General features: G+C 60.4%; 43 protein-coding genes and 3 tRNA genes (1 of these 46 only partly in view). 16 read left to right on the top strand and 30 right to left on the bottom strand.

Annotated elements, in window-relative coordinates:
• From lolB to PNI01S_RS18285, 9 genes are all read left to right on the top strand, one after another.
• Positions 1-534, top strand: partial view of a lipoprotein insertase outer membrane protein LolB gene (gene lolB, locus PNI01S_RS18245; RefSeq protein WP_024762571.1) — the 3' portion only. It extends 96 nt beyond the left edge of the window; only the last 534 of its 630 coding nucleotides appear in the window; the start codon falls outside the window, past its left edge; the stop codon is at positions 532-534.
• Between the two features lies 1 nt (position 535).
• Positions 536-1384 (top strand): 4-(cytidine 5'-diphospho)-2-C-methyl-D-erythritol kinase, encoded by an 849-nt coding sequence (ispE, locus tag PNI01S_RS18250; RefSeq protein WP_084358750.1) that lies wholly within the window; start codon positions 536-538, stop codon positions 1382-1384.
• A 30-nt stretch (positions 1385-1414) separates the two neighbouring features.
• Positions 1415-1489: transfer RNA gene (locus PNI01S_RS18255), tRNA-Gln, on the top strand.
• A gap of 62 nt (positions 1490-1551) precedes the next feature.
• Positions 1552-1626 (top strand) — tRNA-Gln (locus PNI01S_RS18260).
• Between the two features lie 52 nt (positions 1627-1678).
• Positions 1679-2620: a ribose-phosphate pyrophosphokinase gene (locus tag PNI01S_RS18265; protein WP_015478849.1), complete on the top strand. Its 942-nt coding sequence runs from the start codon at positions 1679-1681 to the stop codon at positions 2618-2620.
• Between the two features lie 112 nt (positions 2621-2732).
• Positions 2733-3347 carry a 50S ribosomal protein L25/general stress protein Ctc gene (locus PNI01S_RS18270; protein WP_024767098.1) on the top strand — a complete coding sequence of 205 codons (615 nt, stop codon included), beginning with the start codon at positions 2733-2735 and terminating at the stop codon, positions 3345-3347.
• A gap of 38 nt (positions 3348-3385) precedes the next feature.
• Complete coding sequence (gene pth / locus PNI01S_RS18275; protein WP_084358751.1) at positions 3386-3970, top strand: aminoacyl-tRNA hydrolase; 585 nt, start codon at positions 3386-3388, stop codon at positions 3968-3970.
• Positions 3971-4010: 40 nt separating this feature from the next.
• Positions 4011-5111 carry a redox-regulated ATPase YchF gene (ychF, locus tag PNI01S_RS18280; protein WP_084358752.1) on the top strand — a complete coding sequence of 367 codons (1101 nt, stop codon included), beginning with the start codon at positions 4011-4013 and terminating at the stop codon, positions 5109-5111.
• 177 nt (positions 5112-5288) lie between these two features.
• Positions 5289-5365 (top strand) — tRNA-Met (locus tag PNI01S_RS18285).
• A 53-nt stretch (positions 5366-5418) separates the two neighbouring features.
• Here PNI01S_RS18285 and PNI01S_RS18290 read toward each other — a convergent pair.
• From PNI01S_RS18290 to PNI01S_RS18355, 14 genes are all read right to left on the bottom strand, one after another.
• Positions 5419-6468: a hypothetical protein gene (locus PNI01S_RS18290; RefSeq protein ID WP_084358753.1), complete on the bottom strand. Its 1050-nt coding sequence runs from the start codon at positions 6466-6468 to the stop codon at positions 5419-5421.
• Positions 6469-6622: 154 nt separating this feature from the next.
• Positions 6623-7447, bottom strand: a complete 825-nt coding sequence (locus PNI01S_RS18295; protein WP_084358754.1) for a hypothetical protein — start codon at positions 7445-7447, stop codon at positions 6623-6625.
• A gap of 75 nt (positions 7448-7522) precedes the next feature.
• Positions 7523-8509: a phage integrase gene (locus PNI01S_RS18300; protein WP_084358755.1), complete on the bottom strand. Its 987-nt coding sequence runs from the start codon at positions 8507-8509 to the stop codon at positions 7523-7525.
• Positions 8506-9798 carry a phage replication initiation factor gene (locus PNI01S_RS18305; protein ID WP_084358756.1) on the bottom strand — a complete coding sequence of 431 codons (1293 nt, stop codon included), beginning with the start codon at positions 9796-9798 and terminating at the stop codon, positions 8506-8508. Before PNI01S_RS18305 ends, PNI01S_RS18300 begins: the two co-directional genes overlap by 4 nt.
• Positions 9799-10037: 239 nt before the next feature.
• Positions 10038-11324: a zonular occludens toxin domain-containing protein gene (locus tag PNI01S_RS18310; RefSeq protein WP_084358757.1), complete on the bottom strand. Its 1287-nt coding sequence runs from the start codon at positions 11322-11324 to the stop codon at positions 10038-10040.
• 3 nt (positions 11325-11327) lie between these two features.
• Entirely contained in the window at positions 11328-11684 is a 357-nt protein-coding gene (locus PNI01S_RS18315) for a DUF2523 family protein (protein WP_084358758.1), read from the bottom strand.
• Between the two features lie 3 nt (positions 11685-11687).
• A complete protein-coding gene (locus PNI01S_RS28650; RefSeq protein ID WP_256576697.1) occupies positions 11688-12284 on the bottom strand; it encodes a permease in 597 nt (198 codons plus the stop codon).
• 812 nt (positions 12285-13096) lie between these two features.
• A complete protein-coding gene (locus PNI01S_RS18325; protein WP_084358760.1) occupies positions 13097-13348 on the bottom strand; it encodes a major capsid protein in 252 nt (83 codons plus the stop codon).
• Between the two features lie 12 nt (positions 13349-13360).
• Positions 13361-13612: a hypothetical protein gene (locus PNI01S_RS18330; RefSeq protein WP_084358761.1), complete on the bottom strand. Its 252-nt coding sequence runs from the start codon at positions 13610-13612 to the stop codon at positions 13361-13363.
• A 1-nt stretch (position 13613) separates the two neighbouring features.
• The gene (locus PNI01S_RS18335; RefSeq protein ID WP_084358762.1) at positions 13614-13835 is read right to left on the bottom strand and encodes a hypothetical protein; all 222 of its coding nucleotides are present in this window, start codon (positions 13833-13835) and stop codon (positions 13614-13616) included.
• 16 nt (positions 13836-13851) lie between these two features.
• A complete protein-coding gene (locus tag PNI01S_RS18340) occupies positions 13852-14268 on the bottom strand; it encodes a DNA-binding protein (protein ID WP_084358763.1) in 417 nt (138 codons plus the stop codon).
• Between the two features lie 224 nt (positions 14269-14492).
• A complete protein-coding gene (locus PNI01S_RS18345; RefSeq protein ID WP_084358764.1) occupies positions 14493-14720 on the bottom strand; it encodes a hypothetical protein in 228 nt (75 codons plus the stop codon).
• Positions 14721-14723: 3 nt separating this feature from the next.
• Positions 14724-15059, bottom strand: a complete 336-nt coding sequence (gene pflM, locus PNI01S_RS18350) for a lysogeny maintenance protein PflM (protein ID WP_338109287.1) — start codon at positions 15057-15059, stop codon at positions 14724-14726.
• A gap of 17 nt (positions 15060-15076) precedes the next feature.
• Positions 15077-15349, bottom strand: a complete 273-nt coding sequence (locus PNI01S_RS18355) for a hypothetical protein (protein WP_084358765.1) — start codon at positions 15347-15349, stop codon at positions 15077-15079.
• A 466-nt stretch (positions 15350-15815) separates the two neighbouring features.
• Here PNI01S_RS18355 and PNI01S_RS18365 point away from each other — a divergent pair, with 466 nt between their 5' ends.
• The 4 genes from PNI01S_RS18365 to PNI01S_RS28365 are packed head-to-tail and all read left to right on the top strand — an operon-like array spanning position 15816 to position 18891.
• The gene (locus PNI01S_RS18365; RefSeq protein WP_084358767.1) at positions 15816-16133 is read left to right on the top strand and encodes a DUF4031 domain-containing protein; all 318 of its coding nucleotides are present in this window, start codon (positions 15816-15818) and stop codon (positions 16131-16133) included.
• A 19-nt stretch (positions 16134-16152) separates the two neighbouring features.
• Positions 16153-17133: a thymidylate synthase gene (locus PNI01S_RS18370; RefSeq protein WP_084358768.1), complete on the top strand. Its 981-nt coding sequence runs from the start codon at positions 16153-16155 to the stop codon at positions 17131-17133.
• Positions 17120-17959 (top strand): hypothetical protein, encoded by an 840-nt coding sequence (locus PNI01S_RS18375; RefSeq protein ID WP_218191855.1) that lies wholly within the window; start codon positions 17120-17122, stop codon positions 17957-17959. Before PNI01S_RS18370 ends, PNI01S_RS18375 begins: the two co-directional genes overlap by 14 nt.
• Complete coding sequence (locus PNI01S_RS28365; protein ID WP_143514257.1) at positions 17956-18891, top strand: alpha-glutamyl/putrescinyl thymine pyrophosphorylase clade 3 protein; 936 nt, start codon at positions 17956-17958, stop codon at positions 18889-18891. The genes PNI01S_RS18375 and PNI01S_RS28365 overlap by 4 nt, the downstream gene beginning before the upstream one ends.
• On the opposite strand, the gene PNI01S_RS18380 is transcribed toward PNI01S_RS28365, so the two are convergent.
• The 13 genes from PNI01S_RS18380 to PNI01S_RS18435 all read right to left on the bottom strand — a co-directional run bounded on the left by PNI01S_RS18380 (position 18888) and on the right by PNI01S_RS18435 (position 32608).
• Positions 18888-19973: an ImmA/IrrE family metallo-endopeptidase gene (locus tag PNI01S_RS18380; RefSeq protein WP_084358770.1), complete on the bottom strand. Its 1086-nt coding sequence runs from the start codon at positions 19971-19973 to the stop codon at positions 18888-18890. The two genes, PNI01S_RS28365 and PNI01S_RS18380, sit on opposite strands and share 4 nt — an antisense overlap.
• Positions 19966-20313 carry a type II toxin-antitoxin system RelE/ParE family toxin gene (locus PNI01S_RS28370; protein ID WP_143514258.1) on the bottom strand — a complete coding sequence of 116 codons (348 nt, stop codon included), beginning with the start codon at positions 20311-20313 and terminating at the stop codon, positions 19966-19968. Before PNI01S_RS28370 ends, PNI01S_RS18380 begins: the two co-directional genes overlap by 8 nt.
• A 1389-nt stretch (positions 20314-21702) precedes the next feature.
• On the bottom strand, positions 21703-22395 hold the full coding sequence (locus tag PNI01S_RS18385) for an SOS response-associated peptidase (RefSeq protein WP_024766620.1): 693 nt from the start codon (positions 22393-22395) through the stop codon (positions 21703-21705).
• Positions 22396-22480: 85 nt separating this feature from the next.
• Positions 22481-23482, bottom strand: coding sequence for an isocitrate/isopropylmalate dehydrogenase family protein (locus tag PNI01S_RS18390; RefSeq protein ID WP_084358771.1), 1002 nt, complete (start codon positions 23480-23482; stop codon positions 22481-22483).
• Complete coding sequence (can, locus tag PNI01S_RS18395; protein WP_084358772.1) at positions 23479-24123, bottom strand: carbonate dehydratase; 645 nt, start codon at positions 24121-24123, stop codon at positions 23479-23481. Before can ends, PNI01S_RS18390 begins: the two co-directional genes overlap by 4 nt.
• Before the next feature lie 63 nt (positions 24124-24186).
• A complete protein-coding gene (locus PNI01S_RS18400; RefSeq protein WP_084358773.1) occupies positions 24187-25431 on the bottom strand; it encodes a C69 family dipeptidase in 1245 nt (414 codons plus the stop codon).
• Positions 25406-26794, bottom strand: coding sequence for a flavin monoamine oxidase family protein (locus PNI01S_RS18405; protein ID WP_024766616.1), 1389 nt, complete (start codon positions 26792-26794; stop codon positions 25406-25408). The genes PNI01S_RS18400 and PNI01S_RS18405 overlap by 26 nt, the downstream gene beginning before the upstream one ends.
• A 377-nt stretch (positions 26795-27171) precedes the next feature.
• Entirely contained in the window at positions 27172-27624 is a 453-nt protein-coding gene (rimI, locus tag PNI01S_RS18410) for a ribosomal protein S18-alanine N-acetyltransferase (RefSeq protein WP_024766615.1), read from the bottom strand.
• Entirely contained in the window at positions 27621-28457 is an 837-nt protein-coding gene (locus tag PNI01S_RS18415; protein WP_024766614.1) for a hypothetical protein, read from the bottom strand. Before PNI01S_RS18415 ends, rimI begins: the two co-directional genes overlap by 4 nt.
• Positions 28458-28572: 115 nt before the next feature.
• A complete protein-coding gene (locus PNI01S_RS18420; RefSeq protein ID WP_024766613.1) occupies positions 28573-29079 on the bottom strand; it encodes a DUF6160 family protein in 507 nt (168 codons plus the stop codon).
• A gap of 18 nt (positions 29080-29097) precedes the next feature.
• The gene (locus PNI01S_RS18425) at positions 29098-30666 is read right to left on the bottom strand and encodes a hypothetical protein (RefSeq protein ID WP_024766612.1); all 1569 of its coding nucleotides are present in this window, start codon (positions 30664-30666) and stop codon (positions 29098-29100) included.
• A gap of 16 nt (positions 30667-30682) precedes the next feature.
• Positions 30683-31765 carry a hypothetical protein gene (locus tag PNI01S_RS18430; protein WP_065327298.1) on the bottom strand — a complete coding sequence of 361 codons (1083 nt, stop codon included), beginning with the start codon at positions 31763-31765 and terminating at the stop codon, positions 30683-30685.
• 237 nt (positions 31766-32002) lie between these two features.
• Positions 32003-32608, bottom strand: coding sequence for a hypothetical protein (locus tag PNI01S_RS18435; RefSeq protein WP_037011960.1), 606 nt, complete (start codon positions 32606-32608; stop codon positions 32003-32005).
• A gap of 217 nt (positions 32609-32825) precedes the next feature.
• Here PNI01S_RS18435 and mksB point away from each other — a divergent pair, with 217 nt between their 5' ends.
• From mksB to mksF, 3 genes are read left to right on the top strand one after another with little or no spacing between them, the layout of a single operon-like run.
• On the top strand, positions 32826-34103 hold the full coding sequence (mksB, locus tag PNI01S_RS18440) for an Mks condensin complex protein MksB (RefSeq protein ID WP_084358774.1): 1278 nt from the start codon (positions 32826-32828) through the stop codon (positions 34101-34103).
• Entirely contained in the window at positions 34093-34842 is a 750-nt protein-coding gene (gene mksE, locus PNI01S_RS18445) for an Mks condensin complex protein MksE (RefSeq protein WP_084358775.1), read from the top strand. The genes mksB and mksE overlap by 11 nt, the downstream gene beginning before the upstream one ends.
• Entirely contained in the window at positions 34839-37673 is a 2835-nt protein-coding gene (gene mksF / locus PNI01S_RS18450; protein WP_024766608.1) for an Mks condensin complex protein MksF, read from the top strand. Before mksE ends, mksF begins: the two co-directional genes overlap by 4 nt.
• Positions 37674-37931: 258 nt before the next feature.
• Here mksF and PNI01S_RS18455 read toward each other — a convergent pair whose 3' ends face one another.
• From PNI01S_RS18455 to PNI01S_RS18465, 3 genes are read right to left on the bottom strand one after another with little or no spacing between them, the layout of a single operon-like run.
• Positions 37932-40232: a PqiB family protein gene (locus PNI01S_RS18455; RefSeq protein WP_024766607.1), complete on the bottom strand. Its 2301-nt coding sequence runs from the start codon at positions 40230-40232 to the stop codon at positions 37932-37934.
• A complete protein-coding gene (locus PNI01S_RS18460; RefSeq protein WP_024766606.1) occupies positions 40225-40845 on the bottom strand; it encodes a paraquat-inducible protein A in 621 nt (206 codons plus the stop codon). The genes PNI01S_RS18455 and PNI01S_RS18460 overlap by 8 nt, the downstream gene beginning before the upstream one ends.
• Positions 40832-41488 (bottom strand): paraquat-inducible protein A, encoded by a 657-nt coding sequence (locus tag PNI01S_RS18465; protein WP_024766605.1) that lies wholly within the window; start codon positions 41486-41488, stop codon positions 40832-40834. Before PNI01S_RS18465 ends, PNI01S_RS18460 begins: the two co-directional genes overlap by 14 nt.
• Positions 41489-41659 lie beyond the last annotated feature (171 nt).

The following is a 41659-nucleotide window of genomic DNA, read 5'->3' on the forward strand; positions in this document are numbered from 1 at the left end:
GCCACCGCCTGGAATGCCCACAAGGCCCGTATCGCCACCCTCGACGGCTGGCAGATCGACGGCAAGGTCGGCATCCGCGCGCCCAAGGATTCGGGCAGCGGCACCCTGTTCTGGCTGCAGCGCCAGGACTACTACGACATCCGCCTGTCCGGCCCGCTCGGCCGCGGCGCCGCGCGGCTGACCGGCCGCGAAGGCGCCGTGACCCTCGAAGTCGCCGGCCAGGGCCGCTATGAAGCCGCCTCCCCCGAAGAGTTGCTGGAACAGCAGATGGGCTGGCGCCTGCCGGTTTCCCACCTGCTCTGGTGGATTCGCGGCCTGCCCGCCCCGGACAGCAAGAGTCGCCTGACCCTCGACAGCGACAGCCGCCTGGCCAGGCTGCAACAGGACGGCTGGGACGTGGAATACACCCGCTACAGCGAACAGAACGGCTACTGGCTGCCCGAGCGCCTGAAGCTGCACGGCCAGGACCTGGACGTCACCCTGGTGGTGAAAACCTGGCAACCGCGCCAGCTGGGCCAGGCGAGCCAGCAGTGACATGCAAGACCGCCTGACCCTGCCGGCACCGGCCAAGCTCAACCTGTTCCTGCACATCATCGGTCGCCGCGCCGACGGCTACCACGAGTTGCAGACCCTGTTCCAATTTCTCGATCATGGCGACGAACTCCAGTTCGCTGTGCGCGAGGACGGCGAAATCCGCCTGAACACCGACATCGCAGGCGTGCCCCACGACAGCAACCTGATCGTGAAAGCCGCACGCCGGCTGCAGGAACAATCCGGCACGAAGCTGGGCGCCGATGTCTGGCTGGACAAGCGCCTGCCCATGGGCGGTGGCATTGGCGGCGGCAGTTCCGATGCCGCCACTGCCCTGCTGGCGCTGAATCATTTGTGGTCACTGGACTGGGACGAAGACCGCCTTGCCGCACTGGGCCTGAGCCTGGGCGCAGACGTCCCGGTATTCGTACGCGGCCGAGCGGCATTTGCCGAAGGCGTCGGCGAGCAGCTCACGCCAGTGGAACTCGACGAGCCCTGGTTCCTCGTCGTTGTGCCGCAAGTCTTTGTCTCCACAGCAGAAGTTTTCTCCGATCCCGAGTTGACACGGGATACTCCGCCCATTAAAGTTCGCAGCCTTCTCGGGGTGGACGGTCATAACGACTGCCAGCCGGTCGTCGAGAAGCGTTACCCGGATGTACGTAACGCACTGATCCAGCTAGGTAAATTTACCGAAGCGAGATTGACCGGCACCGGAGCTTGTGTGTTTGGGAGCTTCCCAAACAAGGGCGATGCTGATAAAGTTCGCCGCCAACTTCCGGCCACTCTGCCGAGTTTTGTTGCCCAGGGCCGTAACATCTCGATGTTGCACCGAAAGCTGCAAGGCCAGGCCTGAGAAGCAGTAATGTAATCGGTTGTACGATACAGGGGCGTCGCCAAGCGGTAAGGCAGCAGGTTTTGATCCTGCCATGCGTTGGTTCGAATCCAGCCGCCCCTGCCATTAACCCAAGGGGTTATACGTACAGCGTCAACGAACACATTGCTCCGCAAGTTGTAAGCTACAGGGGCGTCGCCAAGCGGTAAGGCAGCAGGTTTTGATCCTGCCATGCGTTGGTTCGAATCCAGCCGCCCCTGCCATTTTCTTCTGGCTCAACCGGGCCTACCCTCAAGCCGACACAGGTACCGCAGCGTGTCCAAAATGATGGTTTTCACGGGGAACGCCAACCCCGATCTGGCACGCCGTGTCGTACGGCAGCTGCACATCCCCCTCGGTGACGTTTCTGTCGGCAAGTTCTCCGACGGCGAGATCAGCGTTGAAATCAACGAAAACGTTCGTGGTAAGGACGTCTTCCTGATTCAACCGACCTGCGCACCGACCAACGACAACCTGATGGAACTGGTGGTGATGGCCGATGCCTTCCGCCGCTCCTCGGCGACTCGTATCACGGCAGTCATCCCCTACTTCGGTTACGCCCGCCAGGATCGCCGCCCGCGTTCCGCTCGCGTGGCCATCAGCGCCAAAGTCGTTGCCGACATGCTGACCGTCGTAGGCGTCAACCGCGTACTCACCGTTGACCTGCACGCCGACCAGATCCAGGGCTTCTTCGATATCCCCGTCGACAACATCTACGGCTCGCCCGTACTGGTCGACGACATCGAAGACCAGCGCTTCGAGAACCTGATGATCGTCTCCCCGGACATCGGTGGAGTGGTGCGTGCGCGCGCCGTCGCCAAGTCCCTGGGCGTCGACCTGGCCATCATCGACAAACGTCGTCCGAAGGCCAACCAGTCCGAAGTCATGCACATCATCGGTGATGTCGAAGGCCGTACCTGCGTACTGGTCGACGACATGGTCGATACCGCCGGCACCCTCGGCCACGCCGCCAAGGCTCTGAAAGAGCACGGCGCCGCCAAGGTCATCGCCTACTGCACCCACCCGGTGCTGTCCGGCCGCGCCATCGAGAACATCGAGAACTCCGTACTGGACGAGTTGGTGGTGACCAACACCATCCCGCTGTCCGCTGCTGCACAAGCCTGTGGCCGCATCCGCCAGCTGGACATCGCTCCGGTTGTCGCTGAAGCCATGCGCCGCATCAGCAATGAAGAATCGATCAGTGCCATGTTCCGCTAAGGCGGAACAGGCCTGACGTAAAGCGCTTCGCCATGTCGGCGGAGCATCAGCAAAATCGCCCGAACGCTGGTCGCAAGCGTCCGGGCGATCTTGTCATTTTGGAGATAGTCAAATGGTTGATTTTGTACTGAATGCCCAAGAGCGTTCCGACCTGGGGAAAGGTGCGAGCCGCCGCCTGCGTCGTAATGCTGGCCTGATCCCGGCTGTGATCTACGGTGGCGAAAAAGCCCCGCAATCCGTCACCCTGGAACTGCGCGAGATTTCCAAACTGCTGGAAAACGAGGCTGCCTTCAGCCACGTGATCAGCCTGAACGTCGGTTCCGCCAAGGAAACCGTACTGATCAAGGCCCTGCAGCGCCATCCGTCCAAAGGCTTCGTCATGCACGCTGACTTCCAGCGCGTCGTTGCCGGCCAGAAGCTGACCGCTCACGTTCCGCTGCACTTCCTGAACGAAGCCACTGCTGCTGGCGTCAAGACTGGCGGCGGCGAGATCTCCCACGTGATCTCCGAAGTCGAAGTTTCCTGCCTGCCGAAAGACCTGCCGGAATTCATCGAAGTCGACCTGGCCAAGGTAGAACTGGGTCAGATCGTTCACCTGTCCGACCTGAAACTGCCCAAAGGCGTAGAGCTGGTGCAACTGGCCCACGGTAACGACCTGGCCGTCGCCAACATCCACGCTTCCCGCGTAGTGAAAGAAGAAGGTGAAGGCGAAGCTGCTGCCGAGTAATCGCGCGCACCATTGCCTTTAAGGAAGGGGCCCCCGTCGTGACTGCCGTACAACTGATCGTTGGCCTGGGAAATCCAGGCCCTGAATACGACCAGACCCGGCATAACGCGGGGGCCCTTTTCGTTGAGCGACTGGCGGACGCGCAACGCGCGAACCTGTCTCTCGACAAGAAGTACTTCGGCCTGGTCGGCAAGTTCAGCCACAAGGGCCGCGACGTTCGTCTACTGATTCCCACCACCTACATGAACCGCAGCGGCCAGGCCGTGGCGGCGCTCGCCGGATTCTTCCGCATTCCGGTCGAAGCCATCCTGGTGGCCCACGACGAACTCGACATGCCTCCCGGCGTCGCCAAGCTCAAGAAGGGCGGCGGACACGGCGGGCACAACGGACTGCGCGACATCATCGCCCAGCTCGGCAACCAGAACGGTTTCCATCGCCTGCGGCTTGGCATCGGCCATCCGGGGCACAGCAGCCTGGTTTCCGGTTTCGTTCTCGGTCGCGCCCCGCGCGCCGAACAGGAACTGCTCGATACCAGCATCGACTTCGCCCTCGGCGTGCTGCCGGAAATGCTCGACGGGGATTGGCCCCGCGCGATGCAGAAGCTGCACAGCCAGAAGGCCTGATTACACCTCTATTTCCGCCACGTGGCGCGAGGGACCTAGCATGGGATTCAACTGCGGCATCGTCGGCCTGCCCAACGTCGGCAAGTCCACCCTGTTCAACGCCCTGACCAAATCCGGCATCGCGGCGGAAAACTTCCCCTTCTGCACCATCGAGCCGAACAGCGGCATCGTGCCGATGCCCGACGCCCGCCTCGATGCGCTGGCCGAGATCGTCAAGCCCGAGCGCGTGATCCCGACCACCATGGAGTTTGTCGACATCGCCGGCCTGGTAGCCGGCGCGTCCAAGGGTGAAGGCCTGGGCAACAAATTCCTCGCCAACATCCGCGAGACCGACGCTATAGCCCACGTCGTACGCTGCTTCGAAGACGAGAATGTCATCCACGTCTCCAACAGCGTCGACCCCAAGCGCGACATCGAAATCATCGACCTCGAACTGATCTTCGCCGACCTCGACAGCTGCGAAAAGCAACTGCAGAAGGTCGCGCGCAACGCCAAGGGCGGCGACAAGGACGCCTTGGTCCAGAAAGCCCTGCTGGAAAAGCTCATCCCCCACTTCAGCGAAGGCAAACCCGCCCGCTCGCTGATGAAGAACATGGGCGATGACGAGAAGCGCCTCGTGCGCAGCTTCCACCTGCTGACCAGCAAGCCCGTCATGTACATCGCCAACGTCGCCGAAGATGGCTTCGAGAACAACCCGCACCTGGACGTCGTGCGCGCCATCGCCGAAGAAGAAGGCGCCATGGTCGTGCCGGTGTGCAACAAGATCGAAGCCGAAATCGCCGAGCTTGATGATGGCGAAGAGAAGGACATGTTCCTCGAGTCCCTCGGCCTCGAAGAGCCGGGCCTGAACCGCGTGATCCGCGCCGGCTACGAGTTGCTGCACCTGCAGACCTACTTCACCGCCGGTGTGAAGGAAGTCCGCGCCTGGACCGTGCGCGTCGGCGCCACCGCCCCGCAGGCCGCCGCGGTGATCCACACCGACTTCGAAAAAGGCTTCATCCGCGCCGAAGTCGTCGCCTACGGCGATTTCATCCAGTTCAAGGGCGAACAGGGCGCGAAAGAAGCCGGCAAATGGCGCTTGGAAGGCAAGGATTACATCGTCAAGGACGGTGACGTGATGCACTTCCGCTTCAACGTCTAAGCGCCAGCCAAACACGAAAAAGCCCCGGCCATCAGCCGGGGCTTTTTCTTATGGCTGCCCGCCCTGCCGCTCATCGCGAAAATCCCGCACGACCGGCTAAACGATTGATAGAACAGAACAATATTCAAGAAAAGGGGTTGACACCCCCCCTCGATCTGCGGAAAATGCGCGCCACTCGGCTACATAGCTCAGTCGGTTAGAGCGCAGCATTCATAATGCTGATGTCCCAGGTTCAAGTCCCGGTGTAGCCACCATACAAAACAAAGGGTTAGCGAAAGCTAGCCCTTTGTGCTTTCTGGGGTAGTGACTACGAAGTGACTACACCCTGCCTACGCTTTCTTCTGTCCCTGCGCTCCGAAGGCATTTGGACTTGCCGGTACTCCAACGGCAACCCAAGGGTATTCCTCAGGTACTCCAGGTACCGACCATCTTCAGCGCTTAGGCTTGTACGCCCCACTGCAATCAGCCTCAGATCCAGATCGCTCTGTTCGCCTGAGTAGTAGGCGTACTCCAATAGTTGCCCGATCGCTTGGCGCAGAACCTTACGGGTTGAGAAGTCTGATTTGATCTCGAACAGCAATTTCTCCTGCTTAGTAAGCACGGTCACATCCACGAAGTTCTCTTCGAAAATGATTCGTCCCGCTGGATACTCAGCCTTCAGTTCCTCAAACAGCGCCTGCTGAATCATCGCGTGTTCTGGAGAGCATTCGCGAGATGCAGATCCGTTTCTAACGTAGGGCGTGTGCGACGGAGGTGTGTCCATCCCTTTTCGGCCTCGCGGCCTCTTACTGGGCGCCAGCTCTGGCAGTGCTGCTGATTCGCCTATGTCGATCAGCTGATACCGATTGTAGAACTGCACCGGATCATTCTCGGCGGCAAAGGTATCTATGGGATACCACTCAACCTCTTCAGGGCGAAATCGGACATTCAAAATGTATGGTGCCCAGTCTGTATTCCCCAGCCCTTCTCTCCTGCCTCCAATGGCATCGATCTCGTTGAGCATAAGGTCGTACCAGCCAACCTTCTTGTAATGGTTAAGGACAGCCGTACCTTGTGCTTCATCCAGGAACTCAAGATCCCGAATCCGTGCAACATAGCGGCGGCGGCGTAGCTCATCGATAGTAAATATGACTACATCAGCGATGCGCTCCCCTCTTTCGAGCCGTGCCTCCCATCCCTTGTTGACCCCTTGAATAAAGCCATACTGCCAACCCCCGATCTGCCACTCAAAACGAAACAGCCACTCTTCGTGCCCATAGCCGTTGATCGCACGAAATGTATTCGCAGCCTCTTCTGCATCACCCGTTGGACGTTGCCAATTCGAAGAGTTGTAGCAAACGCGAGTTATGTAGGTCATTGCGCATTCCTTGCATTCCGAAGGGAAAGACAAATGGCTCATCGCCACCAAGCCAGGATGCCTAAAGTACGTCCAGACACAAACACCTGCTAGGGGGAAGAGATGTCGCAGCAGCTGCTGGTGAGCAGCCGCGAGCTCAGGCACACATGTGCACTCAAGGGTTGTCCAGCCTGTCTTTGCACTCGCCTAAGACGAAGGTGATCTCCTCACTATTCCTAGTAGCAAAAAGCACACGGTCGCCATCTAAAAACGTTACCCGCTGCCCTTGTTCCATCGCACACGGTGCTTTGTCGTACATTTCAAATGTGTAAAGGAACCACCTGGCCCTGTCCTTCACAAGCGACTCATAGACTGAGTGGCTCCCTGTCCACCACTGGTAGCCGAGGTTAGCTAACACGACCGCACTCGTGACCTGCACCAGAGCTGTAATTGCTCTGTAACGTACTCCCTCGCGAGGCCTGTACCACGGGAACATCATTACGCGAGAGTTCTCGTCCGGTAGGAAGTTGAACATGACATACAAAGCGAGCCCAGCAGCCCCCACAATTAGGACAACAATAGAAAGAAAAAGAAGCAGGGGAGGCGCAACAAAGAGCGTCACGAACGCGATGGTATGAACGAATTTACCGGGATCCACCCCGACTAGCCCATTCACAATTTGGCTGGCAATCGCAACGGCCAAATTTGTCCCAAGGCCAAACGTGATTAGCAAAAATAGCTTTCCAAGATGCGTCTCGAAGATTGCCTTATAGAGCCCTATGAGGTCAGCGATCATTGCTAGCCCCCAGAATATAACTCCAAGCGCCATGAACCCCTTGCTCAGCTCCCAGCCGAAGCAGTCGAAGAGTAGATATAACCCTCCCATAACTGCCGCATTGAAGTAGCTGCGCTGGTTGGGCTGGAGTGCCCAATACCACTGCCACGCCTTCGCTCTCAGCTGTCGCACAATATTTCTCACCAGCACATCCGATGTAGCCATAGCCCTTCAACCACTTCCATTGCGATTGCAAAGTGCCATTGATAAGGCATGGGATAGCTCTGATACAAGACCACATCACACTGTTACTCCCTTTTGCGCCAGTGGTGACAGACGTAACGCAGACTCCAAATGCTCCGGCGACAGGTGCGCATACCGCATCGTCATCGTGATCGACGAGTGCCCCAGGATCCGCTGCAGTGTGAGGATGTCCCCTCCTCCCATCATGTAATGGCTGGCGAAGGTGTGGCGGAGGATATGGGTCAGCTGCCCCGGCGTCTGGAATCCACAGCGCTCATAGGCACAACGGAAGGCGGCACGGCACGACATGAACAAGCGGCCGGTTCCAGGCATGCCCACCTTGAACATCAATTGCTCCAGCTCGGCCGGGATCGGCACTGAGCGGCTCTGACGGTTCTTGGTCCGGTGGTAGTGGACCTTTCCCCCATGCACGGCCCCACGGGCGATGCTCTCGGCTTCCTCCCAGCGGGCACCAGTGGCGAGACACAGGAGAGCGACCGGGTACGTATGGTTGTTCGTGCTGGCCTTGCACTCTTCAAGGAGCTGGGCGACCTGATCCAGGGTGAGGAAGGTCAGTTCGACCTGATCGGTCTTGATCTGCCGGACGTTGGCCAGCGGGTTTGCCTTGTGCCATGAGCCGAGGCGGATCAACTCAGAGAAGATGGCCGACAGGTAGCGTTGTTCGTGGTTCACCGTCTCCGGCTTCACCTCAGTCAGACGACGCTGCCGGTAGCGTGCCCACGCGAGCGAATCGAACTCGAAGGCCTGCGGATCGCCGAGGCGTTCGGCCAATGCTTGGCAGCGAGCTAGGCGCTGTTTGCCGTCCTTCAGGGTGCAGCCATGGAGGTCATACCAGACCTTCACCAGATCTGAGAGGCGATCATCCAGCGGCCGGCCTGTCTCGCCCAGGACAGTGAAGAAGTCCTGCTCGTAGCGAATGGCTGCGGACTTGGTGGCGAAGCCCTTCTTGCGGATCCTGCGACCGGAGCGACCGTTCTCGTAGAAGTCAGCCGTCCACGTCTTCCCATCCTTGCGCGCGGTCATATCGCGTAGCCCCGCCTGATGTAGCGATCGTTGATCAATCCGATGACGTGCCTTTCGAGGTCGCGAGTGCTGTAGCCCTTGGCGGTGTAGTGGTCTTCGATCACATGCCAGAAGGGGAGCGTTCTCCCGACCTCAAGCGCTTTTTTTGGCGGGATGCGCTCCCGTGCGATCAGGCTGGCGAACTGGCCCAGGAACATCTCGCAGTTCTTGCCGGAGAAGCCCTGAGCGGTCTTGTAATAGCGGCGGTACTCGGTGCGTTCGATGAGCGGATCGGCTTCCACCTGGACCTTGGTGTCGAGGCTGATCAGCGACCAGAAGGCGTCGAAGATCCCCTCTCGGGAAATGAGCTTGTAGTTGTCGCAGGCGTACTGCCAGAGGCCTTGCAGGTGCGGGCAAAGGCCCTCGTAGGTGCGGCAGCCGATCACCTCGCCAGAGGTCATCGTGGATCCTTCGGAGAACTGCTGGACGATGGAGTGGTGATAGCGGAATTCGATGCGCCACACGGTCTCCAGGGGGTTGAAGCCGGGTTCGCCATCGCCGAAGGGATCACCGTTCAGGGAGGCCCACACGGATTCCCAATAGTCGAGTTTGTCGGTCGCTCTCGCCTGCAGCGTTTTGTTGTACAGGCACATCTGCAGGCCGTTGGCCGAACCGAACATGAAGGTCTCACCACGCCCATAGACCGAGGCGTTGCCGTCGTACTCGATGCGGTCGATGCCGCTGATCTGGCGCACACGCCGGGACCGGCAGTGCATGCGATCCACGAAGTCTGCCGGTGGGTTCCAGCCCTGGACGTCGAGGGCGATATGGACGGCGCACTGGTTCACTTCGCAGGCCGAGAGCACGCCTGCGGCCAGGTCATCCATGACGCCCTGCAGGATCTTCGGGTCAGCACCATCCAGGGCGTGTGGCGATACTTCAATCTTGAGGTGCGGGCCGATGTTCTCCAGCTTCACGTTGTGGTTCTTGATCAGCAGGATCAGGCCCATGTCGGCGTTCTGCAGGCGGTACTGGTATCCCGAGTCGCGACCGATCCGACCCTTGGCCCACTTGTAGCCGGCGAAGTTGACGAGATCCTCGGGCTCATCGAACAGCGCCATCACTTCCGGGCGAATCATGCCGTTGTACAGCTGCCGCACGGTATCGACGCCACACCGCAGCAGGCGCACACCCGACAGGTCGGCGAATCTGCCGTTGCTCGGGTCCATGAAAATCCGTCCTTCGGACGACTCATAAAAATCCCCGGTCTCCTTGAGGATCAGGCGGAGGGGGTGAACTGCCTTTTTCATTCTTTCGTACCTTCAATGAGGTTTATTGAGGTGCTTACTCGTTAGCTATCCGACGTGTTACAGGGTCGTCGGCCGCGCCTTCGGCCTACCGCTCGTGCCTGGCGCTCCCGGCCGGCGGCGCGGCTCGCCGACTCAAAACGGAAACGCCGACACCGGCTGCATCACTTGCAGGGCGGTGAGAAAGCCGAGCGCATAAGCGAGTGCGAGCAGCCCAAGGGCGTTGATCAGTCCGTGCAGGGTCATTGCTTCCTCCAGGGGCGTGAGGCGTATTCGGAGTCGGGCACCACCGTGAGTGAGGTGGCAGTGCTAGGCGGTGGGCTGGTGGCGGCAGCGATGGGCGCAGAAGGGCTCATGCCGGCCATGGCTTGGCCCTGGGAGCCGCCACAGGTGATGGTCTGCTTCCATGTGTCGTAGGCGAGTTCCGCCACGCATTCGCCCTTGGCGGTGACGTGGTAGCCGGAGCCGACTAGCTGCCAGCTGGTCAGCTCCAGATGTCGGCCTTCCGCGTCATCCAGGGCGAACATGTAGATGTCGCCCTTCGAGCGCCGGTAGGCGTGGGCGAGGATGCTGATGCGGCGGTCGGCGAAGGGATGCGCGCTCAGGTCAACAGGCGTACCAGTTGCCCCAGCAGATAGAAGACCAGCAGGAACAAAGCTACTCGCAGCAGGACGCGCCGCAGCAGCCACAGCAGGGCTTGGCGCAGCGGTCGCAGGAGCAGTTTCAGCAGTCGCCACGTGAGGCGCGGGAGCGGTTTCAGCAGGCTTACCGCCGATGACCTTGAGAGGTCCCATATAGCTGACAAAGCCAATAGTGCCGGCCAGCAGTGCCAGTAGAAGAACCAACTTAGGCGACCGGAACAGACTTTTACCGGCCTTGGTGTCCTGGGTCTTGCCGGTGGCGGTGGATTGGTAGAGGGCGAAGGTCTGTTTCTTGATTCGCTTGTACTCGACGATGGTGCCGTCAGCGGGCGGTCGGTTGAGCTGGGCGTCATGCTGGGCCTCCTTGTACCGGCCAGGAATGCCGATCACCGCGAGGTTGGAATGCTTGTAGGCCATCTCGCAGGTCATGCGGATGTCGTCGCGGATGTAGCTGATATTCGGGGTGGTCAGGACGATGTCCCAGTTGAAGTGCCGGTGCCGGGTCCAGGCGTCTAGCCAGCCCATCGGGCGGTCGGCTTCGTGGGCTGCCTCGGGGCCGCCGGGAAAGTCGAATTTTTCCAAGTCCTTCTCGCGCCAGGACTTGGGGAACAGCAGCTGGGTTTCGTCGAAGATCAGGAACGCGCCCCGCGGTGCCCACTGAAACCAAGTGCGCATCTTGTCGAGGTCGGCCAGCGATTCGAGATCGAGGTTGATGATCTGCGCGGAGTTGGGCAGCTGCGGGAAGACGCTATAGGCACGTTCCAGGGTGAAGCCACGGACGTTGGTGATGATGACGCGGCCGTCCTTGAGGGCTGGGACGGCATCGTCTTGAATCGCGCCGGAGGTTTTGTAGGAGCCGTTGGGGCCATGGTGAATCTTGATCGACATGACTCACCTCCCAATGATCGGCACGAAGCGCATGCAGAACCGGGTGGCGGCAGCGGTCATGATGATGTTGAGCGCCTGGGGTACGCCGAAGAAGGCCAGACCGGCCGCGATGGGGGCCGGTAGCGCCGCGTACATACCTCGGACCATGGCGGGGATACCGAGGCCATCGATCAGCTCGCGGGCGACGGTGAAGCTGACATCGAGCAGCAGGATGAAGGTCTGCAGAGTGCTGTAGATGATCGCCTTGGTTACGACGACCAGGCCGTCTTTGACGAAGTCGTAGATGCCTTGGGCGAAGAAGTCCCAGATCCACTGAAAGAAACCGATGATCTGGTCGAGAAAGCCGGAGAGCCATTCCATAAGTCACTCCTTCAGGATGACGAAGGCGGAGATCAGCGCGGCCATGAGCAGCAGCGCCAGACGCATGTAGGAGAGTTGGGTGGAGTAGTCGGCAACACACAGGCGGTAGGACTTGCCCCAGACGGTGAAGGAGTCGCAGGGCAGTTGCCCGCCACCGGTAGACAGCTGAAGGTCGAAGGCGCCTTTGAGGTGATCGATGTTGGCCTTCACCGCGTCTTTCAGTTCTTTCTTGGCCTCGGTGACGCGCTCATCCCATTCGGCGTTGGCTTCGTCCCAGCTACCGGTTTCGGGGGCGCCGAGGCTGCCCGATGGGCCGGGAATGCCAGCGCACAGCGGGTTCTTGGTCGGGTCGCATTCGCCCTCGCCGTCTCCCTCACCATCGCCGTTTCCATTGCCGTTACCGTTGCCGTTTCCACCCCCCGTGCCGGTGCCATCGCCGCCGCCCGTGCCGGGGTCAGTGCCACCGCCATTGCCACCGCCTGTACCGGGATCGGTGCCGCCACCGTCTCCTCCGGCGTTGCCGCCGCCCGTGCCAGGATCGGTGCCTGGGTCCGTGCCGCCGCCTTCACCGCCCCCCTCTGGGTCAGTCGGAGACTTCACGCAGGTGGTGCCGGACCACGAATAGCCCTTGGGGCAGCCGGGATCATTGGGATCAGTCGGCGGAGCGGCAGGATCGGTTTCGCCATCCGGTGACGGAGGATTCGGTGGATCACCGACAGCAGGCGGAAGGGCGTTGTCAGCGGAGCAGCTCTGGCCGTCGCTGGACATCGTGTAATTGCAGAAGCCGTTGGTGGTGGAGCCCTTCACCAGATAGCAGGTGGTGGCGCGGCCCGAGCTGGGTTGGTACTGACAACCACCACTGCATGCATTACTCGGTGGCGAGGAAATGATGTAGACCCGGCCACCCGAGGTGATCGCGGGACCGTCCGGACTACGGACTAGCAGCGGTAGGCCGGACTCGCATTCCTGCGGTGGCTCCTCACAGGCACCTGTCGCGGAGTTATAAACCTTCGGCGCAGCACACTCCGTTCCATACCTGTACGTCGAGCTGTACAAGTAATCCCGATCATCATTATCGCCGTAGCGATAGACACACTGAGCACTCCTGCCATTAGCCCCCATATCAACCCGCTTAAATCTTGGGTAGATGGCAGTGCAAGCCGCAACAGCAGAAGGCCATTGCTCAGAGCGTCCGGAGACAGTCCAGTAATAATCAGCGGACGCAGAGAAAGACAAAAAGAGCAGCACAATAAGAAATATATGCCGCATATACCTGTCTCCATGAAAAAAGAACCCCGCCGAAGCGGGGTCCAGGTTCGGCACTTGCAGTGCAGTCAGAAGAATTCGCCGCAGCGGTACCCGGTGATGAAGGCGCCGGCGAAGAACGCCCCCAACCACACCGACCAGAGCACTTACGCCTTGCGCAACATGCTGTAGATCAGGCCTGCAACGGCCAGGATGACCAGGGCGCCGACGATGTAGCCGCCGATGTTGGACATGTCGCTCTTGCCGTCGGTGATGGCGGTTTCCACCGCCGACGTGTCGATGACGCTGCCCGCGAAGGCCGGCACCGAGGTCACGGCAGTGACGGTGCCGGCAATGCACAGGTTGCGGAACGAGCGGATCGGGTTGAACTTGGCGATCTGTTGTTTCATGGCGTTCATGGTGTTTCCTCTCTACTTGGCTTTACGAAGAAGTGACGCGACCCAGCCAGTTAAAAGCCCCGTCACGAATGTCCCGAGAACGCCCGCAGCACCGATGCTGAAGGCCTCCAGGGAGAACCCGCCGTTGACCAGGATTTCAATTGCTCCAGCGGCCTCGGGCGGAATCAGATAGGCCTGTTGCCATTCGATGTGCTGGCACTGCATGAGGCCGTCCGCCGTGGACGCCCAACTGGTGCAGACCTGAACAGCAACCACGCCTTGCATCTCAGCGGGCCTCCTTGCGCGGGTGGTCGCACCAGCCCCAGAAGGAGCGCAGGACGAACCACCACAGGGCGAAGAAGGCGAACGCAGCCGCGACCACAGCGATCACGGAGTCCAGCGGGTAGGGTTCGAGGAACTCGCGCACCGCACGCACGGCCGGCGACACGGCACAAAGAATTGCCACGTACAGGACCCAGCCGAAGGCGAAACGGAGCGGCGCTTTCATCTACCTACCCTCGCCGTCAGGACTTGCTGCTGTCGGTGGGTTTCTCAGCGGCAGGCTGAGTCGGGCGCTGGGCTTGTGCCTGGGGTTGAGGCTGGCGGCTCGGTGCCGGGGTGTGCACGTCTTTGCCGGTGGCAAGCAGCTCGGTCAGGACCTGGGTGTTCTTGGTGTTACCGAAGCGGTCCTTGGTCGGGCGCACCACGCTGGCGAACTTGCACAGCACCGGGGAGCCTTCGAAGACGATGCCGTCGAGCAGGGTCGGCTCGATGTCGTACTGGGTGATTTCGAAGCCACGGGCATTGCCGCGAGCGCCGTCCGGGATCGGGGAAATCGCCTGGACGCTGGCGTAGATTTCGCCTGAGGTTTTGGAGGTGAAGGTGTCGGTCTGGATGACCCACAGTTCAACGACTCCGCCAGTGGTTGCAAACATGTTCATCTGAAGCTCCTTTGCCTTTTTCGGGCATGAGTTGGCCCGCTGCTGCAAATTGGGCGCGTTGTTGGCCGTCTTTCAGCGGGTGTGGTGGTGCCTGGGTTTTGCGGTGGTTTGGTCGGTGAGTGGGGTCAACACAAAGGGCTCTGCCCTTGTCATCCCGCTCTCGCCGCCGAGGGCTCAGGAGCGCGGGGCGGTGGTGCTGCCCCTCACTCCCGAGCGGAGGCTTTTCAGGGTGGGGGACGGTCAAGGGTGCGCTTCGCCCGGCGCTCCGTTTGTCCGAACGGGAAAGCGCGCTCGGACAAGCCGGTGCGGCGGCCCTGGACCTGATTGGCCAGGGAGCGGTTGTTGCGATTGGCCAGCTTTGAAATTTCGTGAGCCACGCACATCAGGGGAATGCCAACGCAGGTCAGGAGGGCGAACAGCAAACTTACGCAGAAGGTGGCGTCAGTGGGCATGGCTCAGCCCTCCAGCTCGAATGGCTCGCGGATCGGCACGAAGGGAGTCGGCTTGCCGCTGTCGTACACAACGTGCCAATACTTCGGGGGACGGAGCGCGGGCATGTGTTTCGCGCAGGTAAAACCCGGTTCCACCCGGTACGTCGAGTGGATCGAGCGCCACACTCCAGCGACCTTGGCCATCGTAGTAACTACCGTGAAGACTCGCGTAGGGCGACACTCGGTGCATCGTGTGGACTGGGAGGCTGCGGGCTTCGCCAGTTCGCGACGGGACCAGCAGACAGAGCAGTCGCAGTCCGAGGCGTGCGACTGATGCAGATATCGGTTGAGCGGAATCACGGCGCAGCCCTCCCCGGTTAGTCATCGTCGTAATCCCCTTGGCAGAAGATCGACTTACCCCGGTCGAGGTCGCGGCGGATTTTGTGCAGGTTGATGACACGACGGCGGCCAATCTTGGCGGTTGGCACGGTCTTGGTTTCGACCCAGCCGCGCACCACGTCTTCCGTGATGTCCTCTAGGCCCAGCATCTGAGCGAATACCGCCTGAGAGCAGAACGGAGCAGTACGAAAGTCCGTGACCTTCTCCATCGCACCTGTGACGGTGAACCCCACTATTCCAGACTCTTCCATGGGTTTACCCTATAATCGATTCAAACAGTCAAATCACATAGCTTGAGTCAAGCTATTTGAATTGATAGTAGGGACATCTTGCGCGCATTTCAAATAATTTGAGCAAATATCATATACCGAATGAGCACTATAAACGAGAGAGTTAGAACAATCGCGTCTATGGCCGGAATGGATCGGCTAGTACGAGAGACCCGAATCGGCTCGAATCGATGGAGGACTGTGCTCTACAACAAAGATGTACGAATTAGTACTGACGAAATTGACGTGCTAGGAACGCTATACCCTCAGTACCGCTGGTGGATGGTCAGCGGTGAAGTAGCTCCTGAGATCGGGCAAACAAGCCCATCCTACGATGAAGCCACACGAACCTTGTCAGATCAAAGCGCGGGATAGCGATTACGAAAGAAGTAACCAGGCGCTGGTATGCCGCAAAAAAATGACAAGATGAGTATCAAAGGGAAATTGGATGGCCGTATATGTGGACAATGTAAAAATTAGATGGGCTAACAAGTCATGGTGCCATTTAGTTGCAGATAGCCTAGACGAGCTCCATGATTTTGCATTCTCCTTAGGTCTAAAGAGAAAGTGGTTTCAAGGCTCTGCATCCTATCCACATTACGACATTACAACTCAGACAAGGTTAGTAGCTCTATCTCTAGGAGCTAAGCAGGGCTCCCGCACTCAAATTATCACTTGCGCTAAAAAGCTTAAGAACGAACAGAGTTTCATTCGAAAGAAGGTAACAAACCCAAGCATTCCGATACAGCTTTCGCTTTTCAACTAATCTAAATGAGAGGGAACTCATGTATTTTAGCGAGGAAACATTAGATAACATCCTCATGAGGATTTACCCTTTACTTCTAAAGATTGACTCGGAAGTAGCCGTTTCAAAAGGTGATACTCACGAATTACCAGGCGTCCTACTAAAGCTAAGGAACCCAAGAGCACGTCTTAGTAGAACAGAAGGAAAAGGAACAATATTCAGCTGCCTGGGGGAACTACTCTGGTATTTATCCAGCAGCAACAAGCTCGACTTCATACAACACTACATAAAAATATACGACCGATTTTCCGATGACGGAAAAACCGTATACGGCGCATATGGCCCTCGCCTATTTGGCACAGGAAAGAATGCCCAAGTAGCCAATGTCATCAATCGACTCAAGAACAAGAGCACCTCAAGAAAGGCCGTATTACAGCTCTTCTCATCAGAAGATATACTTCATAGCCATGAAGATGTCCCCTGCACCTGCACTATTCAGCTCCTAATACGAGAAAACAAACTCAGTCTATATACATCTATGCGATCTAATGATGCATACAAAGGCCTACCTCATGACATATTTGCCTTTACAATGCTTCAGGAAATCATTGCACGGGAGCTTAAAGTAGAGATTGGAGAGTACAATCACTATGTTGGCAGCCTACACATATACAAGGACGACATAAAAGAAATAGAGTCCTTTATAAAGGAAGCATGGCAAGACCATATATATATGCCCGAGATGCCTCACGGGAGCCAACGTCGCGAAATCCTCAATATCCTTAGATATGAGCGTATAGTCCGCGGTGGGAGCGAGCCCCCTCCAGAGGAACACTTAACAAGTGACTACTGGCGGGATATTGGACGCCTGCTAGCATTGTATGGCTGCTCAAAGGACCCTTCAAAACATATGAAAATGCAGGCTATTGCAGATAGCATTTCCAGCAAGCCTTACAACTCTTATGCACAGAAAAAAATAAACTCAATACTACATAAGGGTCGTAACTTTGTCTCTCTATAGCATTAAAAGAAAAACTCTCTCACCAATAGAGGCCTCCATTCTTGAAATGCTTAGCCCTCTAGCAACCGCAATCACAAATGATCTCGACATAATAAAATGGGCAAGTCCGGTTCCTTATTTTGGTAACCCAGCGACTTCAAACATCGCAACCGTCGGTCTAAATCCGAGCAACCGTGAGTTTGTAGATATAAACGGGCATGAGTTATCCAGCACTTACAGACGGTTTCACACCTTGTCATCGCTGCAAATTGAGAGCTGGAGCGAAGCAACCCCTAACCATATAAACCTAATCAAAGATTCATGCACTGAATATTTCTTCAGAAATCCGTATGACGGCTGGTTTAAGCCCTTAGACAAAATAATATCTGGAACTAACAGCTCATTTTATAGCTCTCTATTTCATGCCAGCCACTTAGATTTAATCCCCTTCGCAACTTCAAAGAAGTGGGCGAAGTTAACAAATGTTCAGCGCCAGAAACTCCTATACATCTCAAATGAGCTCCTAGGGAAAACAATTAAACACTCAGCAGTAAAGCTCCTAATTCTTAATGGGAGCACAGTTGTTGAGGCTTTTTCCACAATGACCAACGTAAAATTCGACAAACGACCACTGGAAGCATGGAATCTCCCAAGAAAAAATGGACGCCCCATTCTTGGAATAAGCTACCGAGGAGTAATATCAAAAATATCTGGAATAGATCTTGGTCGTAGTATAACTGTGATTGGCTACAACCATAACATCCAAAGTAGCTTTGGCGTTACGAGCCTGGTTCGTCAAGAAATTCAAACTTGGATTACTGAAATAGCTAGGGAAATCAACGTATGAAAGCAAAGGACAACATCGTAAGAAATCACCTGCATAATGCATTCAACAGGCTACTAAACTCCGGCATCAATATGCCAGGCATTAACACTATAGATAATAAAAACGCCCTCATTGAGCAGATGATAGAAAGTGTTCGTAGAGTTGAGTTTATCCAAGCCATAAGGCAGCGGGACATTAGTCAAAACCGCTGCAACCCAAGCAGCCCTTATTTCGATCCAATTAGAGCCGCTATATATCACCAGCAAAATGGTGACATTGAGGAAGCTTCTTGGCTTGTTTTTTTAGCCACCCATTTTGGAAAGGCATTGCGCAGCGGCTGGTTACTAACTTCCAGTGTATATGGCGCACTGGGCCCAAATCCTAGATGGACATGGGCAAAAAGTAGCTTCAACCCCATTGCACTCAGTGATTGGCTATCTCAAACTCACGCAGTGCTTACAAGCGGTGGACGACGATTTGGTAATCATCGAAAGTATGAGTCGCTAGACCCAAAAGCGAGAAACTGGACTGGGGAAATCATAGAAAGCTATGTAAATTGGGTACTTCAATACGGGTCACACCAAGCACTATTTGACAACGCATTAAACTCAAACAATAACGATCCTAAAGCTGCCTTTAGAAGTTTATACCACTCGATGGATGATGTTAAAAGATTCGGCAGAACTGCAAAATTTGACTACCTAACCATGATCGGGAAGGTCCATATTGCCAATATAAAGGCAGATTCCGCTTATCTAAATGAGGCTACTGGGCCGCTGAAAGGAGCTCGCCTGCTCTTCGGAGGAACCACATCATCCGCCATAGCACCGACGACCCTAGAGACTCTATTAAGCGAAATTGACCAAGAGCTTGACGTTGGCATGCAAGTCCTCGAAGACTCGCTGTGCAATTGGCAAAAAAGCCCGAGCATATTTATACAATTCAGAGGTTAAGACTCAATATCGTCCCAAGTGTATCTAACCTTCAGTTTATTAAAGTGATTATTCTCAGCCCGATTAAAGTACTGCAACTGGCCTAAAACCACGCCCGGAGATATACCAATCTTCTTTGAGAATCTTAGGATGCTTTTATAACTCAAATCCAGCTCGAACAGCTCGTTTCTGTACTCTTCAGGAACGAGCAGATTTGATGCATATTCGTTCGCTTCGATCTCTTGCCTTCCATGATCAAACTGCTCTCCCTCTATGAAAACCGAAGTCTCACCATGGAGTATTAAATGAGCCGACTCATGAAAGAATGTAAACCAGAAGTGGTCATCAGATAAATATCTAAAGCTAAGCAGCAGCATAGCCTTATCAGATGACAAGAATCTTGTTGCACCACTTGCTCGACACCCATCAGGAGCTCTGGCTACAACAACGGCAACCCCACACTCCGAACAAATTTCTTTTAACTTCGGAATAAAGACTGACGGTCGCCCTTCCTTTGTTAAATCTCTAACCGAGCTTAAAGACGAAATAAACTTATTTCTATCCCAAGGAGCACAGCTAACGCTTTCTGCGCTTACCTCCCCCTGTCTCAGCCAAGCAGACGCAGCCCCCACACTTTGGGCGAAAGTAGCAGAAGTTCTAAATCGTGCCTCTCCAAAAACGGATGCACTTTGCCTCTCCCACCCAGAAATATCCGGAACTCCAAAAAAATCTAGGCAACTTAAAAGATTTTTTGAACAGCTTTTGGACTTGGGAATCCATCCATATTTCTGCATGCTAGAAATTGGAATTACTTTGAGCCAATCAGTCTCGTCTTCAGTTAGATCTCTATAAATTCTTGTTAGATCCTCTCGATATTGTCTCTCGCGATTTATCCAAAAATCCGCATTCGGCCCTAAAATCTCAGAAAGCTGACATGCCAAACTTTCAGTTATCTCGAAATCGCCAGCCAGAAGGGACTCTGCACAGTCAATATCTAGACCAACTTGATCAGCGAAAATTTGCTTAGGAATCTCTCGATCGCAGAGAATATCAAGAATGGTTTCTCCAGGAGAAGAAACCCAACTTACTTGAAAATTACTCATTGCTCGCTCCAATCTTCAGCAATTTAACCCTAGAGACATAGTCCCAATCTACACCACCAGATGTTAGAACAGGAATTTCTCGATGAACGGCGCTGAATAACAAGTGATATCCATCACAAAGATTAACTAATACAATTCCTGGCGGATTGCTCTCTATTTCACGAGGTTTTCCGACAGGAAGATGCAGAATATGGGAAGCTGCGCGGATATCAGCAAGACGCCGAAAGAGCACATTCGCCACATTGCGGGGCAGCTCTCTATAGGCAACAACGTCACTACGACAGAGTTCGCTTAATTGCTCAGTTTCGAAAGCTAGCTCCATGAGATTCGCTTCGTCCATGTGAATTCGGCGCTACTACCAACCCCGCGCCATGCGATCCCTTCAATTCTACACCAGCAGTACGGTTTTTTCTTGCCGCTTCCGACCAAGGTAAGGGGTTTTTCCCCATTCGTACGGACAAATCGGCAGTAGCAGAATCGCGCTAGCACTTTTTCTATAGCCATCTTCCCACCGGCCTCCACACTAGAGTTTGGGCCCTCTCCAACGCGAACCAACGCAGCCACACGCAGCCACACGCAGCCACACGCAGCGTGCAGCGGTTCTGACGCTTCTGAAGGCGTCGAATACGATTCATATCGAGCGCTATCCCATCGGGCTAAACGAGCTTTCCGCTGTGCAGTAGCGCTCCTTCATCTGATAGCTCCAATCCGAGCGATCTCGGCCAGCACGAGCGGTCCAGGCGCGGCATTGCTCACGAAAATGTAACTTTGCCCCTTTCCGGCACTCCCGATACTCAACCGAGCCCCACCCTTGGTTCCGGCAGACAGATCCACCGTCAATTACGTTGTTAACAACCACCCACTCAGCCTGATAGCTGCTGCCGCCGTCCCAGCTCTTTATCCACTGTGAATCACGCTCCTGGGTGTGATTTTGAGTAGTGCCTTGCCGAGCTATTCGCTGGTCCCGATCAGCCTGAAACTGCGCTAGGTATTCCTGAGAGACCATTCCTTGGGGCTCAGACGCTACCTGCGGAGTACGGACGCGCGGTAGCTCGCCGCCGCTCTGGCAACGAATCACGTTTTCATCAATGGCATTGCCGCCGTTTAGGCAATCGCGCAGCGAGCGGCGACTTGAGGCTTCTGGCGCGGTTAGGCGATGGGCGATTTCAGGAGGAGGTGCAGGAAGATCCTGAGGGCCTTCAGCAATCGGAACACTGCCTTCGACAGGCGCGGAGGCAGACAGATGATCTACGAGAGAACGGAGCGAGGGCCAAGTCAGCGCTAGCACCGTGAGCAGTATCATGCCGCCAAACAAGTGCAGAGCGTTCCAACGGAAGGCCTTGCGCCGTTTCCGGGTTATCCCCTCTCGCTGACGCTCACTACTCTCGCGACGCATCCATTCGCGATCATCCAGTCCCATGGTCCTTCCCTGCGTGCATCCGTACATGGCATGTGGCCATGTCGAAGCTAGCGCGAGACGCTATTACCCGTAAAGACTCTAGGGTGACTACATAAGGCCAATTGTCAGAAACAGCCTGTTGAAGTGAGGTTTTGTCGCCTTTGAAAGGCCCGGTTTACAGGGCTTCGGGGTAGCGCAGGGTAGCTCTCATGCGATTCATAATGCTGATGTCCCAGGTTCAAGTCCCGGTGTAGCCACCATATAAAAGAAGGGGTTTAGCGAAAGCTAAACCCCTTTTTATTTGTCTGCGAAAAGTCATTCTTTCCCCGACTACTCAGCCTCGGCCAGCAAGCCATCCCCATCATTCCGCGTGTCATTTACCCGCAAGGAAACCCGGTGTCCCGCAAAGTCCTCCCGCGCGTGACGAATCAGGTCGTCGACCGCCTCGTTACAGGTGGCAGTAGACAGCCATTCCTCGGAGCTCTCCAGCGCCAGCACCACAGGCATGCGATGGTGGATGTTCTCGATGCTCGGCGCAGCGGATTTGGTGAGTAGGGCGCAAGAGAGGACCGGCTCTCCATTGGGGCTCATCCACAGGGACCAGAGGCCCGCGATGGCGATGATGGGGTCGGTGTCGCTGTGGATGAAGTAAGGCTGGTGGACTTGCCGGCCCGCCGGGTTGCGCAGATTTTCCTTCTCGTTCCACTCATACCAGCCCAGCGCGGGCATCAGGCAGCGAGTGCTGCGCAGGGCGTGCCGCCAGAGGGGTTTGCCTGCAGCTTCTTCGCTGCGGGCGTTGAAGGAGAAGCGTGGCGGAGTGGAGTCCTTCCACCAGTTGGGGATCAGTCCCCAGCGGGCGGGCAGCAGTTCGAGCTGGCCGCTTTCGTTGTGGCGCAGGATGGGGACGGTCATGGTCGGGGCGACGTTGTAGCAGGCCTCCAACCAGCGCGGCGGTGTGCGCGCACCGATGTGCCAGTAGCGCTCGATGGCGGCCTCTTCAGGACTGACGTAGCGTCCGCACATGCTGCGCACCTCAGGAGAGTGGTGCTTTCAGCGTAGTTCGGGCCGATAGTCAGCGAGGGTCACCGCGACCGGCAAGATCGCTCAATCAGCCCAACCGCTCCAACACACCCTGCCCAATCACCCGCGTCGTTTCGATCCCGAAGTCCACACTCCCCTCCTCCCGCAGGAATGCATCCACCGCGTCATCGATGCGATCAGCCAGTTCCGGTAACTGCCAGTAATGTCGCAGCAACATGCCGGCACTGAGGATGGCCGCGAGCGGGTTGGCGCGGCCAGTGCCGGTGATGTCCGGGGCGCTGCCGTGGACGGGTTCGGCCAGGGCGATGCCGGCGCCAAGGTTGAGCGAAGGTGCAAGGCCCAGGCCGCCGCCCCAGTGGCTGGCGAGGTCGGAGAGGATGTCGCCGAAGAGGTTGGTGGTGACGATGAGGTCGAAAGACTCCGGGCGTTCGACCAGTTGCAGGGCGGCTACATCGACCAGGCGTTCGTCGAGTAGGTCGCTCCAGCCATCTTCGGCCAACCGGTCGCGGCAGGTATCGCGGAACAGGCCGCAGGTGAGCGGCAGGACGTTGGCCTTGTGCACGAGGGTGATGCGCCGTGCGTGGCGCAGGCGAGCAAGCTCCGCGGCGCCAGCGGCGAGGCGTTCGCAGGCGGTGCGGCTGATGACTCGTTCGGCGATGGCGACGCCTTCCGCCTCCCAGTGCTCACGGCCGCTGTAGAGGCCTTCGCTGTTCTCCCGCAGGACCAGCAAGTCGATGCCTGCGCGCGGCGAGACGACTGGGCGCGAGCGTACGGGGCGCAGGTTGAGGTTCAGCGCCAGCGTCTGGCGCAGGCTGAGGATGGCGCTGCGGTAGCCTTCGACCTTGTGGCTGGGCGAGGAAACGGCGCCGAACAATCCGGCACCGCAGGCGCGCAGGCGGTCATAGGTAGTGTCGGGCACCGAAGTGCCGTGGCGCTGGAAGCAGTCCCAGCCGGCTTCGGCCTCTTCTATCTGCAGATCGGGCAGCAGGCGGTGCAGGGCTTCCACGGCGACGGGCACGACCTCGCGGCCGATGCCGTCACCGGGAATGACGCAAAGACGTCGGCTCAAGTCTGACCGAGCGGGCGCAGGCGGTATTGCGGCGGCAGTTGGTCGAGGCCGCTGACGGTGACGTTGAGGTCCTTCCAGATACCGTCCTTGATCCCGTAGATGCAGCCGTGCACGGAGAGCTTCTGGCCACGGTGCCAGGCGTTCTGGACGATGCTGGTGTGGCTGACGTTGGCGACCTGCTGGATGACGTTGAGCTCGCAGAGACGGTCGACGCGCTCTTCTTCCTTCTCGAACTGGCCGAGGTGGTCGCGGTATTCGTAGGCGAGGTCGCGGATGGTGCGCAGCCAGCCGTCGATCAGGCCGAGCTGGGTGTGCTGCAGCGCGGCGCGCACGCCGCCGCAACCATAGTGACCGGTGACCAGGATGTGCTTGACCTTGAGCACGTCGACGGCGAACTGGATGACCGACAGGCAGTTGAGGTCGGTGTGCAGCACGACGTTGGCGACGTTGCGATGGACGAACAGGTCGCCCGGCAGCAGGCCGACGATCTGGTTCGACGGCACGCGTGCATCGGAGCAGCCGATCCACAGGTATTCGGGAGTCTGCTGGCGGGCCAGTTTGGCGAAGAACTCGGGGTCCTCCTCCTTGATGGCTTCGGCCCAGCGGGCGTTGTTGTCGAACAGTTCCTGCAGATCGCTCATGTCCGGCTCCTCATCATTGGCTGGCGGCACCTTACGCAGCGCGGGCGTGACTGACAAGCGGCATCAGTGCACGGCGTTGAGCCGCCACCAGCGCGGTGGACGCGGCGCCTGCTGCAGCGCCAGCTGGTACCAGGCGTCATGCCAGGCCTGACCTTCGGCGGCGAGGCGCGGCCAGTCCAGCGTGCGCCGATCCAGGGCACTGAGCAACTCGGTTTCCAGCCAGCCGTGGCCGGCGCGCAAGGCATCGGCGAAACCGAGATCGGCCAGGGCGCGCTGGTGCACAGTCTCGAAGCGCCACCACAGCGAGTCCTCCACGGCGTCGGTTTCGAGACTGAGCAGACCTTCCCCGGCGCGCTCTTCGAAACCCAGCGGCTGGAACATGGACAGGCAGGGTGCAGATGTGCCGGTGGCGGCCAGGCGCGGAGATTCACCGTCGAGCCGGGCGATGAGGCTGGCGGTGGTCTGCGAGGGGCGCCAGAAGCTGCCGGCGTGCAGACAGATCTGCCGGTTGTCGTGCAGGTCGAAGCGATGCCCGCGGTGACCGTGGCTGCGCAGAGCGACAACCAGCGCCAGCCAGTCGACCTTCGCCGGGCAGTGGGCGAGAAAGTCTTCGTTGAGCTGGCGGCGCTGGTGGGCACCGGCAACCCAGGGCAGCACGCGTCCATCAAAGGCGCGGGCGAAGTGGAAATCGCCGCGGCCATTCCAGCAGCCGAAGCGGCGCGCCTGGGTTTCCAGGTCAGGGCTGGCGAGATCATACTCGTGGCCGAGGCTCAGGGCATTGGAGATCGCCCAGCGCTCGACCTTCTTCGCCGCCCACAGGCGCCCGGCGGTTTCCAGCACCCAGGCTTCGTCGCGGTCGGCGATCAGGTAGCTGTTGTCGTAGCGCATGCGCTTGTTGCGATAGCCGGCAGGTCCTCCCTGCCCATGGCGCTCCAGCAGTCCGGTGATCACCGACAACGCCTCGCGGGCGCTGCTGCCGCGCTCCAGCCCCAGGCGCAGCAGGTCCATGCCGAGCAGGGCTTCGCCGTCGCGCTGGGTCAGTCTGGTGAACACGGCTTCGTTGCCGATGGCCACGCCCTTGTCGTTGACGCCCATCTCGGCGCCCCACAGCCAGGCCGGCTGGCTGAGGATGACGCCATGGCGATGGGAGGTCTGGGGGATCTCCAGATAGGTGGTGCGCACCTTGGCCGCGCTGTCGCCGCTCACAGCAGGCAGGCGGATCAGGCGTTGCGTTTCGGCAGGCTCGCGGTCGCTGTTCTTGGCGAACCAGGTGGCCCCGCCGCTACGCAATACCAAGGTGTCGCACATAGTCTTCCTCCCCGTGATCTTCCCGCGCGCCCAGCACTTCCCGCGCCGCACGCTCCCCGGCCTCTACGGCTCCGTCGAAATATCCCATCCAGCGCGTCGCCGTTTCTGTGCCGGCGAAGTGCAAACGCCCGTAGGGTTCGCGCAGGCGCGCCGCGCCGCTGCTCCACAGTCCCGGCGGGAACAGGGCGGCATAACAGCCCCGGGCGAAGGGTTCCTCGGCCCAGGATTTGTCCACGTAATCCTTCGGCTGGAGCGCCTGCTCGCCGAAGTAGCGGGCGAAGCACTCCAGCACCTGGCCGCGGCGCTCGTCAGCAAGCCGGGCGTTCCACTGGCGCGCTTCGTCGCCTTCGATAAAGCCCAGCAGCACGCCGCGTCCGGAGTCGGGGACGCTATTGTCGAAGGTCAGGCGGACCGGGCCGATCTCGCTAGTGGCCTGGCCGGAGAGGCCCTTGTCGCGCCAGAACGGGGTGTCATAGAGCGCCATGCACTTGATCACCGAGCCCTGCGGCAGGCGTTGCAGCAACTGGTCGCGCCAGCTGGGCAGCAGCGGCTCCTGGGTGATCCGCAGCAGTTGGGTGGGCGGCACGGCGAAGATGACACGGGCGGCCTGGTGCGTACCGCGGTCGGTGATCAGCTCGACGCTGCTGCCGTTCTGCCGCACGGTGCGCACCGGCTCGCCGGTGATGACGTCTGCGATACGCTCGGCGAGTGTTTCGCTGATCCGCTGGGAGCCTCCGTGGATGCGGTCCTGCTGGGCGCCGCCCTCGACGCCCAGCAGGGTATCCAGGTTGGTGCCGCTGTGGATGTAGAACAGCACATGGAGGAACGAGAGGTCATGGGGGCTGGCGGCGAGCACGGCGCCGCTCATCAGCTCGAAGACCTTGCGCCCGGTGGCCGTGCGCACGTTGCGCCGCAGCCATTCGGCGAAGGTGAGGCTGTCCCAGAGCTCGGCCTTGGGGTGCAGGCTGGGGTCGCTCAGGGGGATTTCCCGTGCCATGCGGTCCAGGCGTACATGAGCCTGAAGGACATCGAGCAGAACATAGGGAGGAAGCTTCGGAATAGCGCCGCGATAGGGCCGCAGGCGATTCCCGAAGAGAGTGAGGTTGTCGCCCTGGTTCCATTGCGGATAGGTCGACAGGCCGAGTTCGGCCAGCAGGGAAAGGATGCGTTCCTGGGTAGGGCCGACCCACTGGCCGCCCACCTCGACCACCTCGCCGCTGGCGAAGCGATGGTTGAGGGTGCGCCCACCGACGCGCTTGTTCGCTTCGATCACTTTGACCCGTTGCCCGGCTTGCGCCAGACGCCAGGCTGCGGTCAGCCCCGAAATACCGGCGCCCACCACGATCACATCGCTGCGATTCATGTCTGCGACCCTATGTTCTTGTTGTTATTGGGCTTAAGCGTAAGCCAGGAATCGCCCTCGGAGAAACCCGAATCGTGGGAAATTTCCAGGCTTTGCGGGGGATGAAATGTCGAGGGCTCTAGCTTGGGCTATCCCGGAATGGAAGTGATCTGGACGGGTCGGAACGAACAGTGCGGCGGGGAGATGATCGCGGACAGAGTCCGCTCCCAGGCACTCCTGGATTCCGGCGTGCGGGGTCGCGGGGAGTCGGGGAAGTTCTCGTAGGATGGGTGGCGCAGAGCGATACCCATGCCACAGGCGCACCGATTGATAAGTGTCGCTTCGCGCCCCCCCATCCTGCGTCCTGGTCAGTGCAAAGAAGCCCGCGTGGTGGGCGCTCAGTCGACCAGCGTGCAGGCCATCACCAGCGCGTCTTCACGGCCGCCGACTGCCGGGTAGTAATCGCGGCGACGACCGATTTCATTGAAGCCGTAGCGCTCGTAAAGGCGATAGGCAGGGCCATTGGAGGCGCGGACTTCGAGAAAGCATTCCACTCCGCCCCGCTCGTGGGCGCGCTTCATCAGGTGTTCCAGCAGCGCCAGCCCCAGGCCGCGGCCCTGGCTCTCCGGCTTGACGGTGATGTTGAGCAGGTGCGCTTCATCGAGGATCAGCTGGATCACGCCGTGGCCGACCTGCTGGGAACCTTCGAACATCACCCAGCATTCATAGCTTTTCAGCCCATCGGCGAAGGTGCCGCGCGTCCAGGGGTGGCTGAAGGCGGCGTATTCGATCTTGAGTACGGCATCGAGGTCCGCCTCGGTCATCGGGCGGAAAGAAACAGCGTCGCTCATGCAGGTGCCTGACTCATCCAGCGTTGCCGCACTCGGCGCATGGCGCGCCAGAGGTCGGCTTTCAAAGTGGGTTCTTCGGCCAGGCGCTCCAGGCCCGGCAGTGCCCAGGCCACACCCAGGCCTTCGACCTGCAGCTCGCGCAGCAGGGACTCTTCATCGCCCTCGCCGGCGAAGCGCACGGCGGGCATGCCGACCAGCCACAGGCAGGAACACGGGGCGCCCTCCTCCAGCCGCGCGGCGACGAAACCCTGGACGAACTCGCGGGCGGCTTGCGGGCCCTGGTCCATGTTGCCGCGGGAGAACAGCGGCCAGCGTACCGGCTCGCCCATCAGTTGCGGGCTGTCCGGCAGGCCGGCGGCGCGCAGCAGGTCCTTGAGCAGCAGGTAGGCCGGGTCGCGGCTGGCCAGCGGCTCGCCGGTGGGCAGTTCGACCAGCACGGTGCATTCGCCGGCACGCAGCAGTTGCAGGGCGAAGCGTGGCGGCGGCGCGATCGGCGCGCGGACAGCCGGTTCGGCTTCCGCCTCGGCCGGATCTTCGGCCTTGACCGCGCCAGCCGGCTTGGCCGCAGCGCCGACCTTGGGCAGCAGGCGCGCAGCGATCGAGCCGGGTTCTGCAGGCATTGCCGGTGCAGCAGGCGCGGGGGCGGCAACCGGGGCGACGGCCTCGCGAGCCACCGCAACGGACGCAGGAGCAATCGGCTCGGCTACGACGGGCGCAGGCGTTTCCAGCAACTCCGGGCGCGACGGAGCGGCGAACGGCAGTACCACGCGCGGCAGCCAACTGGCGACCTGCATGGCGCCAAGGTAGGCACGGCGACGGGCTTCTTCGATCAAGGGGCGTTTACCTGTGGGTGGTGCCTGCGCGAGCAGGCCGACACGACGAGGCGGGATTGTCGCGTGAAACGCGCTGGGGGGAAAGGCCGGCGGGCGGAGAGCCCGTGCGTTTCGCTTACGGAGTGCCGAAGACGTAGACGTTGCCGGTGAGCTTGACCGCGCCGGTAGCCTGGTAGGTGAGCAGGTTGGTCTGCTGCAGGCCACTGCCGGAAACCTTGCCCTGGTTGGCGCCGCCCAGGGTGAACTGCAGGTTGGTGGCGCTGGCGTTGGTCAGGCCGATCTTCATGGCCTGGCGGTTGAACAGCGCGCCGTCACCGTTGAAGCCATTGTTGATGGTCACCATGTCGATGGACATGCCGTCGAAACTGAAGGTGCCCTTGATGTTGTCCAGCACGATATAGCCGGTGCTGTTGAGCGGCTGGATCGCCAGGCGCGCACCGCAGCCACCGGTGCAGCGGGTATCGGCGGTGTTGGCGGCAAGATTGAAGTTGACACTCAGGCTGACGCCGTCCTGGCCGCTGACATCGGCCATTTCGCTGTCGTCCAGGCCGCGCATCTCGCTGTGGGCTGTGGTGGCGGCCAGCAGCAGCGTTGCCAGAAGCGGAAGTCGTGCGCTGTTCACGGCGAGTCTCCTCTTGCGCTAGCGCGGCAGGTTCACGGTGCGGACATTCAAGTAGTCGATACGCAGGCCGCGAATGGCCTGGGAACCGACATCGGTGCCGCTGATGTTCAGGTTTCCGATGCTGATATTGCTCTTCTGAACGTTCTGGTAGAAGGCCTCGTGGTTGGCCCAGGTAACGCCCGGCGCACTGAGCACCAGGTCACCGTTGCTGGCCACGGAGAGCGTTGCCGGCTGGTAATTGGCGTCGCCCAGGTTGAGGTCGAAGTAGACATTCTTGGCCACCACCTTGTTGCTGTCGGCGCAGTTCTCGCAGCCGGCGATGATCAGTTTGTCGGCATACATCTGCAGGCTCATGGAGGCCTTGAGCCCGGCGGCGTCGCCCCACAGGTTGAGGTAGGAGCCGTTGAGAGTGAAGTTCTCCAGGGCGATGGAGAAGAAGTCCGTACGCGAGGTGGTTGCGCCAGCCGATCCGTTGCTGTTGTAGGCCGTACTGGGCAGGGTGAACTTGGTGGCGATGCCGATATCCAGTCCCTGGATGCGGGTGCCGGAGGAGCTCTGCATGGCGCCGGCCACCAGTTGCACCGTGGAGACGTTCTTCTCGGTGCGCGTAATGGTGCCGCTGACGCAGGTGGTGGCGCTGCCGCCTTGGGCGCCGCAGAGCTGGACGAACTTGTCGTAGTCGCTGGCGCGCTGGCTCAGGGTGACGCCGTTGCGGCTGACGTTCCAGGCGGCGCTGAGGTTCTGCTGGGCAGCCGTGAGGTCGCTGGTGCTGGTGTTGTAGGTGTCCACCGAGGCGTTGTAGTTCTTCACCGCGGTGTTGTTGTTGCAGGCGGCGAGGATGCCGCAGTCGTACTTCGTCCCCAGCGCCGGGCGGTCCACGCACCAGAGCCCGCAGACCTGGGCAGGCGCCGAGGTGTAACGAGTGTTCATGGTGTTGTAGTTGGTCTTCTGCACCGCCTGGGCCGCATCGACCTGGGTCTCCCGCTGGTTGACCACCACCATGTCGGCGTCGATGCCGCTCTTGAGCGTTACCATGTTGTTCGAATACGTGGTGAGCAGCGTGTCGCGCTGGGTCTTCAGCGCGCTCAGCTCGGCATTGACTTTGTTGGTCGCCTGGGCCGGGTTGGTGCAACCGGCGTCGCCATACAGGCAGCCCTGGTAGTACGACCACAGGCCGAACTTGTGGGTGTCGTTGATCGGGTCGGTCCAGGTCGGCGTCATCAGTTGCAGCGCTTCCTGGTTGGCCGGGATGTTCAGCCCGGCCTTGTACTTGATCGGCCCGAGGGTGAAGGGGTGCATGGGCGTGCCCAGGTAGGCCTTGGTGTCCAGCGTGCCGCGCTGGCTGCCGGCGCCCTTGATGTAGGCGCCGGTGATATCGACCTGGACGTCCTGGTTGGCGCTGTTCTTGACGCCGGTTATCTTCGAGGTGGCGGTCGCCTGGTCGTAGCTGAAGCCGTCGATGAAGAAGCCCAGGCCGGCGCCACTGACTTCTTCCAGTTGCTCATCATCCAGGGCCTTCATGCCCAACGCCGGGAGGCTGACCAGGCAGCCGGCGAGGCAGGCGAACAACGCGGCGCGCCAGCTCATCTCAGCACTCCTCATCTCAGCAACCTGACGCTTGCGCGCCCATGCAGGTGGACTGCCGGGGCAGGCCGCGCAACGCATCGTAGAGGTTGATCAGGATCGGATAGACCGAATCCGCGCCGGAGCCCACTTTGGGGAAGTTGGCGAAGGCGCCGGACTGGGTATTGACGAAGTTGCCGGCATTGGCCAGGTCCTGCCAAGGCACGTTCTGGTTCTGCAGGGAGAAGAAGATGCCCTGGGCGCCAGTATTGATGTCGGTGGAGCCCGGCTTGCCGATATAGATCGTCTTGTAGTTGGTCAGGTCGAAGCAGGTAGTCAGGCCCAGCGCCTGGCAATTGTTGGTGGTCGACAGGGTCGGGATCAGCGCGGCAATCAGGCCGCCAGCATCCGAATGCAGCGAGTCGCCCTTGGCGATCCCGATCTGCGTGGCGCGGTTGATCGGTTGGCCGTTGATGGTGGCCTCGCCCGTGCCGGCCTTGAGCAGCACCACGTCGGCGTACACCGGCGTATCCCCGGCCACGGCCAGCGCCAGGCAGTTGATCAGATTCGGGCAGCCGTTGCGGGTGTAATAGTCGTAGGCGATGGACGCCGGCCCGTAGATCTGCCCCTGCAGGTTGCCGGTAAGGGACAGGATGTCGCCGGACAGATCGCCTTGCGCCTTGCCGAAACCGACGCGCGCGCCCACCAGTTGGCGCACACCGTTGTTGGTCTGGAAGGCGAACTCGACGTACGGATCCTGGATCTGGAACGGCACCACCTTGGCGTCGGGAGAGTTGGCGTTGTCGACCCTGCCCAGGGCGAAGTTGTTGATCAGGATATCCGCCGGCTGGCCGGAGACGGTGGTCGAGCCGGTGCGGCTGTAGTTGCCCAGGCTCAACTGATCGATGTTGGTCAGCAGGCTGATGTCGGCGCCGAAGTTGAGCCGGGTGTACTGGTAGTTCTGGTAGGTGGAAGCGTCGACGGTGAGCATCGCGCCCTGGCCGGAGATGGCGGACAGCTCATCATCGTCCATCGACTGCATGCGCGCCTGAGCGGAAAAGGCCAGCAGGCCGCCGCAGAGCAAGGCAAGGGCACGCATGAGCGGACCGGAGGACTGATGCATGGCACTCTCCTTTCCTGGCGCACGTCGAGTGAGCGCCTAGTTGTTATTCATCGGGCGAGGCGAGCCGGAAAACAGGTCGAGACTCGGCGCCGTGATGCCACTATAGGAATTCACCCGCCACGGCGGGCCGACCCATAGTCGAGTAAATCACCTCGAACGATAGACGAGGAAAGGAAAGTCCGGGCCAGGTTGTTACCCATCGTCACACCCGGGTGACAGCTTCGGGCGCCCGAAAGCTCAGTGATGGCGGAACAGACCTATCAGATGCTCGGCGATGGCGCCCTTGATGGCATCCAGGTTCAGCCGCGACTGGGCCTGCAGCTTGGCGGTGTTCAAGCGGTGCAGATGCAGCGAGGGCATGCGCGCCTCATACTCGCGCAGGTCGCCCTTCACCAGTACCGGCAGGAAGATGTCCCCGCGCATGCGGTAACGGTTGATCAGCAGCTTCAGGCCATCCTGGAACGGCAACTCCCGCGATGCCACCAGCCGGTGCTCGCCCGGAATCTTCAGGTACAGGCCGCTGTAACCCATCGTCTCGCCGGGCAGGATATGGATGCCGGTGGGCTCCACCGCCTCGGCCGGAATATCGTGGAAGGTATCGAACCAGGCCTGCTCGTCCGGGAGGATGGTGATGCCACCCTCCTGGCTCTCCGGGATCACGAAGCTGTAGTTGCTGTAGAGCTTCTCGACGTACGACGAATAGATGCACAAGCGATTTTCGAAGCGCTGCAGGAATGCGATGGCTTCGTTGCGATCGGTGATCGCATCCAGGTCCCAGTCCAGGTCGTTCTGGCGTTCCAGTTCGGCCCAGCGGGCTTTGGCAAGTGCGGCGTCGTAGGTCATGGCAGCGATCAGCCTTTCGATATCCCGGCTCTGATAACAGGCTATGGCAAAAAACTTGCCAGAAAATTCAGTGAGTTAGCCCTGATTTTCCGTGAACCAGCGCACACCTTGGGCGCTGTCGCGGTCGCAAACTGACGCGTTTCGTCACCCTGTCGGCCAGGGGGGGACCTTTGCAGTACAATCGCTCCCTTTGTTCATTCCGGGCCCAACCAAGCCGATGATCGACCCACGACGCGTACTCCGCGCCCTCGCCGAACACTGGGTGCTGCTCGAACCGCTGTGCGAGCGCTTCGACGCCGGCACCCTGAGCCTGGTGGAGCTGCGTATCCAGCTCACCAGCCAGTTGCCCGACAGTACCCCGGTGGACATCACCGCCCTGCTCGACCAGTGGGTCCGCCTGGACATCCTCGTCCCGGTGGCCAAGAGCCCCAACCGCTTCGAGCTGAACGCGCAGATCCACGACTTCCTCGCCTACCTGCGCCAGGAGCACCGCCTGGGCCTGTGCCTGGAGATCGAAGCCTACCTGCGCCACCTCGAGCGCCTCGCCGGCTACATTCGCGAGGCTTTCGAGGCACGCGACGGCAACGACCTTGCCCGGCAACTGCGCCTGCTCGACATGCGCGTGCGCGACGTGCTGAAGAAGCTCGCCAACGACGAGCAGGCGCTGGTCGCCGTGGCCGATCGGGCCAAGACCCAGGACCGGCAGATTCCGCTGCGCCAGCGCTATGCCGAAGTCCTGGCAACCTGGGACGAATACGTCGAACCGATGATCCAGCTGGTCTCCGCCGATGGCGCCTTCGAACAGGGCGTGCACCGCGTGGAACAGGTGCTGCTACGCCTGCTCAGCGAACAGGCACGCCTGGGCCAACTGGTGGACGACGACCAGTTGCTGCGCACCCACGCGCGTATCCTGGAGATGCAGACCACTGCCCAGCTCACCCTGCGCCGCGCCCGCGAACTGCTGCTGCCGCTGCGCGAGGAAGCGCGCCGGCATAACGCGATCACCCGCGGCGCAGCCCTGGCGCTGTCAGTCATCCGGCGCAAGGGCATCGACGCAGTGCCGCAGGCGGCGATGCCGATGTTCACCCGGCCACAGAGCAACTTCCTGGGCACCGCCTCGCAGGTCGAGAGCTACGTCTTCGCCCTCGCCAACTTCCAGCCCAAGCCGGCGCACTTCCCCAAGGCCAGCGGCAATCGCAAGAACGACGGCCCGCAGCGTTCGCCGCGCACCGCGCGGGAAATGCTCGACCGCTGCCAGGCCGCGCTGCCCCTGCCGGACCTGATGCAATGGCTGCTGGAGCAGGAACCCGAAGGCGCCACCGACGAACTGCTCTACTGGTTCTCGCGCCTGTCGCGCGATGCCCGCTTCCAGCGCGACCGCCTTGAGCGGGCCCAATACGACACTCTCCAGCACAGCGTCAGCCTGTGCTCCTTCGCCCTGATCGCCGGCCCGACCGCTGGCAAGGACAGCAAGAGCGAATCGCATGCAGATTAATCTCACCGAAATGACCCAGCTCGCGCCGATCTTCCGCGAGCTGTTCAAGGGCTTCCACATCAGCCGCCGTGATCCGGAGCTGTACAGCCAGCTGTCCAACCAGCAGGACGCCTACCGCGCGCTGTTCCGCAGCCTGGGCTACGAGCTGGTCTGCGATACCCGCGGCTTCTACTACTTCGTTCCCGAGCAGACCGGCGCCCAGGTGAACAAGACCGCCCAGCGCCTGGCACTGTTCACCTTCATCCTGGTCGAACACCTCGCCGACCAGGGCCGCGACCCGCTGGCCGTCCTCGACGGCGGCAGCATCGGCCGCGACGAACTGCCGCCGCTGCTGGAGAAGTACCGCGACCTGTTCCTGCAGGCCGAGGTGACCACCCAGGAAGAACTGGAAGAGAAGGTCATGCGTCGCCTCACCCAGCTTGGCTTCGCCGCCGAGGACAACGGCGTGTACCGCTTCCTGCCGCCCATCCACCGCTTCCTCGACGTCTGCCTGTCGGTCCAGCAGGACCGCGACCTGGCCAGCAACCTGTACGCCAGCGAAATGCAGTTCACCGCGCCCGCGCTGATGGAAGAAGACGACGAGCCGGTGGTGATCCTCGAGTCCTACGCCGACGAACCGCTGGAAGACAGCGAAGACGCCATCGTGGTGATCGACGAACCCGCTGCCGTCGCGGAAGAAGAGAGCGAAGAAGACGCCCTCGCCCGCGCCATCGCCGAAGAACAGGAGGCCCAGGCATGACCCAGGAACGCTACGGCATCCGCCGCTTCGCCCTGCTCAACACCGCCGGCTACAGCCTCGGCATCTTCCCGCTGGAACAGCCACTGTCGGTGTACGGCGCGAACAACCTCGGCAAGTCGGCGTCGATCAACGCGCTGCAGTTCCCGATCCTCGCGCGCATGTCCGACATGAGCTTCGGCAAGTACAGCCTGGAAGCCTCGCGCAAGTTCTACTTCGCCACCGACACCAGCTACATCCTCATCGAGCTGGACCTGCCCAACGGCCGCCATGTGATCGGCGTCGGCGGCCGCGGTCCAGGCGGCGGCTTCGGCCACCAGTTCTTCGCCTACCAGGGCGAGCTGGACCTGGAGCACTACCAGAAGAACGGCACCTGCCTGCGCCTGCGCGAGCTGTATGCCAACCTTGAGCGCGAGGGCATCAAGTCCTATGAACTGAAGCCCGACGAGCTGCGTCGCCTGCTGGTCGGCGGCCACACCTCGATCCCGCTGGACCTGACCCTGATCCCGCTGCGCTCCACCAGCGAACAGAGCCTGAAGACCTTCCGCTCGCTGTTCATCAACCTGCTGCACATGCGCGAGATCACCGCGGCCAAGCTCAAGCAGCTGTTCCTCGATGCCTTCGAGCACAGCCTGCGTTCGGGCAGCGTCGACTACATCGCCGCCTGCGAGGAAGCCTTCCGCGACGTACGCCGCATGGAAGGTGACTACCAGGCCCTGGTCGCCGCCGGCCCGCTGGTCGAGGCCCTGGCCAACGGCGTGCAGCAGCGCGAACTGCTGCGCGGCAAGATGCACCGCCTCTCGCCGCTGCTGGATAACCTGCTGGGCACCTGGGAAGACTATTCCGGCGCGCGCAAGGAAGAGCTGGTCATCCAGGCCGAGCACTACAAGCGCGAGCAGGACGGCCTGCAGAACGAGCAGCGCGGCAGCACCGCCGAGCTGATGCGCCTGGAGCGCGAGATCAGCGAGATCCAGCGCTGGATGGGCGAACTCGCCGTGCTGAAGAACCGCTTCGCGCTGGTCGATGACGTCAAGGTCCTGGAGCAGCAACTGCTCGCCGCCAAGGACGCTCACGACGAACTGGCCGGCGCCCTGGCGCACTCCCGGCAGTTCTCCAGCGAAGACCTGGAAGAACGCATGCGCGATCTGGAAAAACGCCTGAAGGGCGTTCGCCAGCAACTCGAGCACGCCGACAACAACAGCTATGCCCGCCTGCGCGAGGAATTCTCCCAGCAGGACGTGGAGCGTCTGATGCGTCTGTTCAACGGCGCGCTGTTCAGCCTGCCGCTGGGCGAAAAAGGCGTAGACCTCGACGAAGCCGGCCAGTGGGTCGGCAGCGTCGAGAAGATCCTCGATGCCTTCAAGGGCGAGCGCTTCGAAGTGCCCGGCCTCTCCATCGACATTTCAACCATCGAGCCGCCGGCCCTGCAGGCCCTGGCCGACCGCGCCGCGCTGCGCGACCAGAAGGAGCGCCTGGAGAAGGAGCTCAAGCAGCTCAAGACCCAGCAGGCCGTGGCCGCCGACCGCAACGCCAGCAAAGCGCAAGCGGACAAGTTCTATCAGGACGTGCTCGATGCGCAGAAGGCGCTGGAAGACTTCCGTCGCAGCCAGACGCTCAACGCCGAAGAGCCGGCCAAGCTGGAGCAGCTCGCCCAGCTGGAAGCCACCCAGGACGAGCTCAAGCGCTCCGCCGACGCCTTCACCGAACGCGTCCAGCAGCTCTCCGCCAAGCTGCAGTTGATCGGCCGCCAACTGGCCGACATGGAAGCCAAGCAACGCACCCTCGACGACGCCCTGCGCCGTCGCCAGCTGCTGCCGGCCAACCTGCCCTTCGGCATCCCGTTCATGGACCCGGTCGACGACTCCATGGACAACCTACTGCCGCTGCTCAACGACTATCAGGACACCTGGCAATCGCTGCAGCGCGTGGACGGTCAGATCGAGGCGCTGTACGCCCAGGTGCGCCTCAAGGGCGTGGCCAAGTTCGATAGCGAGGATGATCCGGAGCGTCGCCTGCAACTGCTGATCAACGCTTACGCACACCGCACCGACGAAGCCATGACCCTGGCCAAGGCGCGCCGTGCAGCCGTCACTGACATCGCCCGTACCCTGCGCAATATCCGCAGCGACTACGACAACCTGGAACACCAACTGGCGCTGTTCAACCGCGAGATCAACAAGCGCCAGGTATCCAACCTGCAAAGCTTCCGCATCGTGCTGGCGCCCAACAAGGACGCGCTCAAGCACATCGACCAGATCATCCACAGCGCCGGCCAGTACGAAGAGGGCGAGAACCTCTCCGTCTTCGACCTGACCCAGAGCGCCGAGCAGGATGCGAAGAACGAGGAAGCCAAGGACTACCTGTCGCGCCTGGTGGCGGCGAACAACAACCAACTGGGCCTGAAGGACCTGTTCGAGCTGGCGTTCGAGATCACCAAGCTGGGCGGCCAGCCGATCATGCACACCGATATCGACGGCGCCGCGTCCAACGGCACCACCATGACCATCAAGGCGCTGACCAACATGTACCTGTTGCTGCACCTGATGGACCGCGAGCAGGCCGGCCGCGTGCGCCTGCCCTACTACCTCGACGAGGCGGCGGACATCGACGAACGCAACCAGTCGGCGCTGCTGGAGACCAGCCTGCAACTGGGCTTCGTGCCGATCCTGGCGAGCGTGAAGCCCCAGGTGTCGGCGCAGGTGGCCATCGACCTGGAGGGCGGCAGCGGTCCCAACGGTATCTACATCGACGAGGCGGACTGGAAGTACATCCGCCGGCGCGACACAGAAAAGGCTGCGCACAACGACGTGGAAGCCAGCGCCGAACCGGCGTGATGCTCTCGCAGCGTTAACGAAAAAGCCCCGCCATGCGGGGCTTTTTCCTTTCCGACTCTGCGTGGCCCTGCACTTGTGGGAGCGAGCTTGCTCGCGAACCGCATAACGCCGAAGCCTATCCGATACCCATGCCTCCAGCGACGATGCTGATGGGTACCGGTGCGCACCAAGCCACCCTGCAAATGCTGCTCGTGCATCCACCGCACGCGTAGAATGAAAAGGGCCGCTGATGCGGCCCTTTTCCTGTACGTCTGAAACTCAGTTCGCCTTCCCCAGCGGAATCTTCGGCGCCCAGTCCAGCCACTTCTCGTCGTACTCGTCGAACAACGCAAAGGTCTGCCCGGGTTTGGCCGGCGAACCCATTTCGTCGTTGTTCGGTGTCGCGAAGGCCACGCCGCCGGAGAGGATGGTTTCCATCGACTCCGTGCGCAGCTTCACTCCCTTGAACAAACCTGCGTCGACACCGACGCCACTGGTATTCCAGAAGCGGCTGCCCGTCCGCACCAGCGCCGCATAACGTGGCTCGATGAGAATGTGGACCAGCACGCGGTCCGCCGTCTCGCCCAGCTCGAACGAAGTAACCTTCCCGACCTGCACCTCGCGGTAAGTCACCGGAACCCCGGCCTTGAGCGAACCCCGTCGAGACGCACTCAGGGTCAGGCGCAGGCCGTCAGCATCCAGGAGGCGGTTGGGTTCGCCGCCCAGCAGGCTGAAGCTGGTCTGCGCCTGGCCGGCCTTGGGCGCCGGCAACACTTCGATGTACTGGCCACTGACGATGGTGCTCAGGTTGGATACGCCGGAAAGACCGACCTGCGGGCCCACTACCCAGAAGCGTGTGCCTTGCCGAGCGATGCGATCCGCTCCCCGGGTGAGGCGCGCCTTCAGTTGCACGGACTGCAGATCCTTGCTCAGATCGACCTGCTCGACGCGACCGACCTCCAGGCCCTTGTAACGCAGGACGGTGCCTTCCTTCAGACCATCCGCGGTATCGGCGCGCAGGTCGATGATCTGGCCCTTGAGGTGCGCATCGTCCTCGCTGTCGTACAGCGCAAAGCGGCGCACCTTGGTCACCGGCGCAGCCTTCGGGTCCGGGGTATCGAAGGCGATGCCGCCAGCGATCAGCGTCTGCAGCGACTCGCTCTTCAGCTTGATCCCGTCCAGACCGCCACTGATGGTGACGCCACTGATGTTCCAGAAGCGCGACGAGGTGTTCACCAGCTTGGCGTACTCCGGCTCGATATGGACACCGATGATCAGCCGCGAGGGGTCACGGCGGGAGAGCTGGTAACTCTGCACGCTGCCCACTTTCATCTGGCGGTAGAGGATCGGTGTACCGACCTCCAGCGAACCCAGTTGATCCGTGGTCAGTACCAGGTGCAGGCCCGGCGAGTCGAGATTCAACGGGGGCGCCTTCGGGCGGATGACGAAGTCACGGGTCGGATCGCCGCCACTGGCGAATCGCACACTCAGGTAGTTGCCCTTCACCAGCGCCTCCAGCCCGGTGATGCCCGCCAGCGAAATGCTCGGCTTGACCATCCAGAACTCGGTCTTGCTGTTGAGGAAGTCCTCGGTGCGCGGGTCCATGGACAAGGTGGCGGTGGCGCCATTGAAATCCTTGTCCATGTCGATGCTCTTCACCGTGCCGACCTGCACGCCGTTGTACATCACCGGCGTACTGCCCGGGGTCAGGCCGCTGACGTCGCTGACCTTCACCTTGACGCTGAGGCCGGCCTGAGCCGCGTCGAAGTCCTCATACAGGCGGAACGGCTTGGTCGGGTCGGTGGGCGGGCTGTCCGGGTAATTGTCAGGCGTCGAGAAGGCGATACCGCCGGCCGCGATGCTCGCCAGCGACTCGGTACGCAGCTTCAGGCCGCTGAGGCTGCCGGACAGGGTGATGCCGCTGGCGTTCCAGAAACGTGTGTGCTTGCGCACCAGGTTGGCATAGGCCGGCTCGATGTGGACCTTCACCTCGATGGTCTTCTGGTCCTCCGCCAGGCGGTAGCTCTTCACCTGGCCAACCTGGATCTGCCGGTAGTAGATCGGGCTCCCCTGCTCCAGCGAACCGAGGCGCTCGGCCTTCAAGGTCAGGTGCAGGCCCGGCAGGGAGTCGGACAGCGGCGGCGGCTCTTTCAGCGCGGTGAAGTCCTTCTGCTGTTCGCCCTTCACCGGATCGATGGCGATGTAATTGCCCGATACCAGGGTCTCCAGCCCGGTGACGCCGGCTATCGAGACGCGCGGCTTGACCAGCCAGAAACGCGTTCCCTTGCTGAGGTACTCGGCAGCCTCCTTGCGCATCTCCACGGTTGCCGTGACGCCAAGGGTGGGCTGGTTGACGTGGAGGTCGACCACCTTGCCGACGCCGATCCCCTTGAAGATCACCTCGGTCTTGTTGGCCTGGATCCCCTCGCCGCTCTCGAACTGGATGTTGATCACGATCCCCGCTTGGTCGTATGCACGCCAGGCCAGCCAGGCACCGATCGCCAGCGCGATCAATGGCAGGATCCAGATTGCCGACCAGTTGGTGGTCTTGCGCATCTTGGGTTTGGGGAGATCACTCATCGTCGTTTTCCGCGTCCGTGTTATCCCAGATCAGCCGGGGATCGAAAGTCACTGCCGCCAGCATGGTGAGGACCACCACGCAGGCAAAGGCGGCTGCACCGAGGTTCGCCTCGATGCTCGCCAGATTGCCGAAGTTCACCAACGTCACCAGGATCGCGATGACGAAGATGTCGAGCATCGACCAACGGCCGATCCACTCGATGAAGCGATACATGATGATGCGCTGCTTGGCGGACATCGGCTGGTGTCGCTGCACCGAGTAGAGCAGCAGGGCAATGCCCACCAGCTTGAACGTCGGCACCAGGATGCTGGCGATGAACACCACCGCCGCGACCGGCAGCATGTCCGCATTGATCAGCTCCACCACGCCTTCCATGATGGTGGCGGGCATACCGTTGCCGAGGAAGTTGACCGTCATGATCGGCAGCAGGTTGGCCGGGATGTAGAGCACCGCGGCGGTGATCAGCAGGGCCCAGGTGCGTGTCAGGCTGTTCGGGCGTCGCTCATGCACCAGCGCACCGCAGCGGCTGCAATGGGTCTCGTCATCCACTTCACGGCGATTGAGCTGATGGCATTCGCCACAAACCAGAATATCGGCATCAATGGCTCGCATCATCGAACTCCCCGGACAGTTCACCCCAGACCTGATGATGGGACATGGTCACTTCGAGCCACACCTGGGTGAACAGCAGCCCGATGAAGCAAGCCAGGCCGACACTGACATGCAACTCGGCCATGTCGATCAGCTTGACGATGGCAACGATGATCCCCATCAGGTAAACCTCCAGCATGCCCCACTCGCGCAGGTGCTGGTAACCGCGGAGCAACAACATCCCCTGGTCGCGCCAGACCTTGAAACGTATGGTCAGCAGGACAAACAGCTGGCACAGCAACTTGGCCAGAGGGATCACCATGCTGCAGAGGAAGACCAGGACCGCGACGCCCTTCATATCGGACTCGTACAAACCGATTACGCCGCTCCATACCGTGTCCATGCTGGTCTGGCCAAGAATGGTGATGTGCATGATCGGCAGGAAATTCGCCGGGATATAGAGCAACAGTGCCGTCAGCACCAGGGCCAGCGCACGCCGGATCATATGGGGACGATGGATCTCCAGCTCATAGCCGCAGCGCGGGCAAACGGAGCGATGCCCTGACGGAACAGGCTCGCGGCGCATCAGCAGGTCGCACTCGTGGCAAGCCGTCAGCTCCTCCAGAGGCAGATCCTGCAAGGCATGTCCTTCGACTTCGGGCATGTAGGCACTCAGGGAAAATTTGTCGCTATTGTAGACGACACAACCTCCGATTCGGTGCCCGGAAATTGTCTCGAATACTCTGGAAACCGAGCGGCCGTGCCAACCCAGGCGAACCAGACTTTCCCGCGCGCAAAGCAAAACCCCCGGCCAGCGAAGCTGACCAGGGGTCTT

This window comes from Pseudomonas nitroreducens NBRC 12694, assembly GCF_002091755.1.
GTDB classification, from domain to species: Bacteria; Pseudomonadota; Gammaproteobacteria; order Pseudomonadales; family Pseudomonadaceae; genus Pseudomonas; species Pseudomonas nitroreducens.

Excerpts from the sequence above, each read along its gene's own strand:
- ispE (WP_084358750.1), top strand. The coding sequence starts at position 536 with ATGCAAGACCGCCTGACCCTGCCGGCACCGGCCAAGCTCAACCTGTTC.
- PNI01S_RS18270 (WP_024767098.1), top strand. The coding sequence starts at position 2,733 with ATGGTTGATTTTGTACTGAATGCCCAAGAGCGTTCCGACCTGGGGAAA.
- ychF (WP_084358752.1), top strand. The coding sequence starts at position 4,011 with ATGGGATTCAACTGCGGCATCGTCGGCCTGCCCAACGTCGGCAAGTCC.
- PNI01S_RS18290 (WP_084358753.1), bottom strand. The coding sequence starts at position 6,468 with ATGACCTACATAACTCGCGTTTGCTACAACTCTTCGAATTGGCAACGT.
- PNI01S_RS18295 (WP_084358754.1), bottom strand. The coding sequence starts at position 7,447 with ATGGCTACATCGGATGTGCTGGTGAGAAATATTGTGCGACAGCTGAGA.
- PNI01S_RS18300 (WP_084358755.1), bottom strand. The coding sequence starts at position 8,509 with ATGACCGCGCGCAAGGATGGGAAGACGTGGACGGCTGACTTCTACGAG.
- PNI01S_RS18305 (WP_084358756.1), bottom strand. The coding sequence starts at position 9,798 with ATGAAAAAGGCAGTTCACCCCCTCCGCCTGATCCTCAAGGAGACCGGG.
- PNI01S_RS18310 (WP_084358757.1), bottom strand. The coding sequence starts at position 11,324 with ATGTCGATCAAGATTCACCATGGCCCCAACGGCTCCTACAAAACCTCC.
- PNI01S_RS18315 (WP_084358758.1), bottom strand. The coding sequence starts at position 11,684 with ATGGAATGGCTCTCCGGCTTTCTCGACCAGATCATCGGTTTCTTTCAG.
- PNI01S_RS18325 (WP_084358760.1), bottom strand. The coding sequence starts at position 13,348 with ATGAACGCCATGAAACAACAGATCGCCAAGTTCAACCCGATCCGCTCG.
- PNI01S_RS18330 (WP_084358761.1), bottom strand. The coding sequence starts at position 13,612 with ATGCAAGGCGTGGTTGCTGTTCAGGTCTGCACCAGTTGGGCGTCCACG.
- PNI01S_RS18335 (WP_084358762.1), bottom strand. The coding sequence starts at position 13,835 with ATGAAAGCGCCGCTCCGTTTCGCCTTCGGCTGGGTCCTGTACGTGGCA.
- PNI01S_RS18340 (WP_084358763.1), bottom strand. The coding sequence starts at position 14,268 with ATGAACATGTTTGCAACCACTGGCGGAGTCGTTGAACTGTGGGTCATC.
- PNI01S_RS18345 (WP_084358764.1), bottom strand. The coding sequence starts at position 14,720 with ATGCCCACTGACGCCACCTTCTGCGTAAGTTTGCTGTTCGCCCTCCTG.
- PNI01S_RS18355 (WP_084358765.1), bottom strand. The coding sequence starts at position 15,349 with ATGGAAGAGTCTGGAATAGTGGGGTTCACCGTCACAGGTGCGATGGAG.
- PNI01S_RS18365 (WP_084358767.1), top strand. The coding sequence starts at position 15,816 with ATGGCCGTATATGTGGACAATGTAAAAATTAGATGGGCTAACAAGTCA.
- PNI01S_RS18370 (WP_084358768.1), top strand. The coding sequence starts at position 16,153 with ATGTATTTTAGCGAGGAAACATTAGATAACATCCTCATGAGGATTTAC.
- PNI01S_RS28365 (WP_143514257.1), top strand. The coding sequence starts at position 17,956 with ATGAAAGCAAAGGACAACATCGTAAGAAATCACCTGCATAATGCATTC.
- PNI01S_RS18380 (WP_084358770.1), bottom strand. The coding sequence starts at position 19,973 with ATGAGTAATTTTCAAGTAAGTTGGGTTTCTTCTCCTGGAGAAACCATT.
- PNI01S_RS28370 (WP_143514258.1), bottom strand. The coding sequence starts at position 20,313 with ATGGACGAAGCGAATCTCATGGAGCTAGCTTTCGAAACTGAGCAATTA.
- PNI01S_RS18385 (WP_024766620.1), bottom strand. The coding sequence starts at position 22,395 with ATGTGCGGACGCTACGTCAGTCCTGAAGAGGCCGCCATCGAGCGCTAC.
- can (WP_084358772.1), bottom strand. The coding sequence starts at position 24,123 with ATGAGCGATCTGCAGGAACTGTTCGACAACAACGCCCGCTGGGCCGAA.
- PNI01S_RS18400 (WP_084358773.1), bottom strand. The coding sequence starts at position 25,431 with ATGTGCGACACCTTGGTATTGCGTAGCGGCGGGGCCACCTGGTTCGCC.
- PNI01S_RS18405 (WP_024766616.1), bottom strand. The coding sequence starts at position 26,794 with ATGAATCGCAGCGATGTGATCGTGGTGGGCGCCGGTATTTCGGGGCTG.
- rimI (WP_024766615.1), bottom strand. The coding sequence starts at position 27,624 with ATGAGCGACGCTGTTTCTTTCCGCCCGATGACCGAGGCGGACCTCGAT.
- PNI01S_RS18425 (WP_024766612.1), bottom strand. The coding sequence starts at position 30,666 with ATGAGCTGGCGCGCCGCGTTGTTCGCCTGCCTCGCCGGCTGCCTGGTC.
- PNI01S_RS18430 (WP_065327298.1), bottom strand. The coding sequence starts at position 31,765 with ATGCATCAGTCCTCCGGTCCGCTCATGCGTGCCCTTGCCTTGCTCTGC.
- PNI01S_RS18435 (WP_037011960.1), bottom strand. The coding sequence starts at position 32,608 with ATGACCTACGACGCCGCACTTGCCAAAGCCCGCTGGGCCGAACTGGAA.
- mksB (WP_084358774.1), top strand. The coding sequence starts at position 32,826 with ATGATCGACCCACGACGCGTACTCCGCGCCCTCGCCGAACACTGGGTG.
- mksE (WP_084358775.1), top strand. The coding sequence starts at position 34,093 with ATGCAGATTAATCTCACCGAAATGACCCAGCTCGCGCCGATCTTCCGC.
- mksF (WP_024766608.1), top strand. The coding sequence starts at position 34,839 with ATGACCCAGGAACGCTACGGCATCCGCCGCTTCGCCCTGCTCAACACC.
- PNI01S_RS18455 (WP_024766607.1), bottom strand. The coding sequence starts at position 40,232 with ATGAGTGATCTCCCCAAACCCAAGATGCGCAAGACCACCAACTGGTCG.
- PNI01S_RS18460 (WP_024766606.1), bottom strand. The coding sequence starts at position 40,845 with ATGCGAGCCATTGATGCCGATATTCTGGTTTGTGGCGAATGCCATCAG.
- PNI01S_RS18465 (WP_024766605.1), bottom strand. The coding sequence starts at position 41,488 with ATGCCCGAAGTCGAAGGACATGCCTTGCAGGATCTGCCTCTGGAGGAG.